The sequence below is a fragment of the Mycolicibacter senuensis genome (assembly GCF_002101885.1).
GTDB lineage: Bacteria > Actinomycetota > Actinomycetes > Mycobacteriales > Mycobacteriaceae > Mycobacterium > Mycobacterium senuense.
The window spans coordinates 1-57403 of record NZ_LQPS01000038.1 but is presented as its reverse complement, the minus strand read 5'-3'; the positions used below and the strand labels follow the sequence as shown (position 1 = coordinate 57403).

At 67.1% G+C, this 57403-nt stretch carries 51 protein-coding genes, 1 tRNA gene, 1 pseudogene and 1 riboswitch (1 of these 54 cut by a window edge); of the genes and pseudogenes, 27 read left to right on the top strand and 26 right to left on the bottom strand.

The features are described 5' to 3' along the window. Positions 1-157 carry the 5' portion of a poly-gamma-glutamate hydrolase family protein gene (locus AWC24_RS12140; RefSeq protein WP_085085221.1) on the bottom strand. The gene continues 908 nt to the left of window position 1, outside the view, so only the first 157 of its 1065 coding nucleotides appear in the window; it begins with the start codon at positions 155-157; its stop codon lies off the left edge, out of view. 75 nt (positions 158-232) lie between these two features. Then, positions 233-1249 carry a DUF1254 domain-containing protein gene (locus tag AWC24_RS12135; RefSeq protein ID WP_234807350.1) on the bottom strand — a complete coding sequence of 339 codons (1017 nt, stop codon included), beginning with the start codon at positions 1247-1249 and terminating at the stop codon, positions 233-235. Positions 1250-1584: 335 nt separating this feature from the next. Between AWC24_RS12135 and AWC24_RS12130 the strand changes: the two genes are divergently transcribed. Further along, the gene (locus AWC24_RS12130) at positions 1585-3543 is read left to right on the top strand and encodes a hypothetical protein (protein WP_234807349.1); all 1959 of its coding nucleotides are present in this window, start codon (positions 1585-1587) and stop codon (positions 3541-3543) included. Positions 3544-3545: 2 nt separating this feature from the next. On the opposite strand, the gene AWC24_RS12125 is transcribed toward AWC24_RS12130, so the two are convergent. Next, the gene (locus AWC24_RS12125) at positions 3546-4184 is read right to left on the bottom strand and encodes a TetR/AcrR family transcriptional regulator (protein ID WP_234807344.1); all 639 of its coding nucleotides are present in this window, start codon (positions 4182-4184) and stop codon (positions 3546-3548) included. 234 nt (positions 4185-4418) lie between these two features. Here AWC24_RS12125 and AWC24_RS12120 point away from each other — a divergent pair, with 234 nt between their 5' ends. Continuing rightward, positions 4419-5087, top strand: a complete 669-nt coding sequence (locus AWC24_RS12120) for a hypothetical protein (RefSeq protein WP_234807343.1) — start codon at positions 4419-4421, stop codon at positions 5085-5087. An 85-nt stretch (positions 5088-5172) separates the two neighbouring features. On the opposite strand, the gene AWC24_RS12115 is transcribed toward AWC24_RS12120, so the two are convergent. Further along, a tRNA-Arg gene (locus AWC24_RS12115) sits at positions 5173-5245 on the bottom strand. Positions 5246-5397: 152 nt separating this feature from the next. Then, positions 5398-5985, bottom strand: a complete 588-nt coding sequence (locus AWC24_RS12110) for a TetR/AcrR family transcriptional regulator (protein WP_085085211.1) — start codon at positions 5983-5985, stop codon at positions 5398-5400. A gap of 80 nt (positions 5986-6065) precedes the next feature. Between AWC24_RS12110 and AWC24_RS12105 the strand changes: the two genes are divergently transcribed. Continuing rightward, entirely contained in the window at positions 6066-7229 is a 1164-nt protein-coding gene (locus AWC24_RS12105; RefSeq protein ID WP_085085209.1) for an acyl-CoA dehydrogenase family protein, read from the top strand. Between the two features lie 20 nt (positions 7230-7249). On the opposite strand, the gene AWC24_RS12100 is transcribed toward AWC24_RS12105, so the two are convergent. Then, positions 7250-7810: an ester cyclase gene (locus tag AWC24_RS12100; RefSeq protein WP_085085207.1), complete on the bottom strand. Its 561-nt coding sequence runs from the start codon at positions 7808-7810 to the stop codon at positions 7250-7252. Between the two features lie 163 nt (positions 7811-7973). Here AWC24_RS12100 and AWC24_RS12095 point away from each other — a divergent pair, with 163 nt between their 5' ends. From AWC24_RS12095 to AWC24_RS12080, 4 genes are read left to right on the top strand one after another with little or no spacing between them, the layout of a single operon-like run. Continuing rightward, entirely contained in the window at positions 7974-8726 is a 753-nt protein-coding gene (locus AWC24_RS12095; RefSeq protein WP_083037282.1) for an SDR family oxidoreductase, read from the top strand. After that, the gene (locus AWC24_RS12090; protein ID WP_013827789.1) at positions 8723-9148 is read left to right on the top strand and encodes a hypothetical protein; all 426 of its coding nucleotides are present in this window, start codon (positions 8723-8725) and stop codon (positions 9146-9148) included. The genes AWC24_RS12095 and AWC24_RS12090 overlap by 4 nt, the downstream gene beginning before the upstream one ends. Next, positions 9145-10827 (top strand): GMC oxidoreductase, encoded by a 1683-nt coding sequence (locus tag AWC24_RS12085; RefSeq protein ID WP_085085204.1) that lies wholly within the window; start codon positions 9145-9147, stop codon positions 10825-10827. Before AWC24_RS12090 ends, AWC24_RS12085 begins: the two co-directional genes overlap by 4 nt. 24 nt (positions 10828-10851) lie before the next feature. Then, positions 10852-11244 (top strand): PPOX class F420-dependent oxidoreductase, encoded by a 393-nt coding sequence (locus tag AWC24_RS12080; RefSeq protein ID WP_085085202.1) that lies wholly within the window; start codon positions 10852-10854, stop codon positions 11242-11244. Here the strand turns inward: AWC24_RS12080 and AWC24_RS12075 are convergent. The 5 genes from AWC24_RS12075 to AWC24_RS12055 are packed head-to-tail and all read right to left on the bottom strand — an operon-like array spanning position 11241 to position 17304. Then, a complete protein-coding gene (locus AWC24_RS12075) occupies positions 11241-12596 on the bottom strand; it encodes a TIGR01777 family oxidoreductase (protein WP_013827792.1) in 1356 nt (451 codons plus the stop codon). The genes AWC24_RS12080 and AWC24_RS12075 overlap by 4 nt on opposite strands. 30 nt (positions 12597-12626) lie before the next feature. Next, positions 12627-13766 carry an acyl-CoA dehydrogenase family protein gene (locus AWC24_RS12070; protein ID WP_013827793.1) on the bottom strand — a complete coding sequence of 380 codons (1140 nt, stop codon included), beginning with the start codon at positions 13764-13766 and terminating at the stop codon, positions 12627-12629. Further along, positions 13767-14996, bottom strand: coding sequence for an acyl-CoA dehydrogenase family protein (locus AWC24_RS12065; protein WP_085085266.1), 1230 nt, complete (start codon positions 14994-14996; stop codon positions 13767-13769). Between the two features lie 8 nt (positions 14997-15004). After that, positions 15005-16534 carry a fatty-acid--CoA ligase FadD5 gene (gene fadD5 / locus AWC24_RS12060; protein ID WP_085085200.1) on the bottom strand — a complete coding sequence of 510 codons (1530 nt, stop codon included), beginning with the start codon at positions 16532-16534 and terminating at the stop codon, positions 15005-15007. Continuing rightward, positions 16531-17304, bottom strand: a complete 774-nt coding sequence (locus tag AWC24_RS12055; protein ID WP_085085198.1) for an enoyl-CoA hydratase — start codon at positions 17302-17304, stop codon at positions 16531-16533. The genes fadD5 and AWC24_RS12055 overlap by 4 nt, the downstream gene beginning before the upstream one ends. Before the next feature lie 82 nt (positions 17305-17386). Here AWC24_RS12055 and AWC24_RS12050 point away from each other — a divergent pair, with 82 nt between their 5' ends. Together AWC24_RS12050 and AWC24_RS12045 are read left to right on the top strand one after the other, a co-directional pair. Then, positions 17387-18601: a TetR/AcrR family transcriptional regulator gene (locus AWC24_RS12050; protein WP_085085196.1), complete on the top strand. Its 1215-nt coding sequence runs from the start codon at positions 17387-17389 to the stop codon at positions 18599-18601. Between the two features lie 74 nt (positions 18602-18675). Continuing rightward, on the top strand, positions 18676-19002 hold the full coding sequence (locus AWC24_RS12045; protein WP_109560430.1) for a DoxX-related protein: 327 nt from the start codon (positions 18676-18678) through the stop codon (positions 19000-19002). Positions 19003-19253: 251 nt separating this feature from the next. Here AWC24_RS12045 and AWC24_RS12040 read toward each other — a convergent pair whose 3' ends face one another. Then, positions 19254-19610 carry an ArsR/SmtB family transcription factor gene (locus tag AWC24_RS12040; RefSeq protein ID WP_165757736.1) on the bottom strand — a complete coding sequence of 119 codons (357 nt, stop codon included), beginning with the start codon at positions 19608-19610 and terminating at the stop codon, positions 19254-19256. Positions 19611-19796: 186 nt separating this feature from the next. Here AWC24_RS12040 and AWC24_RS12035 point away from each other — a divergent pair, with 186 nt between their 5' ends. After that, positions 19797-24134, top strand: a complete 4338-nt coding sequence (locus tag AWC24_RS12035) for a cation-translocating P-type ATPase (protein WP_456320080.1) — start codon at positions 19797-19799, stop codon at positions 24132-24134. Positions 24135-24147: 13 nt separating this feature from the next. Here AWC24_RS12035 and AWC24_RS12030 read toward each other — a convergent pair whose 3' ends face one another. From AWC24_RS12030 to AWC24_RS12015, 4 genes are all read right to left on the bottom strand, one after another. After that, positions 24148-24741, bottom strand: a complete 594-nt coding sequence (locus tag AWC24_RS12030; RefSeq protein WP_013827801.1) for an ANTAR domain-containing protein — start codon at positions 24739-24741, stop codon at positions 24148-24150. A 147-nt stretch (positions 24742-24888) separates the two neighbouring features. Beyond that, entirely contained in the window at positions 24889-25677 is a 789-nt protein-coding gene (locus AWC24_RS12025; protein ID WP_013827802.1) for a GAF and ANTAR domain-containing protein, read from the bottom strand. Beyond that, positions 25674-27008, bottom strand: a complete 1335-nt coding sequence (locus AWC24_RS12020; protein WP_013827803.1) for a fatty acid desaturase family protein — start codon at positions 27006-27008, stop codon at positions 25674-25676. The genes AWC24_RS12025 and AWC24_RS12020 overlap by 4 nt, the downstream gene beginning before the upstream one ends. A 64-nt stretch (positions 27009-27072) precedes the next feature. Beyond that, positions 27073-27252 (bottom strand): DUF6131 family protein, encoded by a 180-nt coding sequence (locus AWC24_RS12015; protein WP_013827804.1) that lies wholly within the window; start codon positions 27250-27252, stop codon positions 27073-27075. 515 nt (positions 27253-27767) lie between these two features. Between AWC24_RS12015 and AWC24_RS12010 the strand changes: the two genes are divergently transcribed. The 8 genes from AWC24_RS12010 (at position 27768) to AWC24_RS11975 (ending at position 33710) form a co-directional block, all read left to right on the top strand. Continuing rightward, the gene (locus AWC24_RS12010; RefSeq protein ID WP_041317188.1) at positions 27768-28292 is read left to right on the top strand and encodes a DUF5994 family protein; all 525 of its coding nucleotides are present in this window, start codon (positions 27768-27770) and stop codon (positions 28290-28292) included. A gap of 26 nt (positions 28293-28318) precedes the next feature. Further along, on the top strand, positions 28319-28696 hold the full coding sequence (locus AWC24_RS12005; RefSeq protein WP_013827806.1) for a VOC family protein: 378 nt from the start codon (positions 28319-28321) through the stop codon (positions 28694-28696). 88 nt (positions 28697-28784) lie between these two features. Next, positions 28785-29189, top strand: a complete 405-nt coding sequence (locus AWC24_RS12000) for a nuclear transport factor 2 family protein (RefSeq protein ID WP_041317193.1) — start codon at positions 28785-28787, stop codon at positions 29187-29189. A 39-nt stretch (positions 29190-29228) separates the two neighbouring features. Then, positions 29229-29290, top strand: a riboswitch (Fluoride riboswitch). Between the two features lie 27 nt (positions 29291-29317). Then, the gene (locus AWC24_RS11995; RefSeq protein WP_165757735.1) at positions 29318-31099 is read left to right on the top strand and encodes a molybdopterin-dependent oxidoreductase; all 1782 of its coding nucleotides are present in this window, start codon (positions 29318-29320) and stop codon (positions 31097-31099) included. Positions 31100-31102: 3 nt separating this feature from the next. Continuing rightward, the gene (gene crcB / locus AWC24_RS11990) at positions 31103-31573 is read left to right on the top strand and encodes a fluoride efflux transporter CrcB (protein WP_085085190.1); all 471 of its coding nucleotides are present in this window, start codon (positions 31103-31105) and stop codon (positions 31571-31573) included. Then, complete coding sequence (locus AWC24_RS11985; RefSeq protein ID WP_013827810.1) at positions 31570-31920, top strand: putative PII-like signaling protein; 351 nt, start codon at positions 31570-31572, stop codon at positions 31918-31920. Before crcB (AWC24_RS11990) ends, AWC24_RS11985 begins: the two co-directional genes overlap by 4 nt. Next, complete coding sequence (crcB, locus tag AWC24_RS11980; protein ID WP_013827811.1) at positions 31917-32285, top strand: fluoride efflux transporter CrcB; 369 nt, start codon at positions 31917-31919, stop codon at positions 32283-32285. The genes AWC24_RS11985 and crcB (AWC24_RS11980) overlap by 4 nt, the downstream gene beginning before the upstream one ends. A gap of 213 nt (positions 32286-32498) precedes the next feature. Beyond that, entirely contained in the window at positions 32499-33710 is a 1212-nt protein-coding gene (locus tag AWC24_RS11975; protein ID WP_013827812.1) for an acyl-CoA dehydrogenase family protein, read from the top strand. Between the two features lie 9 nt (positions 33711-33719). Here AWC24_RS11975 and AWC24_RS11970 read toward each other — a convergent pair whose 3' ends face one another. Further along, positions 33720-34460 (bottom strand): SDR family NAD(P)-dependent oxidoreductase, encoded by a 741-nt coding sequence (locus AWC24_RS11970; RefSeq protein ID WP_085085188.1) that lies wholly within the window; start codon positions 34458-34460, stop codon positions 33720-33722. A gap of 77 nt (positions 34461-34537) precedes the next feature. Between AWC24_RS11970 and AWC24_RS11965 the strand changes: the two genes are divergently transcribed. Next, the gene (locus AWC24_RS11965; RefSeq protein WP_013827814.1) at positions 34538-34966 is read left to right on the top strand and encodes an SRPBCC family protein; all 429 of its coding nucleotides are present in this window, start codon (positions 34538-34540) and stop codon (positions 34964-34966) included. Between the two features lie 172 nt (positions 34967-35138). Continuing rightward, entirely contained in the window at positions 35139-36056 is a 918-nt protein-coding gene (locus AWC24_RS11960; RefSeq protein WP_013827815.1) for an acyl-ACP desaturase, read from the top strand. A gap of 3 nt (positions 36057-36059) precedes the next feature. On the opposite strand, the gene AWC24_RS11955 is transcribed toward AWC24_RS11960, so the two are convergent. Genes AWC24_RS11955 through AWC24_RS11945 form a run of 3 tightly spaced genes read right to left on the bottom strand, consistent with a single transcriptional unit; the run spans position 36060 to position 39174 of the window. Beyond that, positions 36060-37295, bottom strand: a complete 1236-nt coding sequence (locus AWC24_RS11955; RefSeq protein WP_041317201.1) for an Nramp family divalent metal transporter — start codon at positions 37293-37295, stop codon at positions 36060-36062. Continuing rightward, a complete protein-coding gene (locus AWC24_RS11950; RefSeq protein WP_085085186.1) occupies positions 37295-38371 on the bottom strand; it encodes an NAD(P)H-dependent amine dehydrogenase family protein in 1077 nt (358 codons plus the stop codon). The genes AWC24_RS11955 and AWC24_RS11950 overlap by 1 nt, the downstream gene beginning before the upstream one ends. 11 nt (positions 38372-38382) lie before the next feature. Next, positions 38383-39174: an SDR family oxidoreductase gene (locus AWC24_RS11945; RefSeq protein WP_013827818.1), complete on the bottom strand. Its 792-nt coding sequence runs from the start codon at positions 39172-39174 to the stop codon at positions 38383-38385. Positions 39175-39296: 122 nt separating this feature from the next. Here AWC24_RS11945 and AWC24_RS11940 point away from each other — a divergent pair, with 122 nt between their 5' ends. The 4 genes from AWC24_RS11940 (at position 39297) to AWC24_RS11925 (ending at position 44792) form a co-directional block, all read left to right on the top strand. Continuing rightward, complete coding sequence (locus tag AWC24_RS11940) at positions 39297-40811, top strand: HNH endonuclease signature motif containing protein (RefSeq protein ID WP_085085184.1); 1515 nt, start codon at positions 39297-39299, stop codon at positions 40809-40811. Positions 40812-40857: 46 nt separating this feature from the next. Continuing rightward, on the top strand, positions 40858-41463 hold the full coding sequence (locus AWC24_RS11935; RefSeq protein WP_083037302.1) for a TetR/AcrR family transcriptional regulator: 606 nt from the start codon (positions 40858-40860) through the stop codon (positions 41461-41463). Positions 41464-41532: 69 nt separating this feature from the next. Beyond that, entirely contained in the window at positions 41533-41979 is a 447-nt protein-coding gene (locus AWC24_RS11930; protein ID WP_205277364.1) for an MmpS family transport accessory protein, read from the top strand. Next, a complete protein-coding gene (locus tag AWC24_RS11925) occupies positions 41976-44792 on the top strand; it encodes an MMPL/RND family transporter (RefSeq protein ID WP_085085182.1) in 2817 nt (938 codons plus the stop codon). Before AWC24_RS11930 ends, AWC24_RS11925 begins: the two co-directional genes overlap by 4 nt. Here AWC24_RS11925 and ku read toward each other — a convergent pair. Beyond that, positions 44789-45661, bottom strand: coding sequence for a non-homologous end joining protein Ku (gene ku, locus AWC24_RS11920; protein WP_085085180.1), 873 nt, complete (start codon positions 45659-45661; stop codon positions 44789-44791). The two genes, AWC24_RS11925 and ku, sit on opposite strands and share 4 nt — an antisense overlap. Before the next feature lie 73 nt (positions 45662-45734). On the opposite strand from ku, the gene AWC24_RS11915 reads away from it, so the two are divergent. Then, complete coding sequence (locus AWC24_RS11915) at positions 45735-48026, top strand: ATP-dependent DNA ligase (RefSeq protein ID WP_085085178.1); 2292 nt, start codon at positions 45735-45737, stop codon at positions 48024-48026. A gap of 83 nt (positions 48027-48109) precedes the next feature. Here AWC24_RS11915 and AWC24_RS11910 read toward each other — a convergent pair whose 3' ends face one another. From AWC24_RS11910 to AWC24_RS11895, 4 genes are read right to left on the bottom strand one after another with little or no spacing between them, the layout of a single operon-like run. Beyond that, on the bottom strand, positions 48110-49639 hold the full coding sequence (locus AWC24_RS11910; RefSeq protein WP_085085176.1) for a bifunctional 3-(3-hydroxy-phenyl)propionate/3-hydroxycinnamic acid hydroxylase MhpA: 1530 nt from the start codon (positions 49637-49639) through the stop codon (positions 48110-48112). Next, positions 49636-50574 (bottom strand): fumarylacetoacetate hydrolase family protein, encoded by a 939-nt coding sequence (locus AWC24_RS11905; protein ID WP_083037308.1) that lies wholly within the window; start codon positions 50572-50574, stop codon positions 49636-49638. Before AWC24_RS11905 ends, AWC24_RS11910 begins: the two co-directional genes overlap by 4 nt. 16 nt (positions 50575-50590) lie before the next feature. Further along, a complete protein-coding gene (locus tag AWC24_RS23345) occupies positions 50591-52975 on the bottom strand; it encodes a cellulase family glycosylhydrolase (RefSeq protein WP_083037309.1) in 2385 nt (794 codons plus the stop codon). Continuing rightward, positions 52972-54102 carry a VOC family protein gene (locus tag AWC24_RS11895; RefSeq protein ID WP_083037310.1) on the bottom strand — a complete coding sequence of 377 codons (1131 nt, stop codon included), beginning with the start codon at positions 54100-54102 and terminating at the stop codon, positions 52972-52974. Before AWC24_RS11895 ends, AWC24_RS23345 begins: the two co-directional genes overlap by 4 nt. A gap of 79 nt (positions 54103-54181) precedes the next feature. Between AWC24_RS11895 and AWC24_RS11890 the strand changes: the two genes are divergently transcribed. After that, complete coding sequence (locus AWC24_RS11890; RefSeq protein WP_083037311.1) at positions 54182-54859, top strand: TetR/AcrR family transcriptional regulator; 678 nt, start codon at positions 54182-54184, stop codon at positions 54857-54859. Between the two features lie 3 nt (positions 54860-54862). Further along, positions 54863-55810, top strand: a pseudogene (locus tag AWC24_RS11885) (fumarylacetoacetate hydrolase family protein); the annotation flags it as partial. 7 nt (positions 55811-55817) lie between these two features. On the opposite strand, the gene AWC24_RS11880 reads toward AWC24_RS11885, so the two are convergent. Next, the coding region (locus AWC24_RS11880; protein WP_085085173.1) for a cellulase family glycosylhydrolase at positions 55818-57403 on the bottom strand (1586 nt) is incomplete at its 5' end.

Below are 57403 nucleotides of genomic sequence, written 5' to 3'. Positions count from 1 at the left end.
ACGGCTCAACGGTGGCGACACCGCGCTCATTGATCAGCCAGTCGTGATCGGCCAGCGTCGCCGGCCGGGGATCGGATGCTTCCGGGCAGCGGCGCGCCATCTGCTGTGCGCACAGGTTGGACCCGTACGCGAAGTAGGCGTGCTGCGTCGCCGTCACCTAGCCCGGCGACTGCCCGATGATCACCACGATCTGCAGACTAACGCCGGCCGGGCCGGGTGTGCCGCCATCGCCTCAGCGTGGCGGACGCGCCGGCGGCGTGGGGGTGGTCGGGGCAGCGGGCGTCGGGGCGGGCCGGGTGCCGGCGCCGGCCGTCTCTACCGGTTGGGCCTCGGGGAACACCCACTTCCCGGAGAGGATCTCCGGTTCCGGCTGATAGAGCCGGACCAGATAGTTCCATCCCGGCGTGACCGGCAGGCAGTTGACGACATCGGCCGAGCAGTCGCCGAACTGTACGGTCACCGATCCGTCGTCGGCCTTCGTCGCGGTGGTGTCGTTGACCGAGTAGGCCTGCTGCGGATTCTCGGTGAAATAGCCGTTCTTGTTGTAGACACTGATCGACCAGAAGGCGTTCACCGGGACGTCTTTGACGGTCAGCCGATACACCGTGTTGCCGTCGTTGCGGGCCGGGGTGACGTTCAGATACAGCGCCTCGGTCTCCGGGTTGCCGCCCCAGGCCGCGGCGGCGCCGATCAGGTGCCGCACCGGGTCGGTGTCGGCCAGGCTGCCGAACATGCCGCGGGTGTCGGGAATGGTCTCGGCCAGCACCAGCAGCGCGTCGTTGACCTTCTTCTGGCTGACCGGATCCCACCGGGGCACGTCGAAGGTTCCGGACTCCTGCTGGGTCACGGTGATCTGGTCCTGCAGTCGGTGTGCTGCCCGTAGGTCGTCCGGGTTCTTGGGGTTGGCCAGGATGCGCACGGCGATCATCACGTAGCGGGTGCCGACGTGCTCTTGGTCCAGGGTGTGCTCGCCGCTGCCGTAGAACATGTCGGTGACGTATTCGTCCTGGTTGATCACCTGCGCCGACATGTACCGCTGACCGGGGTCCGGCAGGGTGATCGTCACCGGAGCCGCCTCCAGGTCGAACACCGCCGCCGAATACAGGGTGTCCCGGTTGGATCGCACCACCAGCTGCCGGTCGATCGGGGTGAGCTCACGCATGTGGAAGAACCGACCGAAGCCGTTCTCATTGACGACGTTGGTGAACTCCTGGTCGGTGACGGCCCGCACGAAGTTGTCCGGCGACACCAACACCATGCCGTTGGGGGTGCTGCGCGGCGCCAGGTGCGCCAGCGGATCCGGGCCGGCCTTGGTCACCGTCAGCCCGCACCCCGCCAAGGCCAGGGCGGTCGTCACCGCGCCGAACGCAGAAAGCCATCGCTTGGACATGCAGCGCAACCTACCTGGCGCCATCGGCCGATGTCGCCAAAGGGTTTCGCGACACGAGTAGCGGAATTCGCGCGGCAGCTATTGCACGCCCTGGGATACCGACGTATCGTCCGGAATGAGAGTTCGCCATTAATTCGATGTGCAAATGATTAGAGCTCGAAATGCAAAACCGACACAAAGGAGCGGCCGTGCACATGACCGGGGGCGCCGAACGCGACCGTGCCGGCCGAGTCAGGCGGTACGGGGTCGCCGCAGCAGCAGTGGGCACCGCGCTGTCGATGGTGGTGGGCACCCCGGCGGTTACCGCCCGGACCGTACCGGCGGTGGCATTGACGTCGACGGCTGGGTTTCAGCCGGCCCTCGATGCCCTGGTTGCGGAGATGCAGCGGCTCGTCGGCGTCAATATGGATCTTGACTACGCGGCGCCGGGCAGTGAAGACGAACTGATGACGATGCTGCAGAACACCAACTACCAGTTGCTCAGCGCCGGACTGTCCCGCGTCACCCAGTTGTTCAACGGAGTCTTTTTCCAATCGCCGGAGGCGATCGCGGGCAATGCCGCCGACCCCCGCCAGTACTTCGATTTCTTCACCCCCGACATCTACTACCGGGTGACCGCCGGTTTGGCGCCCGGTGCGACTTATGTGCTGAACGGGACGCTGGGCGGGGGGACCGAGCATTTCGTGATCAGCACCCAGGCCATCACCGGCGGGTCGGCGCAGGCCATCGAGAATCTGGAAATGGGTCACGGTCTGGTGGTCAACCCCGACGGCACCTTCACCGTGTACATCGGTCCGGAGGAGCCGGCGGGCGCGGTCAACTTCATGGATTCCACCGACGCCACCGTCGGCGGCGCGGCGTCGCTGCTGATCCGGGACATGCTCGGGGACTGGGGCAAGGGCCCCGGCCACGTCACCCTGCAATGCGTGGCCGACTGCCCGCCGTTCTTCGCCATCCCCGAGGGCGGGTTCTTCCCCAGCGACGACCCGGTCGGGGCGACGCTGGAGCAACCCGGCGGCATCACCTCGATCGACTCGATGCTCACCACGCTTTTCAGTGCTTTCGCCCAGGTCATCGGCCCGTTCAACACACGTGCCATCGAGGGCGGGGCATCGGTGGGTATGAATGTCCCGGCCAACACCATGTTCGATTTGAGTCCGCAGAACAGTTACGGCGCCGGCCTGGAGAGCGCGGTCGTCACCGGCGGCAACTTCGCGCTGGATCCCGGTGAGGCGCTGATCCTGAAGGTGCCGACCGTGGACGCGGCTTACAGCGGTATCGAGTTGATGAACGTCTACGGCGGGGCGCTGCCCTATGTCATGGCCCAGACCACGCTCAACCACACCACCACCTACCACGCCGACGACGGCTACACCTATTACGTCATCAGCGGTACGAACCCCGGTGTGGCCAACTGGCTGGACACCGGCGGCATCAACACCGGGGAGATCTTCGCCCGGTTCGAGAACGTCACCGACCCCGACAACGCGCTGGGCCTGGGCGTTGAGACGCACGTGGTGTCGATGGACGACTTGGCCAACTGGCTGCCGGACGACACCCCCACCGTCAGCCCGGCGGAGTTCGCCGCCGACATGGCGCAGCGAGTGCTGTCCTACGGTTACGGCCTGGACGTATCCCGGATGCACGCCCAGCCCGACTGGGTGGTGCAGAACCTGCTGATGAACGGGTTGCAGGGCCTGATGGGCGACGAGAACTACGAGGCCGTGTTCGGCGATGAGCCCTTCACCCCGATCGCGCTGCGGTTCACCGAGGCGCTCAGCCCGAACTGGGATGCGGTGTGGAACAGCATCTCCGACCACCCGATGGAAAGCCTGACGGCGGTGTGGAACAACCTGCCGCTGCTGGCCAGCGACATCAACCTGCCGATCACGCTGGCGCTGGCCCAGACCGCGCTGTCGGTCGTGATGCCGCAGCTGCTGATCCCGGCCATCAACGACGCGCTGTTCAACCCGAACACCAGCATCCTGGCCGGGCTGCTCAACGCCCGTGACGACTTCGCGACGGCGATCCTGACCGCCACCGACGCCTGGCCGACCGAAGTCGGTGAGCAGGCGAGCCAGCAGTGGGCGAACATGGCGGACCTGATCGCGAGCACCCCCAGCTTCGACCTGTCGGATCTGTTCGGGGGCTGATCTCACGCCGTCAGGCAACGACGCAGGTGCGCGACGACTTCTTCGGCCAGCGCCTCGACCGGCTGGCGGCAGTCGCCGGCGACCCAGTCGGTCAACCAGATCTGCAGGGCCGAGATCACCAGGGAGGCCACGACTGCTGGTCGCAGTCGGGTGATCTCGCCGGCTTCGATTGCGGCCTCGGCGGCGCGGGTGATCATGTCCATGCCGGTACGCCAGACCTCACGCTGTTCGCCGCGGCCGGCATCGATCAGGGTGGTGGCGGTGCCCCAGCTGAGGCCATCGCGAAGATGCAGGTGCAGGAAGTTCGGATGGCCGGCGAAGAACTCGACCTCGACACGCGCCGCGCTGAGGATGTTGTCGAGGGCAGTGGCGTTCTTGTCGGTGCGCTGTTGGACGGCCGCAACAAATTCCGTCATCCGCTCGGCGTTGAGCGCATCCCACAGCTCGTCCTTGCCGGAGAAGTGGCGGTAGACGGTTGTCAGCGATACCCCGGCGCGCTTTGCGATCGCACCTACTCGCGCACCGGTAAAGCCGGTCCGGCCGAATTCGAACTCGGCGGCCGCCAGGATCTGGCGGCGATACATCGCGCGTCGTGCGTCATCGAGGCTGGTTGCCGAAGGCATCCGTTCCGCGGCGTTCATCCGAGATCACTCACTCACCTTTGAGTTCTTGTCCGCCCGTGCCGTCACGATGATACCGTCGTCCAGTAATCACTGTTCTGATAAGAGTAATCATCATTACTCAGTACCTGTCCGAGGCGGCGAAAGAGGACGTGGATGACGGCGACATCAGCGACATCAGCGGCCGAACCCGAGACACCCCCGACCGTCACCGCGAAGCTTCCGCCGTCGCGTGGTCTGCGGATCGTGTGGATCGTGGCCTTCGGTTCTCTCGCCGTGAGCTTTCCGCTCTACAGCTACTTGGCGTTCCACAGCGGGTTTGACCGCGGCGCCATCGCCAACGCGATGGTCGTTCACGTAACGGCCGCGTATTTCCTGGGAATCTTCGCGGCGTTCCTGCCGATCCCGTCACTGCGGCAGTGGACGCGGTTCCAGCGCCTGCAGGGGGTCGTGTTGGCGTTTGCGATTGTTTCCTACACCACGCATCTGACGTGGGAACTGGGCTGGCTCATCCTGCACAAGGCGATTCCCGCCGCGCGCGACGCGGCCTGGGCATACCCGTGGTGGAACTACATCGACGGCGGTGACGTGCGCTACCTGGATGCCGAGCCCAGCTTCATGATGATCGAGGTGCTGTCGGTGATCAACGGCTGCATCGGCACGGCGGGGTTGGTCTTGCTGTTCCGATCGAAATTCCGTGATTTCCGAGGCACGCTGCTGATCATGTCGACGGGGGTCACCCACACCGTGCTGACTTGGTACTACTACGGAACCGAGGTGCTCGGCGGATTCCCCTCGGTGAACACCTCCAGCATTATGGACCTCGGAGTGAAGTTCATCCTTCTCAACGGCCCATGGTTGGTTGCACCGTGGTTGGTGCTGGCCTGGGGCTACCAGCTGCTCAAACATCAATTCCGAGGGTGACGAACTCGGACGATCCGATGTGCGACATCGGGACATCGCAGAAGTGCCGAAGTGCGCAGTGCCGAAGTGCCCCCACCGAATGCGGTGCCCCCGGCAGGATTCGAACCTGCGACACCGGCTTTAGGAGAGCCGTGCTCTATCCCCTGAGCTACGGGGGCGGGGACCTGTCGGAATAGGTGCTGAAAACTTTAGTGGATCGTAGCGGGGTGCCGGGTGTGCGGTTGCGCTCGCGCGCCCAGTCCTGATCATTGCGGACAAGTGGCGCCGGGGCCGCGGCCGGGTGATCGGCGGCGGTCGCGCCGGTCAGCGATCAGTCCGCGACGGTGACCCGAAGCCGTGGCTTGTCGCCGTCGCCGGGCTGCGCGACGCGGTCCCAGACCGCATCGACCATCGGCTCCAGGAATAGCTCGCCCATTTGGCGCACCAGTACGGCGACGATCTGGGTGGACGGCCGGCGTGTGGTCGACGCGTGGCCGGACTTGCGCAGCGAGGTGATCTCGCGCTGGGTCAGCTCCACCAGCACGTCGAGCAGGTGCATCCGGTCATGGGAGGGATCCAGCAGGGCTCGTCGCACGTAGTTCACCACGGGCGGGTTGGCCGCCAGCATCTCCCGGACCGCGTCATCACGAGCCGCCCCGATCTGGGCGGCGGTGTCGTCGGTGGGTGCCTCGGCGATCGCGTGGGCGAAGTAGTCGACCACCAGTTGGTCCACGGCGTGGCGCAGGCCCTCCTTGGTCTTGAAATGGTGCTGCACCAGGCCCAGGGTGACCCCGGCTTCGGCGGCGACGGCCCGCAATGAGATCCGGTCCTCGCCGTATTGCGCGTACAAGTCCAGCGCTGCGTTGCGGATGCGCGCCCTACCGGTCAGGTCCTGGTCGGTCACGCGCGGATTGACCATCTCGCCTCCATCCAGCCGTTGGCTCAGCCTAGTAGACGTTACGATTGAACCTATGTCGATACATCTGTATCGTCCGAATCATGTCCGAACTGTTCCCCGACTACCGCGCGACCTGGGAGAGCGACCAGCACCGCGAGCTGCGTAAACACGCCGCGGAGTTCTTCCGCAAGGAGTCGACCCCGAACCAGGAGCGCTGGGCCGCCCAGCACCAGGTCGACCGCGAATTCTGGAACAAGCTGGGCGACGCCGGACTACTCGGTGTCGACCTGCCCGAGCAGTACGGCGGAATCGACGGTGACTTCGGGTTATCGGCCGTGGTCGCCGAGGAACTCGCGCTGGCCGGAGATGCGGCGTCGGGCTGGATCGTGCACTCGCCGATCGTCGCGCATTACGTCAACACCTACGCCGGCGACGAGCAGAAGCAGCGCTGGATGCCCGGCATCATCAGCGGGGACAAGGTGCTCGCGATCGCGATGACCGAGCCCGGCACGGGGTCCGATCTGCAGGCCGTCAAGACGACCGCGGTCCGCGACGGCGACCACTACGTGGTCAACGGCTCGAAGACGTTCATCTCCAATGGAACTCACTGCGATCTGCTGGTGATCGTGGTCAAGACCGATCCGTCCCAGGGCGCGGCCGGGGTGTCTTTGATCGTGGCCGAAACCGACGACGAGTTGGCCGGATTCGAACGCGGCCGGGTGCTGGAGAAGGTCGGGCAGCACGGCCAGGACACCCGCGAACTGTTCTTCACCGAGATGCGGGTGCCGGTGGCCAACCTGCTCGGCGCCCAGGAGGGGCTCGGCTTCTATCAACTCATGGAGCAGTTGGCTCGCGAGCGCCTCATCATCGCCGCGACGTGCGCCGGCATGGCCGAGGCCGCGGTGCTCGACTCGATTCGCTACACCAAGGAGCGCGAAGCATTCGGTAAGCCGCTGATCAAGTTCCAGCACACCAGGTTCGAGCTGGCCGAGTTGAAGGCGGAGGTGCTCTCGATCAAGACGACCGTCGACTACTGCATCCAGAGCTACATCAACGGCAACAACGACCCGGCAACGGCGTCGATGGCCAAGCTGATCGCAGCGGACAAAGCCGTCGACGTAGTGGATCGCTGTGTGCAGTTCTTCGGCGGATACGGCTACATGATGGAGTACCCGATCGCCCGCGCCTACGCAGCAGCCCGAGTGAACAAGATCTACGGCGGCACCAGCGAAATCATGAAAGAGATCATCAGCCGCTCGCTGTGACCCGGCGGCTGGGACCGCGATCAGTCGGTCAGATCCGCCGCCGGGGTGTTGACCAGCAGCGGATCGGGTTCGGCCGCCATCGCCAACAGCCCGCGCACCCCGCGTATCACCAACGGCCAGTTGCGCGGGTCGCGCAGGTTGAGCCCGCCGATGAGTTGCTTGAGCATCGACAGCGTGTCGAAGTAGATCCGTTCGGCGATCAGCGTCTCCCTCTCGTCGAAGACGAAGTAGGCCGTCATCCGGGTGCGGTGCCGCGACCCGGTGGCCGGTATCGCTCCCAGGGGACCCAGGTGTGTTCCGAGCAGCCAGAATTCGACGATCACCGCGTCGGCGCTGTGCCGCAGCGCGATGATCTCGTGGTCCTGGTCGGGGAAGGCGATGCGGGTGTCGCGGTAGTAGGCGCGGACCTCGGTGTCGCCGTCGTGCACGGTCAGCGTGGGAATGATCTCGTAGTGCGGGTGGGGAAACGTGGCCAGCACGTCGTCCCAGTCCTGGCGCACCTCGTCGTGGAAGTGGCCGAGGACGAGTTTCTCCCGTGCCCGTAACACCTCGGCGGACGGGATGGTGAAGCGATCGGCCATGAAGCCTCCAGACAGATTCATCCTGGTATGCACACGATCCTGCCCGTGCGCGCCGCCATTGTCGGCCAGAATGGGCTGATCGCCGCGCCGGCAGGCTCACCGCGTCACATTCGGCCGGGCTACCTCGTCAGTGTTCGTAGCCCGACCGGGAAGGAGAACATTCATGAAGATCGCGGTTGCCGGCGGAACCGGCAAGACCGGACGCCACGTTGTCGACCAACTCCGCGACCAGGGGCACCAACCGGTGATTCTCGCCCGCGCCCACGGGGTCGACCTGATCCAGAACACCGGCATCGATACCGCGCTCGACGGCGTCGACGCCGTCATCGACGTCACCGATTTCGCGACCATGAACGCAAAGAAGGCGCGGGCCTCCTTCGGCGGCGCCACGGCGAATCTGCTTGCCGGTGCCCAGCGCAACGGAGTTCGCCACCACGTCGCGTTGTCGATCATCGGCATCGACCGGGCGCCCACCGGCTACTACCAGGGCAAGCTGCGCCAGGAAGAAGTGGTGCAGGCCGGACCCGTTCCGTGGACGATCCTGCGGGCCGCCCAATTCCACGAATTCGCGGCTCAAGTCCTCGCACAGCTGCCCGGCCCGATCGCGCTGGTTCCGAAAATGCGCTCGCAACCCATCGCCGTCAGCGAAGTCGCCGCCCACCTGGTGGACCTCGCCACCGGGGAACCCCAGCAGATGGCGCCGGAGCTGGCCGGCCCGCGCGTGGAATCGGTGGTCGACATGGCCCGGCAGTTGATCCGGCGACGCGGTGAGCACCGGCTCGTCCTTCCGCTTCGGGTGCCCGGCGCGGCCGGCAAGGCCATGGCCGGCGGCGCACTGCTGCCGACACAACCCGGCCCCAGGGGCCGTCAAACGTATGCTGACTGGCTGGCCGCCCTCACCCCGGAGAGCACATGAACCTCATCGTGCATCGCGTTTGCCTCATCTTGTTGACCATCGTCGGCATCAGCCTCGGCGGGTGGGCATACTTTGCGCCGCTGAACTGGTACAACACGTTTCCCGGCATGGGCATGCACTGGTTGCCGGTGCTCGGCCCGTACAACGAGCATTTCGTGAAGGACGTCGGCTCCTTGTTCTTCGGGCTCGCGGTGCTCAGCGCCCTGGCGCTGTACTACCTGCGCAACCGCCCCGTCGTCGTGATCACGGCGGTCAGCTGGTCGGTCTTCAATGTGCTGCACCTGATCTACCACCTCGGCATGCTGCACATGTACGGCCCGCGCGACGCGGTACTGAACGTCGTCAGCCTGGGCCTGCTGCTGGTGCTGTCGTTGCTTCTGCTCATCCCCGCACGCGGCCACGCCACCGAGGACCACGCATGACACATGACTACGACGTGGTGGTGATCGGCTCGGGTTTCGGCGGCAGCGTGGCGGCGTTGCGCCTCACCGAGAAGGGCTACCGCGTCGCGGTGTTGGATATGGGCCGCCGGTGGGCCCCCACCGACTTCCCGCCCAACAACTGGCACGTCCGCAAGGCCATGTGGGCACCGAAACTGGGCTGCTTCGGCCCGCAGCGGCTGACCGTGTTGGGCAAGACGTTCATCGCCAGCGCGGTCGGGGTCGGCGGGGGATCGTTGATCTACGGCAACACCCTCTATGAGCCGTTGGAGCGGTTCTACATCGACCCGCAGTGGGCGCACATCACCGACTGGAAATCCGAGCTCGCGCCGTACTACGAGCAGGCCCGCCGGATGCTCGGGGTGACGCCCACCCCGCACACCACCCCCGCCGATGAGGTGTTGCTGGCGGTGGCCCGTGAGCTCGGGGTCGACGACACCTACCACCCGACCAACGTCGGGGTGTTCTTCGGTGACGAGCCCGGAAAGACCGTCGCGGACCCGTACTTCGGCGGCGCCGGACCGGACCGCGCCGGTTGCATCGGCTGCGCGCAATGCTTCACCGGCTGCCCGCACAACGCCAAGAACACCACCGAGACCAACTACCTGTATCTGGCCGAACGCGCCGGTGCGCAGATCCATCCGCTGACCATGGTCACCGATGTGCGTCCGGACGGTGACGGCGGTTACCTCGTCAGCACGGTGCGCACCGGCCGGTGGCTGCGCAAGCACAAGCGGGATTTCACCGCGCGCCAAGTGGTGTTCGCCGCCGCGTCACTGGGCACCCAGCGGCTGCTGCACCAGCTGCGCGACACCGGATCACTGCCGCAGCTGTCCCCGCGGCTGGGGGAGCTGACGCGCACCAATTCCGAAGAGGTGCCGGTGGTGTTCGCACCCGACCGTGACGACTTCGCCCAGGGCGTGGCGATCACCTCGTCGATCCACCCCGAGGCCAACACCCATGTCGAGGTGTGCCGCTACGGCAAGGGGTCCAACCTGCTGTCGATGATGGGCACCCACCTGGTCGACGGCGGCCCGTGGCGTTTCGCGCGGCTGATGCTGACCATCGCACGCCACCCGGCAATGATGTTGCACAGCATGTTCCCACGCAATGCCTCGTCGCATTCGATCATCATCCTGGTGATGCAGTCACTGGATAACTCGCTGACCACCTACCGCAAACGTGGCCTGTTCGGCACCCGGATGACCGCGAAACAAGGTGTGGGCGAACCCAATCCGGACTGGATTCCGGTCGCGCACGACGTGGCGCGACGCATGGCCGCCCACGTCGGCGGGTTCGCCGGCGGCACCTACCTCGACGCCCTCAACATCCCGCTGACCGCGCACTTCATCGGAGGCTGCCCGATCGGCGACTCGGCGCAAACCGGTGTCATCGACCCCTATCAGCGGGTCTTCGGCCACCCCGGTCTGCATGTCGTCGACGGTTCGGCCATCACCGCCAACTTGGGCGTCAACCCGTCGTTCACCATCACCGCGCAAGCCGAACGGGCCATGGCGTTGTGGCCCAACTATGGTGAACCGGACCCCCGTCCACCGCTCGGGGCGCCGTATCGCCGCATTGCGCCGGTGTTCCCACAGCACCCGACGGTGCCCGGCAGCGCTCCGGGCGCACTGCGGTTGCCGCTGACGCCATCGGGATAGGACGCGCGGCGCTATCCTGGCGCGATGCCGACGTTCGCTGACGTGTACCGCGAGAAGTACCTGCTGTTGACCACCTTCACCAAGGACGGCAGGGCCAAGCCGACGGCGGTGTGGGGCGCTCCGGACGGGGGCAAACTGTTGGTGATCACCGATGACGGCTCATGGAAGACCAAGCGCATCCGCAACACGCCACGCGTGACCATCCAGAAGTGCGGCGTGCTCGGTGCGCCGAAGGGCGAGCCGGTCGAGGCGGTGGCCCGGGTGCTGCCCAAGAGTGAGACCAGGCGCGTCTACGGTGCGGTCGTCAAACGCTACTGGTGGCACGCGTGGTGGTTCGTTCCGCACTCGATCGTGCGCGGTGGGATCGACAAGGTTCACGTCGGCTTGGAGATCGCGCCTACCGGGGCGGTTTCCTAGCCCGCCCGGCCAAGCAGATGCCGGAGCGCCGGTTCGTGTTCGGGCATGCGGAACCGGTGATCGGCATTGCGTAGCCGCTCGGGCAGCACACGCTGGCTCGCCAACGCCAGCTCACGTGCGCCTTGGTCGCCGAGCAACACGCGTGGCCCCAGCCGCGGGACCGGCAGCATCGTGGGCCGGTGTAGTACTCGGCCGAGCGTCTTGGTGTACTCGCTGTTGCGCACCGGGTTCGGGGCGACGGCATTGACGGCCCCGGACAGGCCGGTGTCCCACAGCGCGCGGTGATAGATGTCGATCAAGTCGTCGATCCCGATCCACGACAGCCACTGCCGGCCGTCGCCGAGCCGCCCGCCCAGCCCGGCGGAGAACAGCGGCCGCAGCAGTCGCAGCGTCCCGCCGCGCGGTGATTGCACAATGCCGGTGCGGACCCGGACCACGCGCCTGCCGGACTGCGCTGCCGGGGCGAGCGCGTCCTCCCAGTCGGCGACGACATCGGCGAGAAACCCGTCCCCGCGTTGACTGTCCTCGGTCAGCACCTCGTCGCCACGGTCGTAACCGTAGTAGCCGACCGCAGAGGCGCAGACCAGTGTGGTCGGTCCGTCGGTGCCCCCGGCGACCAACTCGGCGAGCCGTCGGGTCGGTCCGATCCGGCTGTCACGGATCGCCCGCCGGTGCCCGGCGGTGAAGCGGCCCGCGATCGAAGCCCCGGCCAGATGAATCACCGCATCGACGCCGGCCAACAGCTCGGGATCTGGGTTCTCGGGATCCCATCGCCGCTCATCGGAACTGCCCGCGGGACGTCGCACCAACCGGATCACCCGATGGCCCCCGGTGCTCAAGAACGCGGTCAGGGCCGAGCCGACGAGACCGGATGACCCGGTGACGGCCACCGTGATCGGCCCCAGGCCGTGTTGTCCGGCGCGGCGATGGGCGGCGATGTCGTCGGCCAGTTGCCGATGCCGATAGACGAACATCGGTCGGAGCATCGACCCGGGTATCGGGGTGTCGATTACGTCGGTCATCCGCGTTACACCCTCGCCGAGATCGTCGAACTCATGGGTGTGCCGCCACCGCATCGCCAACCGGGTCGGCAGCGACGCCAAGCCATGACCACCGAGCTCATCGACGAACCGTCGAGGCGGGTCATAGCCGGCCGCCTGGTGTTCGGCGATCCAGCGAAGCCCGCCCGGAAGGGCCAGTACGGCCGTGCCGTCGCGCACCGAGCCGGCCTCGGCGATCAGCCGCATCCGCTGCCACGGCGCGCTCAACCGGGTGAACGCCCCCGGCCGCTCATGCCAGGCGAACACTTCCGCTTGCGGCGCCGCCACCGTGCTGGAGAAAACCAGACCCATGTCTCGACGCTACCGGCAGCGACGACGCGGTCAGCCGACCGCGGTCAGGCCCGCATACCGGGCCAGGTGCCGGTCGCGGGAACCGAATTGGTATTCGATCGCGGTCAGCCGCTTGAAGTAGTGGCCGAGCGCCAACTCCTCGGTCATGCCCATCGCACCGTGGGTCTGCACCGCGCTCTGCCCGACGAACCGGGCGGCGCGCGCCACGGTGGCCTTCGCCGCCGACACCGCCCGGGCCCGCTCCGCCGGTTCCGCGCCGAGCTTCATGATCGCCAGGTACTGCGCGGCGACGGCCTGTTCGACCTCTAAGTACATGTCCACCATGCGGTGCTGCAACACCTGGAACGAGGAGATGGGCTGGCCGAACTGCTGACGCTGCTTGGTGTAGTCGACGGTGTCGGCCAGCACCCGTCGCAGGCAGCCCACCGCCTCGGACACGATCGCCGCGGTGGCCTCGTCGGCGGTCTGCTCCAGCGCCGGCCATGCTCGGCCCTCGGCGCCCAGCAGCGCGTCGGCGGACAGCCGCAGACCGTCGAATGTCAGGTCGGCGGCTCGGCGGTCGTCGATGGTGCGCAACGGCTCCATGGCCACACTCGTCTGGTCCAGGTCGAGCAGGAACAGCGAGATACCGATGGTGTCCCGCTGTGCACCCGACGTCCGGGCGGTCACCAGCAGATGGCTGGCCAGCGGTCCCGACGACACCGCGATCTTGGCGCCGTCGAGCACCCAGTGATCGCCGTCGCGGCGCGCCGTGGTGGTCACGTCATGCCAGGTCCCGGCCGAGGCGGGTTCCTCTACGGCCACCGCGACGACCGCGTCTCCGGCCGCGATCCGCGTCAGCAATGCTTCGGCCTGCGGGCCGCCCGCGCGCTGCAACAAGCCACCGGCGAGCACGACGGTCTCGACGAACGGCTCGATGACCAGCGCATGCCCGAGCGCCTCGGTGATGATCATCAGCTCGATGGGCCCGCCGCCCAGCCCGCCGGTGCTCTCGGGCAGGGTCGCGCCGAGGATGCCCAGATCGTCGGCGAAGGCGCGCCAGATGTTCGGCTGCCAGCCGGCGCCCGTCTTGGCCGCAGCGCGGCTGCGCTCCAAATCGTAGCGGTCAGCGAGGAACTTGCCGACCGTGGTGCGCAGCAGTTCCTGTTCGTCGGTGAACGAGAAGTCCATCTATAACCCCAATGCTGCCTTGGCCAGAATGTTGCGTTGAATCTCGTTGCTGCCCGCGTAGATCGAGCCGGCGCGGTCGTTGAAGTAGCGCAGCGGAGCCACCGCCTGCCACGGCTGGCCACCGACGTAGCCGTTCTCCGGCGGGACGAAGTCGGGGACCGGCCCGCCGGGCATGGTGGCGTGCGGCTGATAGATGCGGCCACGCGGACCGGCGGCCTCCAGCGCCAGTTCGGTGATCGTCTGGCTCAGTTCGGTGCCCAGGATCTTCAGCATCGAGGCCGCGGGTCCGGGGTCGTGGCCCTTGGCCAGCGCGGCGATGGTGCGGAACTCCAGGATCTCCAGGATGTCGGTGCGGATCCGGACATCGGCCAGTCGCAGCCGAAACGCCGGATCGTCGGTAAGCGGGGTGCCGTCCGGACCCGGCTGCCCGGCAGCCTGGTCGGCCACCGCGTCGGCCCACACCTGCAGCATCGGGGCCATCGCCCCGCCCCGCTCGAAGTTGAGCAGGTACTTCGCGACGGTCCAGCCGTCGTCGATCCGCCCCAGCACGTTGGCCTTCGGCACCCGCACTTCGTCGAAGAACACCTGGTTCTGCACCTCCTCGCCGGAGGTCATCACCAGCGGGCGGATCTCGATACCCGGTGTCGTCATGTCGATGAGCAGGAAGGTGATGCCTTCCTGCTTCTTTCCGGTGCGCGACGTGCGGACCAGGCAGAAGATCCAGGTGGCCTCGGTGGCGTGGGTGGTCCAGATCTTGCTGCCGGTACAGACGAGATCATCACCGTCGTCGACTGCGGCCATGGACAGCGAGGCCAGGTCCGAGCCGGACTCCGGCTCGGAGTAGCCCTGGCAGAAGAACACCTCGCCGGTGAGAATCCGCGGCAGGAACCAGTCCTTCTGCTCGGCGGTGCCGAAGCCGATGATCGCGTGCGCCACCATCCTGATGCCCATCGGGGAAAGCGCCGGTGCACCCGCCAGCGCGCATTCGCGGCTGAAGATGTAGTGCTGCAACGGCGTCCAGTCGCAGCCGCCGTATTCGACCGGCCACGCCGGTGCGGCCCAACCGCGTTCGTGCAGGATCGCCTGCCAGGCCATGCTCGCCTCGTGGTCGGCGTACACACTTGTCATCAGGGTTCCGGCGCGACGCAGCTCCGGGGTCAGGTGTTCGGAGAGAAACGCGCGAACCTCGTCGCGGAATGCCGCTTCCTCGGCCGACCAATTGAGATCCACTGTCACTCCTAGCCGTACGTCTTGCGCAGCTGCGGTTTGACCACCTTGCCGCTGGCATTGCGGGGCAACTCGTCGACCAGCACGAGTTCCTTGGGGTGCTTGTAGCGGGCGAGCCGCTCGTTGAGGAAGGGCTCCAGGTCGCCCAGTGTCAGTGACTGCGACTCAGCCGCCACTGCCACAACGGCCACCGGGACCTCGCCCCATTTGTCGTCGGCTCGCCCGATCACGGCCGCCTCCCGGATCTGCGGGTGCTCGAACAGCGCGTTCTCCACCTCGGCGCAGTAGATGTTCTCGCCGCCGGAGATGATCATGTCCTTCTTGCGGTCGACGACGTAGACGAAGCCCTCCTCGTCGACGCGCACCAGGTCACCGGAGTGGAACCAGCCGCCGGCGAACGCCTCGGCGGTCGCCTCCGGCTTGTTCCAGTAGCCCTGCATCAATGTCGGTCCGCGGTAGACGATCTCGCCGATCTCGCCGGGGGCCACATCATTCATGTTCTCGTCGACGACCCGGGCAGCGATGGTCGGGATCACCTTGCCGACCGAGCCGAGCTTGCGGATGGCGTCCTTCCCGTCGAGGACACAGGTGATCGGCGACATCTCGGTCTGGCCGAACACCGCGACGTTGAGCGCATCGGGGAACGTCTCCGCCATCGCCCGCAGCACGGTGTCCGATGCGGGTGCGGCGCCCCAGCTGATCACCTCCAGGGCCAGATCCCGTTGCCGCACTGTCGGGTCCGCGCAGATCAGCTGCCACTGTGCCGGTACCAGGAACACCGACGTGGCGCGCTCGCTCTCCCAGGCGTCGAGGGTCTCGGCGGCGTTGAACGCACCCAGCGGGTGAATCACCGTCTTGGTGCCCATCACCAGGTTGGGAGCGATGCTGCCCAGGCCGGCGATGTGGAACATCGGTGCGGCGCAGAAATAGACGCTGTCCTGGCTGGTCTGCAGCGCCTGGATGCAGGTCAGCGATTGAGCCTGCAGATTCGAATGGGACAGGATGGCGCCCTTGGGGCTTCCCGTGGTGCCCGAGGTGTACATGATCAACGCCGGGGTGTCCTCGGGGATATCGACGCCCGGATGTGGTTCTCCGGCTTCGGTGATCAGCGCTTCGTATTCATCGCCCAGCACGACGGCCACGTCAAGTCCGGTGGTGTTCTTGCGGACCGCGTCGATCAGCGGCGCGAGCAGCTGGTCGGTGATGACGCCCTTGGCGCCGCTGTCGGAGACGATGTAGCTGATCTCGGGATCGGTGAGACGGAAATTGACCGGAACGGCGATGGCGCCCAGAGCGTTGATCGCCAACACCGCCTCGACGTACTCGGTGTGGTTGAGCATCACGATCAGGACGCGGTCACCGAAGGAGATGCCACGGCGGAACAGTGCCGCCGCGAGACGTTCCGACCTATCGTGCAGTTGGCGCCAGCTGGTGTCGGTGCCGCGGCAGCGAAAGGCGACGGCGTCGGGGCGCATCTCGGCGTGGATCGCGACCTGGTTCACCCAGTGGTTGCGGCGGGAACGCAACGGTTGTGCGGTCATTCGGCGAACACCGCCTTTCTTTTCTGCAGCATCGCGGTGGCGCCTTCGAGGAAGTCCGGTGAGCCCAGCAGCTCCACCTGACCGGCCTTCTCGCGGGCCAGCGCGGCCTCGAGGGATGCGAGGTTGGTGGCGTTGAGTGCTTGCTTGGTCAATTCCAGCGCGCGACGCGGTCCGTGGGCCAGCTTCTCGGCGGCCTCCTGGACCCGCGCGTCCAGTTCCGCGTCGGGCAGCACCGCGTTGATCAGCCCGGCATCCCTGGCAGCGGTCGCGGGCAGTCGCCCGCCGAGCAGGGCCATCTCGTTGGCCAGCGCCCGTCCGGCGGCGGCGGCGACCAGGGCGGTGGTGCCGCCGTCGGGCATCAGACCGATGTTGGTGAACGACAGCAGGAAATAGGCGCGCTCGGTGGCGTAGATCAGGTCGGCGGCCAGGGCGATACCCACTCCGACGCCGGCGGTAGGTCCGTTGATCCGCGCGATCACCGGCACCGGGGTTTCGGCGATCGAGGTGACCAGGCGGCCGGCGCAATCCATCACCTCGTCGGGCGTGACTCCACCGGCCGTGGCCGACAGGTCGGCGCCGGTGCAGAACGCCTTGCCTTCACCGGTGATGACGATGACCCGCACCTCGGGGTCCGCGGCCGCTCCGGCGAACACGTCGCCGAGGGCGGCCATCGTCGCGTAGTCGATCGCGTTGAGCCGCTCGGGGTTGGTGAGCGTCACGCGCAGTATCCGGCCGTCGCGGGTGGCGGTGAGTTTCGGGGCCTGCAACACGTCACTTCCTCTGTGGACGAAAATGTAAATTGGGGTTAACTTATGGGGATCGTACGGGACTGTCAACACGAGGGGGCGATCAGTGACCACCGGCGGGGGATCCGCGGCCACCACCGCGGTGCGGCGCCGCCCCAAGGACCGCAAGGTGCAGATCGTTCGGGCCGCGGCGCGCGCCTTCAGTGACCGCGGCTATCACGCGGTCGGCGTCGACGAGATCGCCGCCGAGGTCGGCATCTCCGGACCGGCGCTGTACCGGCATTTCACCAACAAGTACGCGCTGCTCGTCGCGACCGCCGAGTACACCGCGCAGGCGCTGGTGACCGCGGCGCAGCGAGCCGACGAGCCGGACAAGCCGCCGCAGGACCGGTTGCGCGCGATCATCGACGCGCTGATCGAGGCCACTATCGGGATGCGGCGCGAGGGCGCGTTCTACCGGTGGGAACGGCGCTACCTGCAAGCGGCGGATCGCGGGCGCATCCGGGTCAGCTACGACGCGCTGAACGCCGCGCTGGCCGAACCGTTGGCCGCGCTGCGTCCGGGGCTCACCGCCGTCGACACCGTGACGCTGGCCGCCGCGGCGTTGAGCGTCATCGGCAGCATCTCGGCGCACCGGACCCGCCTGGCCGCCGCGCCGCTGCAGTCTTTGCTGGCTGAGCTGTGCTGGTCGGTGCTGACCAGCACAGACTTGCCCGCTGCGCCGGCCGGTCCCGTGCCGCGGCGATCCGAGCGGGGACTGCCGAGCATGTCCAAACGCGAACGACTGCTCACCGAAGCTATTCGGGTGTTCGGGCAGCGCGGCTTCTACGAGGCCAGCATCGAGGAGATCGGCACCGCGGCCGGCTTGCAGGGTTCCAGCGCCTACCGCTACTACCCGAGCAAGGCCGCACTGCTGGTCGCCGCGTTACAGCGTGCCAGTGACCGGGTGCTGCTGGCCATCACCGATGCGCTGGCCGAGTCGAGCGATCCGCGCGAGGCGGCCACCCGCATCGCCGAGCGTTACACCGCGCTGTCGTTCGCCGCACCCGACCTGATCAACATCTACTTCGCCGAGTTCGCCAACCTGCCCGAGCGCGACCAGACCCATCTTCGGGCGCTGCAACGGCAGAACGTCAACGAGTGGGCCCACCTGCTCGGGCAGGTCGGGTCAGCAGAGACCGAAGCGGTGTTTCGGGTCCATGCGGCGCTCGCCCTCGTCGTCGATATCGGCCGCCTGGTCAACTTCGACGACACCGATGAGCAACGGGCCCGGGTCCATACCCTGATGGAGGCCGTGCTTTTCGGCGCTGAGCCGAGCTGACTCGCTACGATCGCACCGTGACCGCCTCATCATCAGGACCGGGTGTCGGGACTGTTGCCCGCGGACTCGCCGGGATGCTGCTCGGCATGGGTATGGCTCATTTCGTCTGGCCGAAGCCGTTCGATGCGATCATTCCCGCTGAACTGCCGGGCAACCCGCGTGTCTACACCCATGCCTCTGGGCTGGGTGAGGCGGTGATCGGGGCGCTGCTGTTGTCGCCGCGTACCCGCCGCGGGGCCGGACTTGCCGCGGCCGCCCTGTTCGTCGCGGTTTTCCCGGCGAACGTCAACTGTGTGCGGCTGTTCGGGGACAAGCCCTGGCTGAAGGCTGCGATGATCGCGCGGCTGCCGCTGCAGATCCCGATGATCGCCGCCGCGTTGCGGGTGTGGCGCGCCGGTTAGTGGTGCCGGTCTGGGCGCGACCGGTGGCCGCGGGGCTCAGCCGATGTGAAACACCACCTCCAAGACCAGGAAGGCGAAGACGAGCGTTCCGAGGATTCCCGCGACGACGGGTAGTAGCAGCACAGGGTCTCTCATGGGCCCAGACGTTATACAGCGGCCATATGTAAAAAATTGAAAAGTGTTGCCGGTCACCGTAATTAGGGACTTTTGTCCGTGGCAGGTAACACGTTGTGCCTCGCATGTGGCCTGGGTCACGGATCGTCGCGTGGTCCTGGCGGCGGGTCCGGCGCGAGGGTGCCATCCGGTGCGATGTGGGCGAAGATCTGCTGGAGCAGCGTCAGGATGTGCGGGTCGTCCACGGTGTAGATGTGGTGGCGTCCTTCGCGGCGGGCGCGAATCAATCCGGCCAGTCGCAGCTTGGTCAGATGCTGGCTCATGGTGGCGACGTTGATGCCGGCCCGGCCCGCCAAGGTTGTGACGTCATAGGCGCCCTGCGCTGCCAGCCAGAGCACGTGTAGCCGCGCCGGGCTGCTGAGCAACGCGAACGTACTGGCCGCCGAGGCGAGCTGCGGCCGGGTCGGCTCTTGGGATCGGCTGGGGGAAGTCATGTTTTCGGGTCGCCGTTCTTCATGTTTTGCCATGGCGGCATTCATTTTGGCCCAACACCCATGGCAGGCTTCGGTAAACGACACATTCGCATAGTTGCGTAACCATCAAAGTGTCGACAGAATTGGGCGGTTGCTGCCGCGGGTTGCGTGCCCGGGCCGCTGGGAGCCCACCGTCAGATCACACGATTGGTTGTTGTCGACTTGATCCGGACATCCTTGTTGCTACGCCCGGTCGCCTTGGGGATCCAGGCGACCACCACACTCGTCGACGCGACGGTCCGCGGCGCCTCGGCCGCCACCGAGGCGGTCGGCGTCATCGCGTCGGCGGGCCTGCAGGTCGCCTCGGTGCCGGTTCGCGAAGCCGGCCGGCTGCGGTCCGGCGAGACGGCATCGCTGACCCGACGCTGTTGGAGCGGCGAGGACCGCGCCTGGATCGAGGTGCGGGGACTGTCCGGTGCCGGAGAACTCGCGCGCCACGTTCTCGACGCGCTGGGCGCCCAGCCGGGTGTGCTGTCGGCGAGACTGAACCTCCCGCTGTCGCGGGTCGTGGTGGAACTCTCCGCCGACGGCGACCGGGCCTCGCTGAATGACCTGTGCCGCGTGGTCGCAGACACCGAGCGGCGTTACCGCCGGGACGACAGTTCTGGCGGTAACGCCGACACCCCGGTCGCCCCGCCGCCTGCCGTCCTACCCGGCGACGGTTTGCTGCTGGCCGCCCGGGGAGTGATGGTCGGGGTCAACGCCGCCGGGCTGGCCATCGCGCTCGCCGGATGGGCGCTGCGGTTACCGCAGGCTCCCGTCGCCGTCGACGCCGCAGCGGCCCTGGTGAACTACCAGCCGTGGCTGCGCCGCCAACTGGTCGACCGGATCGGTACCGGCCCGGCCCACACCGTGCTGTCGCTGATCTCGACTGGTTCGCGCATCGCCACGCTGTCGCCGGCCGCGCTGGCGGTGGATCTGGCGTTGCAGGGCATCAAAGCCGCCGAGAACCAGGCCGGAGCGCAGGCCTGGGGCCGCCACGAGCCGCACCTGGCCCGGCACGCCGAGCAGGCGGAGGTCCAGCTGCCCGCCCGCCCGGTGCCCCTGCCGGAGGGTGCCGCCGATCGCTACGGCAACCGGATGGCGTTCGTACAGTTGATCGGCGCCGGTGTGGCGGGTGTCTTCAGTCGCAGCCTCACGGTGGCCGCGACCGCAGCGGTGGTGACGGGGCCGAAAGCGCTGCGCACCACCACCGAGGCGTTCGCGGCGACCCTGAGCCGAGCGTTGGTCGAGCAGCATGCGGCACTGCCGTTGCGCCCGGAGGGGCTGCGCCGACTCGACCGGGTCGACGCGGTGCTCATCGATCCCCGGGTGCTCTTCGCCGGCGGCACACGTCACCCGCTGACGACGGCGCTGCTGGCCGAGGCGCGGGCCTCCGGAGCACAGTTGATCACCCTCGACGTGGCCGAGCTGGGCGAGCTGCGACCGGTGTTCGACGATCTGGCACCGGACCGCGGCGGGGCCTTCGACGAGGCTCTCGCGGCCGCGTTGGCCCGTCTGCAGCAGGACGGGCGCACCGTCGCGGTGTTATCGTCGACCGCCGCGCAGGCATTGGCCAGCGCCGATGTCGGCCTCGGAGTCATGCCTGATTCCGCCTCCACCGCACCGCCGTTCGCCGCCGACCTGCTGCTGGCGGATCTGACCGGCGCCTGGCGGGTGCTGCATGCGCTACCGGCGGCGCGGGCGGCCACCGAACGGGGCATTTCGTTGTCCACTGGCGCGACCGCACTCGGTGCGGTGCTCATGGTTCCGGGGGTGCGAGCCGGCCGGGGCAGGGGTCCCGGGCCGGTCACCGCCGGGGCGGCGGCCGGGCTGGTTTCGGGATACCTGCTGGCCCGCGGGGTGGCCCGGACAGCAGCGCCGCGACCCGCACCGGCCTATGAATGGCACGCGATGTCCATCGACGAGGTTCGCGCCATCCTGCCGCCGCCCGACCTGGCCCGGGCCGCAACCGAACTCGCCGAGCAGCCGCCCGCCATGGCGTGGCAGTTCGTCAAGGCGGTGCGCGCCGAGCTGTCCGATCCGTTGATGCCGGTGCTGGCGCTGTCGTCGGCGGCCACCGCGATGCTCGGCTCACCGGTAGACGCGATGCTGGTCAGCACGGTGTTGATCGGCAATTGCATGCTGGCGGCCGCGCAGCAGCTGCAGGCCGAGAACCGGCTGAATCGCCTGCTGGCGCAACAAGCCCCGCCCGCCCGGATCCTCGAGGACGGCGGCTACGGCGAGATCGATGCGGCTCGGCTGCTGCCCGGCGCCCTGATCGAGGTCCGCAGCAATGAGGTCGTGCCCGCCGACGCCCGCCTGATCGAGACCACCGACCTCGAAGTCGACGAATCCAGTCTGACCGGTGAGTCGTTGACGGTGGACAAGCAGACCGCGGCGACACCGGGCGCCGAACTCGCGGATCGGCGCTGCATGCTCTACGCCGGCACGACGGTCGTCGCGGGCACCGCGGTCGCCCTGGTCACCGCGGTCGGCGCCGACACCCAGGCGCGCCGCGCCGCGGAACTGGCCGCCGGACAGCTGCCCGTCGTCGGCCTGCAACACCAGCTCAGTCAGCTCATGAGCCGCGCCTTCCCCGCCAGCGCCGCCGGCGGGCTGCTGGTGGGCGTGCTCGGCCTGCTGCGCGGTGGGGGCCTTCGCCAGGCGCTGGGCAATGCGATCGCGGTGGCGGTTGCGGCGGTGCCCGAGGGGATGCCGTTGATGGCGACCCTGGCCCAGCACGCCTCGTCCCAGCGCCTCAGCGGATCCGGTGCGCTGGTCCGCATACCCCGGGCGGTGGAGGCGCTCGGCCGCGTCGAGGTGGTGTGTTTCGACAAGACCGGAACCTTGAGTGAAAACCGGCTGCGCGTGACCCGGGTGCATCCGGTGGCCGGGAACACCGACGACGACGTGCTGCGGTGCGCGGCGAACGCCGCGCCGACCGCCGAGGGCGCCCTGCATGCCCATGCCACTGACCAGGCCGTCATCGAAGCGGCCGCCGACATTGCCGGCCAACGATGGTCGGCTCCGGACGCACATCTGCCGTTCCGCTCCGGCCGGGCGTTCTCGGCGTCGGTATCGGGCCGGGAGCTGGTGGTCAAGGGCGCCCCGGAAGTGGTGCTGGCCGCCTGCCGCGGTCTCGGGTCGGATGTCGGCGACCCGGTGGCGCAGTTGGCCGCCGGCGGACTGCGGGTGATCGCGGTGGCGCAGCGCCGGCTGACCGCCGCGCAGGCGCAGTCGCTGCGTAACGATCCCGACGCGATCACCGGACTGTGCCGCAGCAGGTTGAGCCTGACCGGGTTCCTCGGTATCTCCGACACACCGCGCGCCGAGGCGCCACAACTGCTCGCCGACCTCGCCGAGCGGGGCGTAGGGGTCCGGCTGATCACCGGTGATCACCCCGTCACCGCAACCGCGATCGCCGCCGAACTCGGAATGCCGGTCACCGCTGCACAGGTGATCACCGGCTCGGAATGGAATGCGCTGTCGCGCAAGGATCAGGAACGCGCGGTGGCGCAGCGGGTGATCTTCGCCCGGATGTCGCCGGAGAACAAAGTGCAGGTCGTGCAGACCCTCGAACGCAGCGGTCGGGTCTGCGCCATGGTCGGTGACGGGGCCAACGACGCGGCGGCGATCCGGGCCGCCAGCGTCGGTCTCGGCGTGGTGGCCCGCGGCAGCGACTCGGCGCACACCACCGCCGACATCGTGCTGACCGACGGCCGCATCGGAGCGTTGGCCGACGCCGTCGACGAGGGCCGGCGACTGTGGCGCGGGGTGCAGCTGGCGGTGACCGGGCTGCTCGGCGGCAACGTCGGCGAGGTGATCTTCGGTGTCGTCGGCAGCGCCCTGACCGGGAGCTCGCCGCTGAACAACCGCCAGCTGCTGCTGATGAACATGCTCACCGACGCGCTGCCGGCCACCTCCGTGGCGGTGAGCACTCCCGCCGGGCCGGCCGGCCGCGTCGTGCACGGCATCGACGAACGCAAGCTGATGCGCGCCGTCGCCGTCCGCGGCGCGATCACCGGGGCGGCTGCCAGCGCGGCGTGGGCGATGGCTCGCCTTTCTGCTCTACCGGGCGCCCCGCAGCGCGCGGCCACCGTCGCACTGATCACGCTGGTCACCACCGAACTGGCCCAGACGCTGGTCGATTCGCACGCACCGCTGGTGTTGCTCACCGCCGCCGGTTCGTTCGTGACATTCGCGGCGATGATCAGCATCCCGGGAATCAGCCAGCTGCTGGGCTGTGCCCCGGTGGGCCCGCTGGGCTGGTCGCGGGCCCTGGGGGCGACCGGAGCCGCGGTGCTGGCGATCGCCGCGGCGCCGCGCCTGCTGCCGGCCGGTCGGGAAGACTCGACCGCACAGCCGCCGCACGCGACGACGCCGGATTCGATGGCCGCGGTGCAGACGCTGAGCCGGACGCCGGACGGCCGGCAGCGCCGAACCGTTGCCCGCGCGGGACTCGGCTATCAGTCTGGCGAGCTGGAGAATTCTTCGGCGGGCTGAGGGCTGTCAGCGGTCAATTGTCTTCGGAGACCGGCCCGTTGAGCTCGCTGAGGATGTCGTTCGCGATGTCGCCGCGGCTCACGCTGAGACGCTCGGCCCGGGCATCGATCTCGCGGTGGGCACGTTCGACGGTGTAGCCGCCGGCGATCAACACTCCAATCGCCTGATCGATCAGCGAGGCCGCCGCGATCCCGCCGGGCGCTCCCCCGGCCCGGGGCGGGGTGCGGTGCTGATCCAGGACGAACTCGGTCAGGGTGCGGCCGGTCAGCCAGGACAGGTCGGCGGCCAGGTCGACGAAGGCGCCGGGGTTGCCGGCGTAGAGAATCAAGGACGCGAACGGCGCCGCACCGTCGTCGGACATCGCCGGAGGTATCGGCAGCCACAGCGAGGTGACGATGTCGCCGATCTCGGTGCCCGATTCGAGCACGGTGAAACTGGATTGACGGCCCAATACGGTGGTCATCACCGTCAGGCCCAGATAGGACCCCACCGCCAGCTTGCTGTTGTCCACCAACTGGCGAAGTGTGCCGGTGAGGTCGAGGCCAGGGTCGTCGAGGATTTCGGTCAGGGCCGCGAGATCGGCGGCCAGGGCGGCGGTGATGTCCACAAGGGGTGGTACTCCCCATTGACGCCCCGAACGCCGATCATTCGGTCCAAGCCGAGTGCCGCAGGTCGCGGTTCCCCGGGTGCAACATCCGACCGCGGATCAGGGATCCGGGTCTCACAGTGCCTAATACCCAACGCTACTCGCATGTCATCGCCCGGTGTGGCGAGCCTGCGCGCGGCGCACGGCTTCCTTGACGATGCTTTGGGCAACCGCCGCCAGTTTGATGTTTTCTGTCTGGCTGATCCGGCGCAGCCGATCGAACGCCTCCTCGGCGGTTCCGCCGGAGCGGGCGCGCAGGATACCGATGGCCTGGTCGATGACCGGTCGCGTGGACAGTGCTGTCTGCAACTGCGCGGTCAAGGTCCGGGCCTGAGTGAGCACGTGCGCGTTGTGTACCGCGACGGCGGCGGGTACGGCGAACAGTTCCCCGAGTTCGGCGGCGCGGTCGGTGAAGGCGTCCTTGCTGTGCGCGTAGACGTTGATGGCGCCGACCACCCGGCCGGGCAGCAGCAGCGGTAGCGACAACACGCTGTGGACGCCGAGACGTCCCACCCGCGGGCCGAAGCGAGGCCAGAGCTTCTCGCCGCCCAACGACCCGGACCGCACGGTGCGCTGCTCCAGCGCCGCGGTGATGCAGGGGCCCTCGTTGACCTCGACGTATTGGATCTCGTCGATCTGCTGTACGAAGGGGGCGCTGGCGGCCAGGACCTCGACCCGGTTGTCCGGGCGGTCGGTACGCAGCAACGTCAATCCGGCACCATCCGCGGCGGGGATGGCCTGCACCGCGTAGCTGGCCACCCGGGCCAGAAGTTCCTCGAGACCGAGCGAGTCCGCCACCAGACCGGCGAGATCGGCCAGACCGGACCGCAGATCGTCGGCGCCGGCGCGTTCTGAAGGTGGCACCGGCCGGCTGCTGGGCTCGGATACGTCGGTCACGACGGCTCCGTCATCTGCCGATTCGCGGCGAGCTCACGTTGACATTCTAGGGCGGCGGGTTGGCGTAATCCACGTGTGCCGGCGCTGCTCCCGTGGCCGCGACGCCAGCCGCGGACCGCCGCGATCGCCGACCGGAGCCCGCGACGGTGTCCGGTCGCCGCGTCGGTGCCGACGAAGTCAGGCGCCAGTACGGAGAACATGCGCTCGCTGCGGGTCTCCGGAGCGTCGTCGGCGGTCGCGCGCAAGTAGCGATCCGGCAACGACAGTTTGGCGATGGTGCGCCACGTCTTGCCGTACTGCATCAGAAAGGAGCCCGTGGTGTAGGGCAGGTCGTACTTGTCGCAGATCTGGCGCACCCGCACCGAGATCTCGTGCAACCGATTGCTCGGCAGGTCGGGGAAGAGGTGATGTTCGATCTGGTAGCACAAGTTGCCGCTCATGAACCGCAACGCCGGCCCGGCGTCGAAGTTGGCACTGCCCAGCATCTGGCGCAGATACCACTGCCCCCGGGTTTCGCCGATCATGTCGGTCTTGCTGAACTTCTCGGCGCCGTCGGGGAAATGCCCGCAGAAGATCACCGCGTCTGCCCAGATGTTGCGAATCACGTTGGCCAGCAGGTTGGCCTTCAACGTTGTTGCGTAGCTCGCCGCCGGCGACAGCGAGGTGAGTGCGGGGAACGCCACGTAGTCCTTGACCAACTGCCTGCCGGCCTTGAGTGCGAACTGGCGGGCCTTTCCGAGGGCGGTTTCGCGTTCCGGTCCGCCCTTGCGAATGTTGCCGAATTCCATGGGCTGCAATCCGATTCCCCACTCGAATCCGAGAGCGAGGATGATGTGGAACAGCACGTTGCCGATGTTGCTCGGTGTCCAGGGCTGGTCGCGAGTGACCCGCAGGGTGTTGTAGCCGACGTCGTCGTCCATGCCCAGGATGTTCGTGTATTTGTGGTGACGAAGGTTATGGGTGAACTGCCAGTGCTTCGACACCCCGGCCATGTCCCACTCCCACGTCGAGGAGTGGATCTCGGGATCGTTCATCCAGTTCCACTGGCCATGCATGACGTTGTGGCCGATCTCCATATTCTCGATGATCTTGGCCAGAGCGACGCTGAGCGTTCCCGCCCACCAGGCGTGGCGTTTCGAGCCCACGGTGAGCATGAGCCGGCCGGCTACTTCCAGGACCCGTTGTGCGGCGATGGTACGGCGGATGTAGCGCGCGTCGCGCGCGCCGAGGGAATCCTCGATGTCCAGTCGGATCGTGTCGAGATCAACGGCCAAGGCGTCGATGTCGGCGTCGGTCAGGTGAGCGAAGACCGAAATGTCAGTAATCGCCAATGGTCTCCCCCTTTCGTCGGCTTCGGTCGGGCGATCGGGCGATCACTGGATACCTTCTGGCGGGTCAGTAATAGTGGCGGCGCCCGCCGACGGCGTGTCCCATCCGTCCCATCAGCATCAACAGCAGTCCGACGACAAGAAGGATGACGCCGATGACCAAGCAGAGATGGGCATAGGCGAAGGTGGGGACCAGGGCGGGCAGGAGGAGTCCGAGGACGATGAGGATGATTCCGAGAGCGATCATGGCGTTTACCTGATTTCTGGGTAGGTGTTTCAGAGGACGTCCGGTTGAAGTTTTGATGGCGTCATTGGCACCCGGTCCCGGCTGATTTGGCGGTGGTGCCACAGCAGGCAAGTGAGGCCATGAGAGAGGCGTCTACGTTGTCTCGACGGCATCGTCGGAGGTATCGGAGTGTGCGGCTCGAACAAAATTCATCGAACTCGGCGGCGTACAGCCCAACTCGCTTCCGCACCGGCTGAAGGACTCAGCACCAATAACACTACCCTCGTTTCGGCGTGGCCGGCCGACGGATCGAGCGGAGGGAATGCGGTCGCGTAGTCGTTCGCCGGGGCGCCGTCGGGCGGCCCGGGCCGAACAGCGGCGAGCTCCGCGCATTCCGGCGCCCGGACGCGCTCGGACCGAATCGGCGTAAGGTCGTGGCCAGCGGCGGTACTTCGTACGTCTGGGTACATGTGGTGTTTGAAAGTCCTGTCATCGCCGGAAATTCTGGCCGCTGGGGCTGAGATGGGAGCGTCGTCATGACGCGACAGCAGACAACACGCAAAGACCCCGACAACTCCACTTCCCCGCTGCGGACGCCGCGGTTGCGGTTGAAGCGCAAAGCATCGCAGAGCGGGTACGTCGATGGGGCGTGGTGGCCCCGCACCGATGACCTCACCGGAGAGCTGCCCGACCTGCTGGCGGTGCTCTCGGTTCGATTGGGCCGGATAAGCCGGGTCTTGTACAACCTGAACGAATGGGTGCGCGCGCCGCGGAAACTCGTCAGCGCCGGGCTGCCCGTGCGGCTCGATGGGTACCGGTTACAACCGAGCGACACAGTTGAGGTTCTCGGGCTCAATGGTGACCGTCTCACATTGGTGGTGGTTCCCGCGCGCGCCGACCCGAGCGATGCGCACACCACCATGATGACCGCCGCGCAGCCGCAAAACGCCGTGACGGTGGGCGATCTGCTGACCATCAGTCCGCGTGCCCGGGAACGACGCATGTTGGCGGCTACCGCTCTGGACCGCTGGGAGTCGGAAGGGGGAACGGCAGACGGATGAGTACGGCCAGGATCACCTCATGCTTGATGCGGGTATCCAATCTGGACCACTCCGTGAAGTTCTACAGCGATGTCTTTCAGTGCGATGTGGCCATTTACGACACGGATGCGGCACTTCTGTTGGCGCCGGACGGCTTCGAGATCTACCTGCGCACCCACGAGGCATCCAGAACGGGTGGCATCACCGACATCGGCGTCGAGCAGATGATCTGGTCTGCCGGCAGCGAGGAAGAGTTGCGCCGGATCGAGCAGCGCATGCGCGTCCACGATCCCGACACCTACTCGAACACCCTGGGCGAGATCAGTTACGTCGACGGCGCCGACCCGGACGGCATTCGCGTACTGATCACCTACCCGACTCCTCGCCAGCTTCCACGTGAGGTCATCGACCGACGACTACGGTGACACGCCTCGGTGGGACCGGCTGCGGCAACGGGGCGGCGGATGCGTCTACCGTAGGGCGTCGAATCGTATCGAGCAGTGGAGGTGTCTTGTGCACCCTTTCCGGCAAGCCGTCGAGGCCCGCGACGCAGCGGCTATGGAGGCGCTGCTGTCCGACGAGGTCGTGTTCACCAGCCCGGTGGCGTTCAAGCCCTATCCGGGCAAGCCGATCACCGCGGCGATCCTGCGCGCCGTGATGCGCGTCTTCTCCGACTTCCGGTACATCCGAGAGATCGGCGACCCCTCAGGGCGTGATCATGCCCTGATGTTCGAGGCCACCGTGGCGGGCAAGCGGCTCACCGGATGCGACTTCCTGCATGTCGACGACGACGGCAAGATCGACGACTTCATGGTGATGGTGCGGCCGCTGTCGGCGGCCACGGCGCTGGCCGAGGCCATGGCGGCGCAGTTCGACCAGATCACCCGCGAGGCCGCAGGGCAGGGTGGTCCGGCGTAGCCGGAAACACAGCTGCGCATCGCTCGACCAGCGGCTATTGTTGATGGCGGCGATGAAGCTCGCCATGAACCGCCGCCCCGGCTGATGGCTTCTACCACGTGAATGACGCACGGGTGGGAGGTGCCGAAATGGCTCCAGAGGCAAACAATTTGGCAGCGCTGCTCGATCAGGGCCCCCGCCGTCGAGCGGTAGAGCGCCGGGTCGACATCGAACACTGGGCCGGGGCCATTCCCCAGGAGATGGCCCAGGTTCCGTCCGTGCGGTTCGGCAAGCGCTGGGTGTCATCGCTGTGGCTGATCCCGCTCGCCGCGGCCGGGCTGGTCGTCGGGATCGCCCTGGCACAGCAGCTGCGCCGATACGGCTGGATGCAGGACTTCATCGCCGCCTACCCGGGCACATCCTCGCGCGTCACGCCGGTGATCGACACCGGCTTTCCGGCCTGGCTGCGCTGGCAGCACCTGTTCAACATCGTCTTCATGATGTTTCTGATCCGGGCGGGTCTGCAGATCCTGGCCGACCACCCGCGGCTCTACCTCAACCAGGGCTGCCGGCCGGGGACGGCATGGTTGCGGATGCGGGGTCCGGTCCCCGAGGACCGGATGAACGAAGCCGATGCCTCGCACATGTGGACCGCCAAGGATGACTCGGTGGCCCTGCCGAAGTGGCTGGGCATCCCCGGCGTCCGGCACACGGTGGGCCTGGCGCGCTGGTGGCACTTCTCGTTCGACCTGCTGTGGCTGCTCAACGGCGCGGTGTTCTACGTGCTGCTGTTGGTCAGCGGCGAGTGGCGCCGCATCGTTCCGCGGTCGTGGGAGGCGCTGCCCAATGCGGCTTCGACGCTGATTCAATACGCGTCCCTGGATTTCCCCGCCAACGAAGGCTTCACCAACTACAACTCCCTGCAGGTGATCGCCTACTTCTCCACCGTATTCATCGCCGCCCCACTGGCTTTCGTCACCGGGCTGTTGCAGTCGCCTACCATCGCCGCGCGCTTCGGCCTGGACCGGGGGCTGCTCAACCAACAGCTGGCCCGTACCGTTCACTTCGCGGTACTGGTGTGGATGGTGGCCTTCATCGCCATGCACACCCTGATGGTGTTCACCACCGGCCTGGTGGACAATCTCAATCACATCGTGCTGGGCGCCGACACCCAATCATATTGGCCCCTCGTCGTTTATCTGGTCGCCATGGTTGTCATCGCGATGCTGTGGCTGGCGGCCTCGCCGCTGACGCTGCGCTATCCCGCGGTGGTCCGCAAGGTCGGCATCGCGGCACTCGGCTGGTTCAACGATCTGCTGGAACGCCCGCATCCGGACGCCATTTACGCCGAGAAGGACATCTCACCGTATCTGTGGCCGAATGGCACGCTACCCACCTCCGAGCACTATCGCGCCCTGCAGAAGGGCGGGTGGGCAGACTACCGGTTGCGGATCGAGGGGCTGGTGGAGAACCCGGTCACCCTGACCTATGCGCAGCTGCTGGCGCTGCCCAAACACGAGCAGATCACCGGTCACCACTGCATTCAGGGCTGGACCGGGATCGCCAAGTGGGCCGGCGTGCGGATGTCCGACATCCTCGATCTGGTGCGCCCGTTGCCGTCGGCGCGCTGGGTGGCGTTCTACTCCTTCGCCGAGGGATCCGGTCCGTCGGAGGAGGGCCGCTACTACGACTGCCACAAGATCGCCCACATGCGGGAACCGACGACACTGCTGGCCTACGAGATGAACGACGCGCCGCTCACCGAGGTCCACGGCGCCCCGCTGCGGCTGCGCAATGAGCACGAGCTCGGCTTCAAGATGGTGAAATGGATCGAGGCCATCGAGTTCATCGACGACTTCCGCCATCGCGGCCTCGGGATGGGCGGTTACAACGAGGACCACGAATATTACGGCTACCGAATGCCCATCTGAGCGATGGCGATACCGGAGCCCGATGTGACCGTCGGCCCTGACCTGTTTGTTCGGCGCCGGCGGTCCTCTGCGGTGCGTGAGCAGGCGCCGGTGGTCGCGGCTGTTGCTCTCGGTGGCGCGGTCGGGGCATGCGCCCGCTACGGCATCGAGCTGGCGTGGCCCGCCCCTTCGGGCGGCTTTCCCTGGGCCACATTGCTTATCAACGTCAGCGGGTGCGCGTTGATGGGGGCGTTGATGGTGGCGATCACCGAACTGTGGGTGGGCCACCGGCTGCTACGCCCGCTGTTGGGCACCGGTGTGCTGGGCGGTTATACGACGTTCTCCACGTTCGCCAGCGATGTCGACACCCTGGCGGCCGCTGGACAGCTGGCCCGGGCGGTGATCTATCTACTCATCACTCCGGTGCTGGTGCTGGTCGCCACCTGGACCACCGCGGCCCTCACCCGACGTCTGATCATCAGGAGGACAGCATGACCCAGCTCACCGGATCCGCCCTGCGCATGACGGTGTTCGTCGGGGAGAGCGACACCTGGCACCGCAAGCCGCTGTTCAGTGAGATCGTGCATCGGGCCCGCCGGGCCGGGCTTGCCGGTGCGACGGTGTTCCGCGGCGTGGAGGGCTACGGTGCGTCCTCGGCCATTCACACCACCCGGTTGCTGTCGCTGTCGGAGGATCTGCCGGTCTCGGTCATCATCGTCGACACCGCCGAGCGGATCCGCGACTTCCTGCCGCAGCTCGACGAATTGGTCACCGAGGGCCTGATCCTGCTCGACGAAGTCGAGGTCGTCCGGCACGTCGGCCGGCCCGCTGACGTTCAGTGAACTGGCTGCTGGTCATCGCCGGCGCGGCGGTCGGGGCGCCGCTGCGATACCTGACCGATCGATTCGTACAAGCCCGGCACGACACCACCTTCCCGTGGGGCACGTTCACCGCCAACGTGCTCGGCAGCCTGATCCTGGGTGTGCTCACCGGCGCGGTGAGCGGTGGTGACCAGCGATGGCAGCTATTGATCGGCACCGGGTTGTGCGGGGCACTGACCACCTACTCGACCTTCTCCTACGAGACCCTCCAGCTGGCCGGTGCCGGCGCACGGCTCTATGCGGTGGCCAACCTGGTGCTCACGCTGACCTGCGGACTCGGTGCCTACTACACCGGAAACGTTGCAGCGCAAGCTCTCTGGTTGTGATACGTCGCGGCGGGCAGCCGGTGATCGGGGTGTCACGCGGGGCAGTCACGAGGGCTTCGACGGCCGCTCAGCGCTGCGGCACCGACAGCATTCCGGCCAGGCCGGCGTCGCTTCTGGGTCGTCATCGATGCCGGCCGTGGTGGACAACAGGACCGGGTGCCACAATCAAGTCGGCCGCGTGCAAGGGCCGCCCACGGATTCCCAGGAGAAACAATGTCGTTCTCGGTAGAGCTCAGTGACGACGTGATCGAGGTCCGGGACTGGGTGCATCAATTCGCCGCCGATGTCGTCCGTCCGGCCGCCGCCGAATGGGACGAGCGTGAGGAGACGCCGTGGCCCGTCATTCAGGAGGCGGCCAAGATCGGCCTGTACTCACCCGAGCTGTTCGCCACGCAAGCCGCCGAACCGAGCGGGATCGGAATGCTGACGGTGTTCGAGGAACTGTTCTGGGGTGACGCCGGGATCGCGCTGTCGATTCTGGGGACCGGCCTGGCGGCCGCCGCCTTGGCGGGCAACGGAACTCCCGAGCAGCTGGGCCGCTGGCTGCCCGAGATGTTCGGGACGGCTGACGAGCCCAAACTCGGGGCCTTCTGCTCTTCCGAACCCGATGCCGGTTCGGACGTGGGCGCGATTCGCACCCGTGCCCGTTTCGACCAAGCCACCCGCGAATGGGTGCTCAACGGCACCAAGACCTGGGCCACCAACGGCGGCATCGCCAACGTGCACATCGTCGTCGCCTCGGTCTATCCCGAACTCGGCTCACGCGGACAGGCCACGTTCGTCATCGGTCCCGACACCGCGGGACTGGCCCAGGGACAGAAGTTCAAGAAGCACGGCATCCGGGCGTCGCACACCGCCGAGATCGTCCTGGATAACGTCCGGCTACCCGAGGACATGATCCTGGGCGGCCGGGAGAAGTTCGAGGAACGGGTCGCCCGCGTCAAATCCGGTGCATCGGCCGGGGGACAGGCCGCGATGAAGACCTTCGAGCGCACCCGCCCGTCGGTCGGGGCGATGGCGGTCGGAGTGGCGCGCGCCGCCTACGAATACGCGCTGGACTATGCCTGCCAGCGTGAGCAGTTCGGCCGCAAGATCGGCGAGTTCCAGGCTGTCGCCTTCAAGCTGGCCGATATGAAGAGCCGTATCGATGCTGCCCGGCTGCTGGTCTGGCGAGCCGGCTGGATGGCACGTAACAACAAATCTTTCGACAACGCGGAGGGCTCGATGGCCAAACTGGTCGCCAGCGAGACCGCGGTCTATGTCACCGACGAAGCGATTCAGATCCTCGGCGGCAACGGTTACACCCGTGACTACCCGGTCGAGCGGATGCACCGCGACGCGAAGATCTTCACCATCTTCGAAGGCACCAGTGAGATCCAGCGCCTGGTGATCGCGCGGGCACTCACCGGTCTGCCGCTGCGCTGACCGCGAAGGCTATCCGGCCGTCTTACCGTTGTCGGTCAGGTACACCGCGCCGTGGACGGCGGCCGCGGCGTCGCTGGCCAGAAACGCGATCACCTCGGCGACGTCGCCCGGTGCGCTCATGCCGCGGGGTGAGGCCACCCGCATGACCAGGTTGACGTCGGCGCCCTCGGGAAGTTGGAAGTTCGTCACCTGCGGGGTCAGCATCCCACCCGGGCACACGGCGTTCACCCGCAACTTCTCCGCGGTGAACTCCACGGCCAGCGACCGGGTCAGGCCTACGAGTCCGTGCTTGGCCGCGCAGTAGCCCGCCGAGTAGGCCTGGCCCTCCACTCCGGCGATCGAGGCGACGTTGACGATGTTTCCGGCCGTCTCCAGCAGGTGCGGCAGCGCTGCGCGACACAGAAAGAACGGCCCATTGAGGTTGACCGCCAGGTCGTGGGCCCAGTCACCGTCGGTGACCTCGAGGGTGTGGCGCATCTGGTGGGCTCCGGCGACGTTGACCAAGACGTCGAGCCGGCCGAACTGCTCGACGCACTGGCCTACCGCCGCCGTGCAGGCAGGCGCGGTGCTGATGTCGGTGCTGGCGAAGCGTCCACCGGGCACATCGGCGAACACCGCGGCCAGCCGTTCGGCATCGCGGGCGAGCCCGAACACCGATGCGCCGCGCCGCGCGAACAGCTGCGCCGCGGCCGCACCGAGCCCCGATGAGGCGCCGGTCACCAGTGCGACTTTGCCTGACAGATCGGTCATCCAGAATCCTCGCCTCAGCCTGTCGATATCCGGCGCAACCGTATAACGTCCACAACATTCGGGAAGGAGGCAGCGGCTTGCGCTACGCCCGCACCGTCGATATCGCCGCCCGGCCCGCCGACGTGTGGGCCGTCCTGGCCGATATCGAACGCTGGCCGGACTGGACGGCGTCGATGCGCGAGATCACCCGACTCGACTCCGGTCCACTGCGAGTGGGCAGCACAGCGCGCGTCCAGCAGCCCGCCGGCCGGCCGTTGGTCTTCACCATTACCGAACTGATAGACGAGCGGTCCTTCACCTGGACGGCATCGGCGGCGGGAATGCGGTCCACCGGCTACCACGAGCTGACACCGGCCGGTTCCGGTGTTCGGGCGGTCCTGACCTTCGCGCTGACCGGTCCGATGGCCTGGCTGGGCAAGTTGGCCGCGGCCGGACGCATCAGGCGATACGTCGATATGGAGGCCGACGGGCTCAAGCGGGAATCGGAGAATCGCGCCAACAGCTAGCGGCGACCGGTCGGAAGGCCGTCCGCGGTACGCCGAATGCGCCGAAAGCGCGAAATTCGGAGGTTGACATGTGCCAAGCTCCATGTTTACCGTGAATGCCGAACCTACGGAACCGTAGGTTCGGCCGGGGGGCCAATCGACTGCCCGCATGTCGATCCGGGATGGAGCAAACATGACGAACGTCCAGACGGCGCTACTGCACGAGCTGGAGCCGATTGTCGAGCAGAATCTCAACCGCCACCTCAAGGCCGCCAAGCCGTGGCTGCCCCACGACTACGTGCCGTGGAGCAAGGGGCGCGACTTCGCCTTCCTCGGGGGCGAGGACTGGGTTCCCGAAGACTCGCCGCTGGACCCGGTCGCCAAGGCCGCGCTGCTGGTCAACCTGCTGACCGAGGACAACCTGCCGTCCTATCACCGGGAGATCGCCACCCGCTTCGGCCGGGACGGCGCCTGGGGTTCCTGGGTCGGGCAGTGGACCGCCGAGGAGGGCCGCCACAGCATCGCGCTGCGCGACTACCTCGTCGTCACCCGGGGCATCGACCCGGTGAATCTCGAGAACATGCGGATGCAGCACACCATCGCCGGGTACGACTCCGGCGACAAGACCCCGCTGCAGGCGTTGGCGTACGTGTCGTTCCAGGAACTCGCCACCCGGGTGTCGCACCGCAACACCGGCAAGGCCTCGGGCTGCCCGATCGCCGACCAGTTGCTGGCCCGCGTCGCTCTGGACGAGAACCTGCACATGGTGTTCTATCGCAACCTGATGGACGCGGCCCTGGACATCGCGCCGGATGAGGCCATGTGCGCCATCCGCGACGAGGTGCTCGGCTTCTCGATGCCCGGCATGAACATGCCCGGCTTCCAGGAGAACGCCCTGCTTATCGCCAAGGCCGGCATCTACGACCTGCGCATCCACCACGACGACGTGGTGCAGCCGGTGCTGCGGTTCTGGAAGGTCTTCGAGCGCGACGGCTTCGGCCCCGACGGTGAGCAGGCCCGCGAACAGATCGACGGGTTCCTCAAGATGGTCGACGAGCGGGCCACGCACTACGAGGAGAAGGCCAAGGCGCGCGAGAGCGTCTCCGCCTGACGCTCAGCCCGTCCCGGTGACGGTCAGGTAGATCAGCGCCATGTTGAGCACGCCGATCACGACCGTGACGGCCCACCCGAGCGCCGACGTCAGCCGCCGGTTCGCGTCCGCGCCCATCAGTGCGCGGTCGCTGGTGAGCCGGATCAGCGGGACCAGGGCGAACGGGATGCCGAACGAGAGCACCACCTGGGAGATCACCAGTGCCCGAGTGGGATCGATGCCCGCCGCCAGGATCACCAGCGCCGGGATCAACGTGACCAGGCGGCGCAGCAGCAGCGGCACCGACACCCGCAACAGGCCCTGCATGATCATCGCGCCGGCGTAGGCGCCCACCGACGTCGAGGCCAGGCCGGAGGCCAACAGCCCGACCGCGAAGAACAGCGCGACCGTCGGGCCGAGCGCATCGCGTACCGCGGCGTGCGCACCCTCGATCGAGTCGGTACCCTCGCGCCCGGCCAGGTTCGCGGCGGCCACCAACAGCATGGCCAGGTTCACCGCGCCGGCAAGCAGCATTGCCAGGCCGACATCCCAGCGGGTCACCCGGAGCATGCGCTGCCGCGCTCGCCCGGCTTCCGGGCGCCCGTGCCGGTCACGGGCCAGGCCGGAGTGCAGATACACCGCATGCGGCATGACCGTGGCCCCCAGGATCGCGGTCGCCAACAGCACGCTCTCGGTTCCGTCGAAGCGGGGCACCAGGCCGCCGGCGACGTCGGTCACCGGCGGCGGACCGACCACCAGGCTGGCCAGGAACCCGATCGCGATGACGGCCAACAGCCCGCTGAAGACCTGCTCGAAGGCCCGCGGCCCACGCCGGTCGCCGACGACCAGCAAGGCCATCGACACCGCGCCGGTGATGATCCCGCCCAACATCAACGGCAGGCCGAAGATGAGGTGCAGGGCGATGGCGCCGCCCACCACCTCGGCGAGATCGGTTGCCATGGCGACCAACTCGGCCTGCAGCCAATACGCGATCCGCGTCGGGCGACGGGCAACACTTCCGACCGCCTCAGGCAGCGAGAGCCCGGTCACCAATCCCAGCTTGGCCGAGAGGTACTGCACCAGACCGGCCATCACGTTCGCCGTGACGATCACCCAGACCAGCAGGTACCCGAAGGTCGCACCGGCGCTGACGTTGGCTGCGACATTGCCCGGGTCGACATAGGCGATGGCGGCGACGAACGCCGGCCCGAGCAGATACCAGCCCGGCTGTCGCCGTACCGGCTTGCCCACGCGCGTCATCAAGGACGAGCGTAAAGCCCCCGTCCGGTGACCAGTGGCAGTTCCAGGGTGGTCCGGATACCCGGCTCAGCGGCCACCACCGCCGGAACGGCGTTGACGACGCGCATGGCGGTGGCCACCAGCCCGGCGTGGTTGTGGTCGCCGTTGGGGCTGGACAGGCACAGGTCCAGCGCATAGGACGGCTCCCCGGTCACCTCGACGCGGTAGGACCCGCCGGGCTGGGCCGGTTGCGGCCACTCCGGGCACAGGTCGTCGCGCAGCCGGGTGACGTGCTCGAGGACGACCGCCGGATGACCGTCGACCATGCCGCGCACCTCGAATCGCAGCGCAGCCGCAGTGCCTTTTGTGATATCGCCGGCGGAGATGGTGAAGTCCTCCGGTGCGGGCACCCGCACGTGGGACTGCTCGACGGAGTCGAGTTCGAGGCCCAGACCGGCTGCCAGCTGGCGCACCACCGAACCCCACGCCAGACTGAGCACGCCCGGCTGCAGCAGCATCGGCACCTCGTCGATCGGCTGGCCGAACCCCATGACGTCGAACATGACGGCGGGGCTGTCATAGGTGGCGTAGTCGACGATCTCCATGCAGCGGATCTGCTGGATGCTCTGACATGTGCCCGCCAGCGCCAGCGGCAGCAGGTCGTTGGCGAAGCCCGGGTCGATGCCGTTGACGAACAGGCTCGCGTTGCCGGCCTTGGCGGCGTCTTCGAGCGGGGAGAGCATCTCGGCGGGCAGCACCTGCCACGGGTACTGCAGGAACACCGCGCTGCTGCCGGCCACGTTGATCCCGGCCGCCAGGATGCGCCGGAAGTCGTCCAGCGCCTCGACGAGCCGGTTGTCGGCCAGCGCGGTGTAGACCACGCAGTCGGGTTTGGCGTCGAGTATCTGCTGCAGGTCGGTGGTCGCGGACACCCCGGTCGGAGTGTCCAGGCCGGCCAGCTCGGCGGCGTCTTTGCCGGCCTTGGCGTCCGAGGACACCCACACCCCGGTCAGCTCGAATTCCGGGTTGGTGATCAGTGCTTTCAGGGCGTGGACACCGACATTGCCGGTGCCGATCTGGGCGACGCGAATGGGCATAGCGGTGTCCTCTACAGGTCGGGGATGGGCAGATCGAGGTTCGGGAACGTGATGCCCCCATCGACCTCGAGGATCTTGCCGGTGAGATAACTTCCCGCCGGCGAGGCCAAATAGACTGCGGCAGCGGCGATATCGGTCGGATCGCCGAGTCGTCGCATCGGGGTCACCTTCTCCATCGGTTCGCGGAGTTCGTCGTTGGACGCCACCACATCCAGCGCGGAGGTCAAGATCGATCCCGGTGCGATGCCGTTGACGCGGATCTTCGGGCACAGGTCCATGGCGGCCAGCCGGGTGTAGTGGGCCAGCGCGGCCTTGGCGGTTCCGTAGGCGGCGAATCCACGCCCGGCCAGCCGCCCCATCGTCGAGGTGATATTGATGACCGAGCCGCCGCCGGCGTGTTCCAGCATCAGCGGCGCGGCGGCGGTGGTCAGCGCGTGCGCGGTGACGACGTTGAAGGTCAGCGCGTCCTTGAGGTCTTTGGCCGAGGTGGCCAGCAACATGTTGGGCATGGTGCCGCCGACATTATTGACGACGATGTCGAGCCTGCCGAAGGCGTCGACGGCCTCAGCTGCCAGCTTGGCGGTCTCTTCGGGGTGGGCCAGGTCGGCGGCGACGATGTGGGCGCGACGCCCGGTGCTTTCGACCTGTTCGGCGACGGCCTCTAGTTGGGATCGGGTACGCGCGGCGATGACGACGTCAGCGCCGGCTTCGGCGAACGCTACGGCGATCGCCGCGCCTAGGCCACGGCCGGCGCCGGTGACGACGGCGACCGAGTTATCGAGTCGGAATCTATCGAGGATCACGTAGGCACGCTAACAAGGATCGGCCGGGAGCTGAACCCCTTTTCTGAAACACGTTCTAATTCAGGCCCGGGCTACCCGGGCGCTGCATGCACATGTCGGCCGATTCGGGTACAGTCGAACACATGTTCGAGAACATTTTGCCGGAGCCGGCGTCGTTAGCCGAGGCTGACGACGCCGCGTTGGTGGCTGCCATCTCGGGGTGGGCCCGGGCCGAGTCGGCTGCGGCGGCGCGTCGGCTGGCCGCGGTCGGTGAGTTGGTGGCGCGGCGCACCCGGGGGACGGACGCGGTGAACCGGTCGCGCTGGTCCTGCGACTATTGGGATGCCGCAGCTTCCGAGGTTGCCGCTGCCGAGCAGATCAGCCACGGCATGGCGTCCTCGCAGATGTATTTGGCCACTGCCTTGCGGGAGCGGCTGCCGAGGGTCGCCGCGCTGTTTCTTGACGGGGCGATCAACTCCCGGCTGGTCGCCACGATCGTCTGGCGCACCACCTTGATCACCAACCCCTACCTGCTGGACGCCGTCGACACCGAGCTTGCCGCGATCGCCACCGGCCTCGGGCCGCTCTCGGCGGCCAAGACCGCTGCGGCCATCGACGCCCTGATCGACCGGTACGACCCCGACGCCATCCGGCGCCAGGAGCGGGATGCCCGGGGCCGCGACATCGTCGTCGACACCCGCAACAGCGAAAACGGCACCACCGCGCTGTGGGGCCGGCTGTTCGCCACCGACGCCACCGCCCTCGACCGGCGCCTGACCCAGTTGGCCCAGACCGTCTGCGACGACGATCCCCGCACCTTGGCCCAGCGCCGCGCCGATGCCCTCGGCGCCTTGGCTGCCGGAGCTGACAGCCTCGCCTGCGCCTGTGGCAACACCGACTGCCCGGCCGGAAACACCGACGCGCGCGCCGGCAACGTCACCGTCTACGTCCTCGCCGAAGAAGCCGCCCTGCGCACTCCGCCCGATCCCCGGTTCGGTAACGGCGAGCCGCAGCAAGATCCCGACCTGGTCGCCGAGCAGCCGCCGACCAACCCGTCGCCCGAGCCCCAGGCACGTCCAGCACGCTCCGGGTACATCATCGGCGGCGGCACGGTACCCGCACCGCTACTGGCCCAGCTCGTCAACAACGGCGCCACCGTCAAACCGCTGCGCGACCCGACCGATCTGCCGGCCGAACCGCACTATCGGCCCTCAACGGCCCTGGCCGCATTTGTCCGGGCCCGCGATCTCAGCTGCCGGTTCCCCGGGTGCGATCAGCCCGCCAGCTACTGCGACGTCGACCATGCCATCGCTTATCCGTTCGGGCCGACCCACCCGGCCGGCCTGCGCTGCCTATGCCGAAAACACCACCTGCTCAAGACGTTTTGGACCGGCCCTGGTGGCTGGCACGATATCCAGCACCCCGACGGCACCGTGGAGTGGACCAGCCCCACCGGCCACACTTACACCACCCGCCCGGGCAGTGCACTCCTCTTCCCCGGCCTGTGCATGCCTATCGGGGCGCCACCGGCAACAACTTCACCAGCATTACCAACCGCGGCCCGCGGCCTGATGATGCCCACCCGCAAGCGCACCCGAATCCAAGACCGCGTCCACCGCATCAACTCCGAACGCGCTCTCAACAAAGCGCCGCCCTGACGTCGCGACTGCGAGCTGAAACCCTCTTTCGAATCGGCGGCGCTCTATGGTTGATGCCGTGAGCCAGAACGTCGACGTTGCCGGCGCCCCAACCTGGTCGCCGCGCGAAGTCGAGCTGTTGGAAGTCACGCTGCAGTTGCTGCAGGAGAACGGCTACGACCGGTTGACGGTGGACGCCGTCGCGGCGAAGGCGCGGGCGAGTAAGGCCACGGCGTACCGGCGCTGGCCGTCGAAGGCCGAACTGGTGTTGGCCGCGTTCACCGAGGGCATCCGCCAGGTCGCCGTCCCGCCCGACACCGGCAGCCTGCGCGGCGATCTGCTGCGACTGGGTGAGCTGGTCTGCGAGCAGACCACGCAGCATGCGGGCACCATCCGCGCAGTGCTGGTCGAGGTGTCGCGAAATCCGGCGCTGAACGAGGTGATGCAGCACCAGTTCGTCGACAAGCGCAAGGCGCTGATGCTCCACATCCTGCGGCAGGCCGTCGATCGCGGCGAGATCGATGCCGCCGCCGTCAACGATGACCTGTGGGACGTGCTGCCCGGATACCTGATCTTCCGGTCTCTGGTGTCGGGCCGGGCGACGACGCCGCGCACGGTGGCGAATCTTGTCGACGAGGTGGTCATCCCGAGCCTGACTCGCGGCACTCGCTGAGGCCCGCCGTCACGAAATCACCGCCGCCGCACTATTGAGCCGTACGGTTCCGTACCGTCCGCTTGGTCGGTGCGCAGACCGTCGCTATTTCCGCTGGTCCGGCGTGGGTGGATGGTCATCGTCGCCGTGGTGGTGGTCGCCGTCGCGGCGTTTTGTGTCTACCGGCTGCACGGCATCTTCGGCGCGGGCGATACCACGTCGACCCAGAGCGACGCGGGCGACGAGATCGTCCCGTTCAACCCCAAAAACGTCGTCTACGAGGTCTTCGGCGCCCCGGATGCCACAGCCACCATCAACTACCTCGATGTCAACGCCGCACCGCAGCAAGTCATCGACGCTCCGCTGCCCTGGCGTTACCAGGCGACGACGACTGAGCCGGCGATCATCGGAGACCTGCGGGCACAGGGGAACGGCCACGTGCTGGGCTGCCGCATCGTCATCGACGGTGAACTCAAAGACGAAAGGATCGTCAACACCGTGAGCGCCTACACCTTCTGCTTGGACAAATCCGGATGAGCGAGGAGGGCCGGCAGCCGTTCTGGCCGCGCACTATTCGCCGTCTGGCATTACCGATCGTGCTGTTCTGGGTGGCGCTGGCCGCGGTGACGAACAGTCTGGTTCCACAGCTGGAGGTGGTCGCCGAAGCCCACAACGTGGGGATGAGCTCCCCGGATGCGCCGTCGTATCAGGCAGCCAAACGTATCGGAAAAGTGTTCCAGCAGTACGACACCGACAGTGCCGCGATGATCGTCATCGAAGGCGAGGAGCCGCTGGGCTCGGAAGCGCACCGGTTCTACGACACCCTGGTCTCCGAGCTGGAGCGCGACACCGAACACGTCCAGCACGTCCAGAACTTCTGGGGCGATCCCCTGACGGCTGCCGGCTCTCAGAGCAACGACGGCAAAGCAGCACTGACACAAGTCTTTCTGGCCGGCAGCCAAGGCGAGACGCTGGCCAACCAGTCCGTCGCAGCCGTCCGCGACATCGTCGAGGGCACCCCAGCGCCGCCCGGGGTCCGCGCCTATGTGACGGGTGCGGCGCCGCTGGTCGCGGACCAGTTCTCGGTCGGCAGCGAGGGCACCAACAAGGTCACCGCGATCACCTTTCTGGTGATCGCGATTATGCTGTTCGCCGTCTACCGCTCGGTCGCCACCACCGTGCTGGCGCTGCTCACCGTAGCCATCGAAATGGCCGCGGCACGCGGATTCGTCGCGTTCCTCGGGTATCACGAGGTCATCGGATTATCAACGTACTCAACGAATCTGCTGACCCTGCTGGCGATCGCCGCGGGAACCGACTACGCGATCTTCATCATCAGCCGCTACCAGGAGGCGTGCGCGGCCGGCGAAGATCCAGAAACCGCGTTCTACACCATGTACCGCGGTACCGCGCACGTCGTGATCGGCTCGGGGCTGACCATCTCCGGCGCCGTGTACTGCCTGAGCTTCACCCGGCTGCCCTACTTCCACACCCTGGGGCTGCCCGCAGCCATCGGCATCTTCGTGGCGCTGATGGCCGCGCTGACCCTGACATCGGCCGTGCTCACCGTGGGCAGTCGATTCGGCCGGTTCGAACCCACCCGGGCGATGCGTACCCGCGGCTGGCGCCGAATCGGCGCCGCCATCGTCCGCTGGCCCGGGCCCATCCTGGTGGTCGCCTGCGCGGTCGCCCTGATCGGTCTGCTCGCCCTGCCGGGCTACAAGACCAGCTACGACGCCCGCGAATACATGCCCGACCGCGCTCCGGCCAACATCGGCTATGCCGCCGCCGAACGGCACTTCTCCCAAGCCCGGCTGAACCCGGAACTACTGATGATCGAATCGGACCACGATCTGCGCAACCCGGCGTCCTTCCTGGTGTTGGAGCGGGTCGCCAAAGCCGTGTTCCACACCCCGGGCATCGCCAAGGTGCAATCGATAACGAGGCCGTTGGGCACTCCGCTCAAGCACACTTCGATACCGTTCGCGGTCGGCCAGGGCAACGTCGCTCAGACCCAGAACCTGAAGTACCAGATGGACCGGGCGGCCGACCTGCTCAAGCAGGCCGCCGAAGCCGAGAAGTCGATTCACACGCTGGAGCAGCAGTACGCGCTACAGCAGCAGCTCGCCGATGCCACCCACACTCAAACCCAGAGCTTTCACGACACCGTCGCCCTCACCAACGACCTGCGTGATCAGATCGCGAACTTCGACGACTTCTTCCGGCCGATTCGCAGCTACTTCTACTGGGAACCGCACTGCTTCGACATCCCCGTGTGCGCGGCGCTGCGCAACGTGTTCGACCTGCAGGACGGCATCGACAAGCTCACCGAAAAGCTCGAACAGCTCACTACGGCCTTCGACCAACTGGACGCCTTGCAACCGCAGCTGGTGGAGTTGATCCCGTCTCAGATCGAAAGCCAGCAGGTCAACCGCGATCTGGCGTTGAACAATTACGCCACCAATTCCGGGATCAGCGACCAGTCCGCGGCCGCGAACGACAACCCGGCCGCCATGGGCCAGGCCTTCGACGAAGCCAAGAACGACGACTCCTTCTACCTGCCGCCCGAGGCGTTCGACAATCCCGAATTCAAACGCGGGATGAAGCTGTTCCTGTCGCCGGACGGCAGAGCGGCGCAGCTGATCATCACCCACGAAGGCGACCCGGCGACCCCCGAAGGCATCGCGCACATCGACAGGATCCGTGACGCTGCGAAGGAAGCCGTCAAGGGCACGCCGCTGCAAGGCTCGCACATCTACCTTGCCGGTACCGCATCCACCTACAAGGACGTCGCCGACGCCGCCAAGTACGACCTGCTGATCGCGGGGATCGCCGCGCTGAGCCTGATCCTGCTGATCATGATGATCCTCACCCGAAGCCTGGTCGCCGCGATCGTCATCGTGGGCACGGTCGCGCTCTCGCTAGGCGCCTCATTCGGTCTGTCGGTGCTGGTATGGCAGTACATCTTCGGCATTCACCTGTACTGGATCGTGCTGGCCCTGGCCGTCATCCTGCTGCTGGCGGTGGGTTCGGACTACAACCTGTTGTTGATCTCACGGTTCTCCGAGGAGATCGATGCAGGCTTGAACACCGGGATCATCAGGTCGATGGGTGGGACCGGGTCGGTGGTGACGGCCGCCGGTTTGGTGTTCGCCGCCACCATGGCGTCGTTCATCTTCAGTGACCTCCGGATTCTCGGCCAGATCGGGACCACCATCGCGCTCGGTCTGCTGTTCGACACGTTGATCGTGCGGTCGTTCATGACACCGGCCATCGCTGCGTTGCTCGGGCGATGGTTCTGGTGGCCGCAACGGGTGCGCCAGCGGCCCGCGGTGACGGAAAGTGGTTAGGTCCGCGACTTCTTGGCGGGAGCCTTCTTTGCCGCGGTTTTCTTGGCGGGGGTCTTTTTCGCCGGGGACTTCTCGGCGGCCGACCGCTTCTTCACGCTGGCCTCCAGCTTGGCCAGCAGGTCGGAGACGTCTTCGGTGGCGTCCAGTTCGGCGGGCCGCTCCTCGGGGGTGAACGCCTCGTCGCCCTCGAGCTTCGCCGCGATCAACTCGTGCAGCTGTTCCTGGTAGGTGTCGTGGTAGCGGTCGGGGTCGAAATCGTCGGCCATCGACTCGACCACCTGCCCGGCCATCTTCAGCTCGGCCGGCTTGATATCGACCTTGACGTCGAGCGCGGGGAAGTCGGGGTCGCGAATCTCGTCCGGCCACAACAGCGTGTGCACCATCATCACGTCGCGCTTGGAGAAGTCCTTGACCCGCAGGGCCGCCAGCCGGGTCTTGTTGCGGAGGGTGAAATGGACGATCGCCACCCGGTCGGTCTCGGCCAACGTCTTCGCCAGTAGCACATAGGATTTTATCGATTTCGTCGCCGGCTCCAGAAAGTAGGAGCGGTCGAAGAGCATCGGGTCCAGGTCGGCGGCCGGGACGAACTCGAGCACCGCGATCTCGTGGTCGCGCTCTTCGGGGAGATTCGCGAGGTCGTCGTCGGTGATCACCACCATCCGGCCGTCGTCGGACTCATACGCCCGGGCGATGTCGCCGTATTCGACGACTTCACCGCACTCCTCGCACACCCGCCGGTAGCGGATCCGCCCGTTGTCCTTGGCGTGCACCTGCCGGAACTTGATGTCGTGGTCCTCGGTGGCGGTGTAGACCTTCACCGGGACGTTGACCAGACCGAATGCGATCGAACCCTTCCAGATGGAACGCATGAGGCCAGTATGCCCACCCCAACATGCGAGTAACCGGTATTGAGACGACGTGGCCGCGACGTAAGTTGACAGCATGGGCGCTGAGCCGTTCCAGACGAGGGCGAAGCTGACCAACGCCGACAAGGTGCTCTACCCCGCGACGGGCACCACCAAGGCCGACGTCTTCGACTACTACACGCGTATCGCCGAGGTGATGCTGCCGCACATCGCCGGACGCGCGGCGACCCGCAAACGCTGGCCCAACGGGGTCGAACAGGACTCCTTCTTCGAAAAGCAACTTGCCTCCTCGGCACCGGAATGGCTGCACCGCGCCGACATACAGCACCGTTCCGGCACCACCACCTATCCGATCATCGACGACGCCGATGGTCTGGCCTGGATTGCCCAGCAGGCCGCGCTGGAGGTCCACGTGCCGCAGTGGAGATTCGAGGCTGAGTGGACGCGTGGCGGCGAAATACTCAGGCCCGGCCCGGCGACGCGCCTGGTGTTCGACCTGGACCCCGGCGAGGGCGTGGCGATGTCTCAACTCGCCGAGGTGGCGCGCGCTATCCGAGAGCTGATGTCGGAGCTGGACCTGGAAGCGTTCCCGCTCACCAGCGGCAGCAAGGGAGTGCACGTCTACGCCGCCCTCGACCGCCCGGTAGCCAGTACCGGCGCCGTCACGGTGGCCAAACGCGTTGCGCAGCAACTCGAAAGCGCTATGCCGAAGCTGGTGACCGCGACCATGGCCAAGAAACTGCGGGCCGGGAAGGTCTTCGTCGACTGGAGCCAGAACAACGCGTCGAAGACCACCATCGGGCCGTACTCGCTGCGGGGTCGTGAGCACCCGACGGTGGCCGCCCCGCGCACCTGGGAGGAGTTGGACGACCCGGACCTGCGGCAGTTGCGCTACGACGAGGTGCTGGCCCGCGTCGAGCGCGACGGCGACCTGCTGGCGGCACTGGACCCGCCGGTACGCAAGAGGGATCGGCTCGCCGCATACCGGGCCAAACGCGACGCGGGCAAGACCCCCGAACCGGTGCCGGCCACCGCCCCCGTCCCGGGCGAGGGCAACAGTTTCGTCATCCAGGAGCACCACGCACGGCGACTGCACTACGACTTCAGGCTGGAGCGCGACGGCGTACTGGTCAGCTGGGCGGTGCCCAAGAACCTGCCCGACACGCCGTCGGTCAACCACCTCGCGGTGCGCACCGAGGATCATCCGCTGGAGTACGGCGGCTTCGAAGGCACCATCCCCAAGGGCGAGTATGGTGCCGGCACGGTGCGCATCTGGGATTCGGGCAGTTATGTGACCGAAAAGTTCGAGGACACCGTGGAGAAAGGGGAGGTGATCGTCGTGCTGTCCGGCAGTCGGATCTCCGGGCGGTACGCGCTGATCCGGACCAGCGGCGACCAGTGGCTGGCGCACCGTATGAAAGACCAGCGGGCGTTCGCGTTCGCCGACCTGGACCCGATGCTGGCCACCCATGGTTCCGTGAGCAGACTGTCCCCGAGCGAGTGGGCCTTCGAGGGGAAGTGGGACGGCTACCGACTCCTGGTCGAGGCCGACCACGGGAGGGTGCGACTGCGGTCGCGCAGCGGGCGCGACGTTACCGGGGAATACCCGCGAATGCAGGCGCTGGGTGACGACCTCACCGAGCACCACGTGGTGCTCGACGGTGAGCTTGTGGCACTTGACGACGCCGGTGTGCCCAGCTTCGCCGAGATGCAGAACAACCCACGCTCTCCTCGCCTGCAGTTCTGGGCCTTCGACCTGCTCTATCTCGACGGTCGCCCGTTGTTGCGTGCGTCCTACCGGGATCGCCGGCGCCTCTTGGAAACCTTGGCGCGGGGAACCGATCTGGTGGTCAAAGACCTGCTGTACCCCGACGGAAAACAGGCGCTCGAACAGTCTCGCAGCCTCGGCTGGGAGGGAGTCGTTGCCAAGAAGTGGGGTTCGCCGTATCAGCCGGGGCGCCGGTCGACGGCATGGGTCAAGGAAAAGCGCTGGCGGACCCAGGAGGTCGTGATCGGCGGTTGGCGGGCCAGAAGAGGGAGTGGCCGAAATGGAATGAGTGGGGGGATCGGCTCGCTGCTGATGGGAGTTCCCGATGCTGACGGCCTGCGATTCGTTGGCCGGGTCGGTACCGGTTTCACCGATCGCCAGCTGGCCGACCTGAAGAAGATGCTGATGCCGCTGCGCGCCGACGAATCACCTTTTAGGGCACCGCTTTCCCGGCTCGATTCCGAGGGCGTCACGTTTGTGGAACCGACCATCGTGGGGGAGGTGCGCTACAGCGAGCGGACGGCCGACGGCCGGCTGCGCCAGCCGAGCTGGCGGGGACTGCGGGCCGACAAGACGCCCGACGAGGTGACCTGGGAATAGCGATGCCGGGCTCGTAAACCGGGATAACAGCCGTTGGCGATGCTCGAATTGCCTTTCATGCCTCAGGGAATACGGCGAAATCACTAGTGCTCTGACACATCGGTCCGCACGGCCGAAGCGAACCGGGGCGTGGCGGTGACCAGGGCGCTCAGGCTCCGGCTGGCACGCATGACGGTACGGTCGGGTCTGATGATCGCGGCGGTCGCATGCCCGCGGTGCAGCCAACGCGCCAGCTCGCTTCCGGGTTGGGCGATGTGCATGACGGCGCCGTGTTCCGCGAGCAGGTCCTGGTGGAAGGGGAGGGGCCGCGTCGTGGCGACGAGGGCGAATCCGTCCCCGAGGACCGTGTCGAGACGACGGCCGTCGGCCAGCAGGGGATTGGGGCACAATGTTCCGGCCAGATTGCGCGGGTGGCGATCCCGGATGACCAGTGCGGATCGGCGCAGCGCCGGGGTCTTGCTGTTGACCACCCGCTCGCGGATGCCGGGAATCAGATGCAGCCGAGGGGCGATCGTCCGCCGCAGAACGTTTCCGATGTGCCCGCCCGCGGTCATCGCCCGGCCCATGCCCAAGGCCAATGCGATCATCATGCGGGCGTGCGGCTTGCGTTCCTGCTCATAAGTGTCCAATAGATTCGCCGATAGGTCGCCCGTGATCACGCCGGCCAACTTCCACGACAGGTTCATGGCGTCACGTAGCCCGGCGCCCATGCCCTGGCCGATAAATGGGGGCGTGAGATGGGCGGCATCGCCGAGCAGGAATACGTTGCGGTCTCGCCATCGATTCGCAATCTGCGCACGGAAGGTGTACTCGGTAACCCGCACCACCTCGAGGTCGTCATCGGAGGTGTCGCTTATCCAGGGCGCAATCAGGGCGCGAAGCGTCTCCATGGTGCTGTAGTCGTCGGCGGTCTCGCCGGGCAACAAGCGAAATTCCCAGCGGTAGCGGGCCGGGCCGATGCGCATGAAGGTAGCGGCGCGTACCGGGTTGCACACCTGATGCACACCGTCCCATTGGTTCAGTTCAGCGTCGGTGGCCACGTCGGCAACCAGCCAGCGTTGCTCGAATCTCAGGTCCTCCATCGCGGCGCCGATCGAGGTGCGCACCACGCTGTTAGCGCCGTCGCAGCCGAGGACGTAGTTGGTCTCGACGATGTGCTGGTTCCCGCTGGGGCGGTCGGTGAAGGTCACTCGGACACGGCCCGGGGCGTGCTGGGTGACGTCGGTGACTTCGGAGTTACCCCGAAGCTGAATCCCGGCGCGCTTTTTGGCGTTGTCGCGCAGTAGGGCTTCGAACTCGGGTTGGTCGAACATGTTGGCTTGCGGGAACCCGTGAATGCTCTCGGCGGTGTCGCGATGAAACTCCGCGAGCACACGCAGGTGCTGATCGAGTAGCCGTAGGCCCAGCGCGGGCCGTGAGATCGCGGCGAATTGTTCGGCAATCCCGAGTCGGGCGACGATCCGGTTGCTCTCGTCGTCGAGGTGGACCGCTCGCGGTTGTGGATACACGCCCTCCCAGCGGTCCAGGATCAGACACGAGATGCCATAGTCTGCAAGCAAAGTGGCCGCGGTTACGCCGGTCGGGCCGCCGCCGACAATGACCAGATCGGTCACGCGAAGCTCACCTCAGTGCGCTGGGCGCCGAGAGCGATGGCGCCGTCGTCGGTGGCAGCCGACAGCTCTACGACATCGCCGTGCTTCAGGTACTTCGGATTGTCCGTTTGGCGTTTGAAGAAGGCCTTCCATTTGATCGCCGGCGGCAGCAGCGAGCCGATGATCTCTATCGGCTTGGGTGGGGCGCTCAGTGCGGTCCCGACCGGAGTGCCGGTCATCACCAGGTCGCCCGCGTCCAGCCGTTGGAACCGCGTCAACGCCTGCAGTGCCTGTAGGGGCTGGTAGATCATGTCACCGCCGACGAGGGCGTCTTGGCGCATGTCGCCGTTGACGCGCAGTTGAAGGCGCAGATCGCCGAACCGCTTGAGCTCGTCGGCGTCGAGCAGGACCAGGGCCGGGCCGACCGGGGTGAAGGTCGGGTACGACTTGGCTTCGTAGAACTGGGTCTGCGGGAGCTGGATGTCGCGGGCCGAAACGTCGTTGGTGACAACCAGACCGGCGATGAAGTCGGCCAGGTTGGTCTCGGTGATCTCGGTGCCCACCGGGACCTCGCGCGCGATGACCAGGCCGATCTCCACTTCGTAGTCCAGGAACCGTACGTGCGCAGGCTTGATGATGTCGTCGAACGGTCCGCTGATCGACCCGGACGTCTTGCGAAAGAAGGTCAGCGGAATGGCCTTCGGGTTCATCCCGGCGTCTTTGACGTGTGAGGCGTAGTTGGTCATCTGCGCCACGACGCGACACGGTGCGGTCACGGGGGAGAGCAGCTCGAGGTTGTCGACCGGCGCCGTGCCGCGGCTGTGCGCGGCGGCGTCGATGGCCGCGCGATCAGCCAGCACCTGTCCGGTGGTGGTTGCCGTAGTGGCGATCCGCGCGGCGCCCGTGGTGGTGTGGACCCACCATGCGTCGGCGGTGCGGAGAATGGCAATGGTCATGAGTTCGCTACTTTCATCAGGCCCGGGTGATGGTGACGGTGATATCGCCGGAACCGGTGTCGGACGCGATGACCAGTGTCGTCGTACCCGCAGGCGAGATGACATGCCCACCAGTGACTTCCACGTGGTATCCAGCTGGGTACTGGATGGGCGGGACCGCGATCTGGGTCAGGGATCCGGCCGGGAAGCTTCCTTCGCCGCTGACCATGTCGGTGGAGTAGGTGAAGGTGAATACGCCGTCGTCGAACGACCACGCTCCGGGTGTCCCCGCAACCGCCTGCGGGTAGGGCTCCGCGGTCGCTTTGAGCACGTCGTGGTTGACGTTGCCCGGGGCGTCCAGTGGCTCATGGGGGTTGTTGACCAGGGAGCCGGGCCCGCTGGTGGCCGGATCGTTCAAGGCGGTGTACTCCCACTTCTGCCAACCCAGGCCGTGCTGGTTGATGATGTCGACGGCCTGCTGCAGTCCGATCGGGTTGTTGCCGAATTCGGTCACCAGACCTGGGATGTTGTGGGCAGCCATGTACGACTCGGCGTTATTGAGGGTGTTGGTGATCACCAGGCCGCAGAGGAAATCGGTGCCCAGGATGACCGTCTGAACGCAGTAGTCGTGAAACGAGAAAAGCGTGTTGTCGTCGTCCATGGCGCCGAGGTGGGTCGGCAGGCCCATACCGAACATAAATTGCGGCTCGACATACACCGGCGTGGCGTCGTCGACCGAGCGGATCGCCGAGATGACTTGGTTGTAGAAGGGAGTCAGCTTCTCGGCTTCGAAGTGCGAACTGCCGAACACAGTTGCCATCCAGCCCGAACCGGGCCACGGCTCGTTCATGACGTCGTAGCCGCTGATGTTGGCGTCGTCTTTGAAGTAATTGGCGACGTGTTGCCACATCTGGGCGTAGTGATCCTGCAATCCCATCCCGCCCGAAATCTTGGTGTTGCTCCAGAACGCGTCCCAGGCGTTGTTCATCGCCGGATTCAAAAAGTTGCCGTAGGGAAAGGGAATCTGGTTGTTGAACGCGTCGCCGGTCTCCACCGCCCATGGGGGTGCGCCCTCTGCGGTGAAGACACTGCTGTACATGTCTTGATGCATGTCCAGGAAGACGTGGATGCCGTGCGCCTGCAAGATATCGGCGGTTTCTTTGATCTGGGCGAGATAGGCATCGTTGTAGACACCGGGTGCGGGTTCCACGGCCTCCCATATCAACCCCAGCCGGATCGAGTTGAAGCCGTTGTCAGCGAGGAACTGCGCATCTTTCTCGCCGAACCCGACGCCCTGCGCCGTGAACGGCGGAACCTTGTAGACCTGATTGAAGCCGTGCAGAACGACCGCTCGGCCGTCGGTGTCGGTGATCCAGGTTCCCTCGTGCCCTAGGTTGCTGACCCCGCCCGGTGCGATCCCGTTCCCATGGGCGCCGACATCGCCGTGGGTGCCGAGCGGGCCGCCGTTACCACCCGCCCCGCCGAGCGCCGGCAGACCCTGTGGGGTGCCGCCCACCGCACTGTCACCCCCTGCACCGCCGTCCCCGCCTCCGCCGAACAGGCCGGTGGCGCTGCCGCCGGTGCCGCCATAGCCGCCGTCGGGCCCGTCACCGCCGGCCCCGCCGTGACCGCCGACACCGAACAGCCAGCCCGGAGCCGCGCCCCCGGCTCCGCCGGAGCCACCCGCCCCGGTCAGCACATCGGCGGCGCCGGACCCGCCTGCGCCGCCGGTCCCCCCGATGCCCATCAACATGCCGCCGGCACCGCCTGCCCCGCCGGGGGCACCGTTCCCGCCTACTCCGCCGGCTCCGCCGTTGCCGAACAGCCCGGCTGCTCCGCCCCCGGCGCCGGCCACGCCGGCAGCGACACCTTCGTCCGGGCTGCCGTAACCGTCGCCGCCGTCGCCGAACAACCAACCGCCGTTGAAGCCCTGCGCGTGAATGAGCGTGCCATCGGCGCCGTTGGCGATCATCGGACCCAGGCCCAGGCCGGAGCTGAGCTTGTTCAACAGATCCAGGAGCGGGTCGTCACTGGCAATCCAGTTCTGCATCGCGTCGTGCAGCGGCATGTAGAGAACCTGGCCCACCAGCGAATTCCAGTCGTTGGCCGCTGGTGCAGCAGCCGCCGCGCTGTCAGCGCTGCGGCCCAACTCGGCAAACACGGCATCCCAGTGAGCGGGGGCCAAAAAGCTATCCCAGGCGGAGGGACTTGACGCGGCCGCCCAATCCAACCCATCGGTCGCGGTATCGAAGAAAGGCGCAAACGCCTCCGCGACCGCGGCATCGAGATCGGCCTGCGCCACCGGAGCTGACATCAGTAGCGCCATCCCGAATGCGATGGAGGTGCTCGCCGCACCGATACGCCTCAGACCTGTGCGCCCCAGCCGTTGCCCGGTGGTGGTGCGGCGAATGGCAATGCTCATGAGTTCGCTACTTTCATCAGGCCGATCAGTCGTTTGACATCGAATTCGTTGTCGTCGCGCAGCGCGGAGACCAGCGAGAGCGCGTCGTGGCGCAGGGATCTGGGGCTGGTTCCCAGAAAATCCTTGGTCGCGGGTGGACCCCATTGGGCTAGACCGGACGCTGTGAACGGCGCCCAGCCGGGTTGCAGAGTGTTGTCGAACATGTCGCCGTCAGCGAAGTGCTCGACGAGGAATCCATCGGGGTCGCGCCAGTAGTCGAAGAGCTGGCTGCCCTGGATGTGGCGGCCGATGCCCCAGGAGCGGAAATACCCTTGCTCCCTGAGGTATTCGCCGCCGGCGGCCAGCGCATCGAGGTCACAGACCTGGTAAGCCGAGTGCACGTACCGGTTCGCCGGGCCGAGTGCGAGGGCCAGGGTGTGGTGATCGGCGGGGGTGGCGCCGCGGTCGCAGCGGATGAAGCTCATCGTCGGCCCGCGGTCACGCTGACCGGGGAAGAACAGGAAATCACTGACAATCATCCCCAGGGTGTCGAGATACCAGTTCAGCGCCTTCAGGTACTTGGTGGTCTGCAGCACGACATGCCCGAGCCGCTGTACCTTCGTGGGCTCGCGCGGTGGGCGTTGGGTGGCATTGATGCGACGCAGCTCGTGTCCGAAATTGAAGGTGTGCGGAACCTGGGCTTCAAGCGCGGCCAGCTGGTGAGTTCCGGCCACGACACGCACCGGAATACCGCTCGGGTCGACCAGGTCGACCGAGGTGCCGCCGATCGACTCGGGCAGCGGCCTGGCGTGGGAGCCCGTCGCATCCGCAAGGTGCAGCAGATCGGCCTCATCAGCTGCTGAGAAGGCGACGCCGCAAAACCGGGTGCCCGAATCGCGGCGGATGAGCACACACGGCGAGCCGGTGTCCGTGCCGCGCAGGTGTAGTTCGTTCGCGGTTCGCAGAACGGTGGCGAAGCCGAACGCCTGGGCGAACGCCTCTGCGCGCGCCAGATCGGGCTTCTCGAACTCCACCCAGGCGATGTCACGCACTTTGATGACCGGATTGCGGGACCGCCCGGCGTGCTCGCCTTTGCGGGCGCCCTGCTCGCTGTGCAGGTCACGGTGGGTGCCGAGCAGCTCGCTCACGCTGCCTCCTCGATTGAGTGACGAAATCGTCACATACGAGCGTTTACTCAGTCAAGAAAAGTTGACGAAATCATCAGCAATGACGTCCTCCGCTATTGTTTTGGTCGTGGGCCAACGGCAGGGCGAGCCGGTCAACCGGCTGGAGCGCCGGAAGCGGCGGACGCGTGCAGCGCTGATTGAGGCTGCTCAGGCCTTGATTGCGGCAGGAAAACTCAACGTGCCGGTGTTGGAGATCACCCAGACCGCCGACGTCGGGATGGGCTCGTTCTATAACCACTTCACCAGCAAGGAGGAGCTGTTCGAGGCAGCGGTCGCCGACATCCTGGACAGTCACGGCGCATTCCTGGACGGGCTCACCGCTTCGATCGAAGATCCCGCGGAAACGTTCGCGTGCAGCTTCCGGCTGACCGGACGCTTATTCCGCCGCCGACCGCAGGAGAGCCAGATCATTCTCAGCGGGGGACTCGACCTGCTGTCCGCGGATCGCGGCCTCGCTCCACGCGCACGACGTGACATCAAGGCGGCGGCAGCGGCGGGACGCTTCGGCATCGACGACCCCCAACTCGCGTTGGCCGTCGCTGCCGGTGCGCTATTCGGTCTCGGAAAGCTCTTGCAAGACGAGCCGGAACGTGACGACGCGCAGGCTGCCGACAAGGTCACCGAAGACCTGTTGCGGATGTTCGGGATGACCGCCGAAGAAGCCCGCGAAGTCTGCCGACGGCCGCTACCCGACATCGCCGTGGTGAGTGAGGATTGACCGGTGCGGTGGGTGACCTATCGAAGCGAGGACGGCGAACGTGCCGGGGTGCTGCGCGGTGAGGTGATCCACGCGGCGGAGCCGGGGGTGACGCTGCTGGACCTGATCGGGCGTGGCCCGGACGGGCTGCGCGAAGCCGGTGAGCGGGCGCTCGACACACCGTCAGCGACGGTAAGGGTCGATCAGGTGCGGCTGATGGCACCGATCCCGCGCCCGCCGTCGATCCGCGACGGCCTGGGCTTTTTGGAGCACATGCGCAACTGCCGGGTGGCGACCGGCCGCAGCCCGGTGCTCGACGACACCTGGTATCAGATTCCGGCCTTCTACTTCGCCTGCCCGGCAACGGTGCTGGGGCCCTACGACGATGCGCCTACGGCTCCCGGCAGCGCCTGTCAGGACTTCGAACTGGAGGTCGCCGCGGTCATCGGGATCACCGGGGCGAACCTGTCGGTGGCGCAAGCCGAACGGGCCATTATCGGCTACACCATCTTCAACGACTGGTCGGCGCGCGACCTGCAGGCCCAGGAGGGCCGGCTGGCGATCGGGCAGGCCAAGGGCAAGGACAGTGGCGTAACCCTGGGGCCGTACCTGGTGACTCCTGACGAACTGGAACCGTACCGCCGCGACGGCCGGCTCAGCTTGCACGCCACCGCGATCGTCAACGACGTGATCGTCGGAATGGGCTCCACCGGAAGTATGGACTGGAGCTTCGCCGAGATCATCAGCTACGCCTCGCGCGGCGTGCCGTTGGTGCCCGGTGACGTCTTCGGTTCCGGCACCGTGCCCACTTGCACTCTCCTTGAGCATCTGAATCCCGATGCACCACAATCATTTCCGGGCTGGTTGCGCGACGGTGACGTGGTGACCCTGCAGGTACAGGGTCTCGGCGAAGTACGCCAGACCGTGCGCGCCAGCGCTCCGCCGCTGCCGCTGGCGGAGCGCCCGCGCCCCTAGACGGCTACGGCTTGGCGGTGACGGTCACGGTGACGGTGGTAGCGCCGGAGGCCGAGTCGATGGTCAGCACCGGGGCGTTGGCGACCGAGGTGACGGTTCCGCCGGTCACGTCAACGGTGTAGCCGTTCGGGTACTGGCTGGGTGGCACGGAGATGGTGGTCTGCGAGCCGGCGTCGAAGCTGCCGGCGCCGTCGGCCTGGTCGGTGGAGTAGCTGAACGTGAAGACGCCGTTCTCGAACGACCAGGAGATCGGGGTGCCCGAGATCAGTTGCGGGTAGGGCTGGGCCAGCACGTCGAGTTTGTCCCAGTTGACGTTGTCGCCGACCGGTGGCTGGCTCGGGTCGTACACCAGCGCCTGATCCTCCGGCGAGATGCTGGTGATGTCCTTGCCGCTGTAGGCCCATTCGGACCAGCCGAACAGATACCGGTTGGCGCCGTCCAGGCTCGCCTGGATGGCGCCGAGGTTGTTGGTGGCGCCGAACTCGCTGAGCCACCCCGGAATGTTGTGCTCCTGCATGTAGTCCTGCGCGTAGCCGAACACGATGTCGGCGTTCCAGTCGCAGCCGAAGCTGGTGCCCGGGAACAAGGCGGTGGTGAGGCAGTAGTGGTGGAACGAGAAGGCCGAGTTGGGGTCGTCCACCGTGCCCAGGTGCGTCGGCACCGGCGTGCTGCCGAAGAGGGTGTTCGGTTCGAAGAACACCGTCTTGTGGGGGTCGACGGATCGGATGGCCGCGTCGATCTGGTTGTAGAACGGGGTCAGCTGCTGGGCCTCGAAGTACGGGTTGCCCAAAATGCTGCCCAGCCAGTGCGAGCCGGCCCACGGCTCGTTCATGATGTCGTAGCCGGCGACGTTCTCGTTGCCCTTGAAGTAGTCGGCGACGGCCTGCCACATCAGCGCGTAGTGGTTCTGCAACCCGATCCCATCGGATGCCTTGGTGTTGGCCCAGAAGGCATCCCAGGCGTGGTTCTGCGCCGGGCTCAGGGGGTAGGTGGCGGGGAAGCCCGCACCGATGTGGGGTAGACCGCCGTTGAAGGTGGCCCAGTCCGGTGCGCCCTCGCCGCCGAACTCCTCGTTGTAGAGGTCCTGGTGCATGTCGAGAATCGCGACGATGTTGTGGCGGGCCAGGATCGCCACGGTGTCCTCGATCGAGGCCAGGTAGTCGTAGTCGATGACGCCCGGCTCCGGTTCCACCCCGGCCCAGATGACGCCCAGGCGCACCGAATTGAAGCCGTTGGCGGCCAGGAACGCGGCGTCGTCGTCGTCGAACCCGTCGCCCGATGGCGTATAGGGTGCGACCTTGTAGACCTGGTTCAGTCCGTGCCAGATGACGACCTGGCCGTCTTCATTGACCAGCCAACCGTTTGATACCTCCACCGGAGGCGGGACGGTGTCGGTGATGCCGCCCGGCACGGCGCCGAACCGGCCGACCGCGCCGTGGTCGCCGGCCCACAGTCCGGCGGTGCCGCCGACGCCGCCGAGAGCGGGCAGTCCGGCCGCGGTGGGGCCCTCGCCGGCATCGCCGCCGTCACCGCCGTTGCCCCACAGCCAGCCGCCGGCCCCGCCGTCACCGCCGGCGGCCCCGGCACCCC

Excerpts from the sequence above, each read along its gene's own strand:
- AWC24_RS12130 (WP_234807349.1), top strand. The coding sequence starts at position 1,585 with ATGACCGGGGGCGCCGAACGCGACCGTGCCGGCCGAGTCAGGCGGTAC.
- AWC24_RS12125 (WP_234807344.1), bottom strand. The coding sequence starts at position 4,184 with ATGAACGCCGCGGAACGGATGCCTTCGGCAACCAGCCTCGATGACGCA.
- AWC24_RS12110 (WP_085085211.1), bottom strand. The coding sequence starts at position 5,985 with ATGGTCAATCCGCGCGTGACCGACCAGGACCTGACCGGTAGGGCGCGC.
- AWC24_RS12105 (WP_085085209.1), top strand. The coding sequence starts at position 6,066 with ATGTCCGAACTGTTCCCCGACTACCGCGCGACCTGGGAGAGCGACCAG.
- AWC24_RS12100 (WP_085085207.1), bottom strand. The coding sequence starts at position 7,810 with ATGGCCGATCGCTTCACCATCCCGTCCGCCGAGGTGTTACGGGCACGG.
- AWC24_RS12095 (WP_083037282.1), top strand. The coding sequence starts at position 7,974 with ATGAAGATCGCGGTTGCCGGCGGAACCGGCAAGACCGGACGCCACGTT.
- AWC24_RS12090 (WP_013827789.1), top strand. The coding sequence starts at position 8,723 with ATGAACCTCATCGTGCATCGCGTTTGCCTCATCTTGTTGACCATCGTC.
- AWC24_RS12085 (WP_085085204.1), top strand. The coding sequence starts at position 9,145 with ATGACACATGACTACGACGTGGTGGTGATCGGCTCGGGTTTCGGCGGC.
- AWC24_RS12080 (WP_085085202.1), top strand. The coding sequence starts at position 10,852 with ATGCCGACGTTCGCTGACGTGTACCGCGAGAAGTACCTGCTGTTGACC.
- AWC24_RS12075 (WP_013827792.1), bottom strand. The coding sequence starts at position 12,596 with ATGGGTCTGGTTTTCTCCAGCACGGTGGCGGCGCCGCAAGCGGAAGTG.
- AWC24_RS12070 (WP_013827793.1), bottom strand. The coding sequence starts at position 13,766 with ATGGACTTCTCGTTCACCGACGAACAGGAACTGCTGCGCACCACGGTC.
- fadD5 (WP_085085200.1), bottom strand. The coding sequence starts at position 16,534 with ATGACCGCACAACCGTTGCGTTCCCGCCGCAACCACTGGGTGAACCAG.
- AWC24_RS12045 (WP_109560430.1), top strand. The coding sequence starts at position 18,676 with ATGCTGCTCGGCATGGGTATGGCTCATTTCGTCTGGCCGAAGCCGTTC.
- AWC24_RS12040 (WP_165757736.1), bottom strand. The coding sequence starts at position 19,610 with ATGACTTCCCCCAGCCGATCCCAAGAGCCGACCCGGCCGCAGCTCGCC.
- AWC24_RS12015 (WP_013827804.1), bottom strand. The coding sequence starts at position 27,252 with ATGATCGCTCTCGGAATCATCCTCATCGTCCTCGGACTCCTCCTGCCC.
- AWC24_RS12010 (WP_041317188.1), top strand. The coding sequence starts at position 27,768 with ATGACGCGACAGCAGACAACACGCAAAGACCCCGACAACTCCACTTCC.
- AWC24_RS12005 (WP_013827806.1), top strand. The coding sequence starts at position 28,319 with ATGCGGGTATCCAATCTGGACCACTCCGTGAAGTTCTACAGCGATGTC.
- AWC24_RS11995 (WP_165757735.1), top strand. The coding sequence starts at position 29,318 with ATGGCTCCAGAGGCAAACAATTTGGCAGCGCTGCTCGATCAGGGCCCC.
- crcB (WP_085085190.1), top strand. The coding sequence starts at position 31,103 with ATGGCGATACCGGAGCCCGATGTGACCGTCGGCCCTGACCTGTTTGTT.
- AWC24_RS11985 (WP_013827810.1), top strand. The coding sequence starts at position 31,570 with ATGACCCAGCTCACCGGATCCGCCCTGCGCATGACGGTGTTCGTCGGG.
- AWC24_RS11975 (WP_013827812.1), top strand. The coding sequence starts at position 32,499 with ATGTCGTTCTCGGTAGAGCTCAGTGACGACGTGATCGAGGTCCGGGAC.
- AWC24_RS11970 (WP_085085188.1), bottom strand. The coding sequence starts at position 34,460 with ATGACCGATCTGTCAGGCAAAGTCGCACTGGTGACCGGCGCCTCATCG.
- AWC24_RS11960 (WP_013827815.1), top strand. The coding sequence starts at position 35,139 with ATGACGAACGTCCAGACGGCGCTACTGCACGAGCTGGAGCCGATTGTC.
- AWC24_RS11955 (WP_041317201.1), bottom strand. The coding sequence starts at position 37,295 with ATGACGCGCGTGGGCAAGCCGGTACGGCGACAGCCGGGCTGGTATCTG.
- AWC24_RS11950 (WP_085085186.1), bottom strand. The coding sequence starts at position 38,371 with ATGCCCATTCGCGTCGCCCAGATCGGCACCGGCAATGTCGGTGTCCAC.
- AWC24_RS11940 (WP_085085184.1), top strand. The coding sequence starts at position 39,297 with ATGTTCGAGAACATTTTGCCGGAGCCGGCGTCGTTAGCCGAGGCTGAC.
- AWC24_RS11935 (WP_083037302.1), top strand. The coding sequence starts at position 40,858 with ATGGTTGATGCCGTGAGCCAGAACGTCGACGTTGCCGGCGCCCCAACC.
- AWC24_RS11925 (WP_085085182.1), top strand. The coding sequence starts at position 41,976 with ATGAGCGAGGAGGGCCGGCAGCCGTTCTGGCCGCGCACTATTCGCCGT.
- ku (WP_085085180.1), bottom strand. The coding sequence starts at position 45,661 with ATGCGTTCCATCTGGAAGGGTTCGATCGCATTCGGTCTGGTCAACGTC.
- AWC24_RS11915 (WP_085085178.1), top strand. The coding sequence starts at position 45,735 with ATGGGCGCTGAGCCGTTCCAGACGAGGGCGAAGCTGACCAACGCCGAC.
- AWC24_RS11905 (WP_083037308.1), bottom strand. The coding sequence starts at position 50,574 with ATGACCATTGCCATTCTCCGCACCGCCGACGCATGGTGGGTCCACACC.
- AWC24_RS23345 (WP_083037309.1), bottom strand. The coding sequence starts at position 52,975 with ATGAGCATTGCCATTCGCCGCACCACCACCGGGCAACGGCTGGGGCGC.
- AWC24_RS11890 (WP_083037311.1), top strand. The coding sequence starts at position 54,182 with ATGACGTCCTCCGCTATTGTTTTGGTCGTGGGCCAACGGCAGGGCGAG.